49 protein-coding genes, 2 pseudogenes and 1 riboswitch (1 of these 52 cut by a window edge) are annotated in these 57,074 nt (G+C 70.3%); of the genes and pseudogenes, 14 read left to right on the top strand and 37 right to left on the bottom strand.

The genetic code is table 11. From position 1 onward, the window contains the following. Window positions 1-49: 49 nt before the first annotated feature. The 7 genes from ACFVXE_RS02145 to ACFVXE_RS02175 all read right to left on the bottom strand — a co-directional run bounded on the left by ACFVXE_RS02145 (window position 50) and on the right by ACFVXE_RS02175 (window position 6,890). A complete protein-coding gene (locus ACFVXE_RS02145) occupies window positions 50-718 on the bottom strand; it encodes a potassium-transporting ATPase subunit C (RefSeq protein WP_389668493.1) in 669 nt (222 codons plus the stop codon). Between the two features lie 16 nt (window positions 719-734). Further along, window positions 735-2,861 (bottom strand): potassium-transporting ATPase subunit KdpB, encoded by a 2,127-nt coding sequence (kdpB, locus tag ACFVXE_RS02150; protein ID WP_389668291.1) that lies wholly within the window; start codon window positions 2,859-2,861, stop codon window positions 735-737. Beyond that, window positions 2,858-4,522 (bottom strand): potassium-transporting ATPase subunit KdpA, encoded by a 1,665-nt coding sequence (kdpA, locus tag ACFVXE_RS02155; RefSeq protein WP_389668293.1) that lies wholly within the window; start codon window positions 4,520-4,522, stop codon window positions 2,858-2,860. The genes kdpB and kdpA overlap by 4 nt, the downstream gene beginning before the upstream one ends. Before the next feature lie 7 nt (window positions 4,523-4,529). After that, window positions 4,530-4,619: a K(+)-transporting ATPase subunit F gene (kdpF, locus tag ACFVXE_RS02160; protein WP_037701211.1), complete on the bottom strand. Its 90-nt coding sequence runs from the start codon at window positions 4,617-4,619 to the stop codon at window positions 4,530-4,532. 378 nt (window positions 4,620-4,997) lie between these two features. Next, window positions 4,998-5,771, bottom strand: coding sequence for a DUF3710 domain-containing protein (locus ACFVXE_RS02165; RefSeq protein ID WP_389668295.1), 774 nt, complete (start codon window positions 5,769-5,771; stop codon window positions 4,998-5,000). Window position 5,772: 1 nt separating this feature from the next. Next, on the bottom strand, window positions 5,773-6,306 hold the full coding sequence (dut, locus tag ACFVXE_RS02170) for a dUTP diphosphatase (protein ID WP_389668495.1): 534 nt from the start codon (window positions 6,304-6,306) through the stop codon (window positions 5,773-5,775). Then, window positions 6,306-6,890, bottom strand: a complete 585-nt coding sequence (locus ACFVXE_RS02175; protein ID WP_389668297.1) for a PaaI family thioesterase — start codon at window positions 6,888-6,890, stop codon at window positions 6,306-6,308. Before ACFVXE_RS02175 ends, dut begins: the two co-directional genes overlap by 1 nt. A 58-nt stretch (window positions 6,891-6,948) precedes the next feature. Between ACFVXE_RS02175 and ACFVXE_RS02180 the strand changes: the two genes are divergently transcribed. Beyond that, on the top strand, window positions 6,949-7,419 hold the full coding sequence (locus ACFVXE_RS02180) for a DUF3093 domain-containing protein (RefSeq protein WP_389668299.1): 471 nt from the start codon (window positions 6,949-6,951) through the stop codon (window positions 7,417-7,419). Window positions 7,420-7,657: 238 nt separating this feature from the next. Here ACFVXE_RS02180 and ACFVXE_RS02185 read toward each other — a convergent pair whose 3' ends face one another. From ACFVXE_RS02185 to ACFVXE_RS02200, 4 genes are all read right to left on the bottom strand, one after another. Beyond that, window positions 7,658-8,638 (bottom strand): hypothetical protein, encoded by a 981-nt coding sequence (locus ACFVXE_RS02185; RefSeq protein ID WP_389668300.1) that lies wholly within the window; start codon window positions 8,636-8,638, stop codon window positions 7,658-7,660. A gap of 12 nt (window positions 8,639-8,650) precedes the next feature. Then, window positions 8,651-8,947 (bottom strand): DUF4193 domain-containing protein, encoded by a 297-nt coding sequence (locus ACFVXE_RS02190; protein ID WP_003965732.1) that lies wholly within the window; start codon window positions 8,945-8,947, stop codon window positions 8,651-8,653. Window positions 8,948-9,352: 405 nt separating this feature from the next. Continuing rightward, a complete protein-coding gene (locus ACFVXE_RS02195) occupies window positions 9,353-10,588 on the bottom strand; it encodes a sensor histidine kinase (RefSeq protein ID WP_389668302.1) in 1,236 nt (411 codons plus the stop codon). A gap of 6 nt (window positions 10,589-10,594) precedes the next feature. Then, on the bottom strand, window positions 10,595-11,248 hold the full coding sequence (locus ACFVXE_RS02200; RefSeq protein WP_389668304.1) for a response regulator transcription factor: 654 nt from the start codon (window positions 11,246-11,248) through the stop codon (window positions 10,595-10,597). 357 nt (window positions 11,249-11,605) lie between these two features. Here ACFVXE_RS02200 and ACFVXE_RS02205 point away from each other — a divergent pair, with 357 nt between their 5' ends. Continuing rightward, window positions 11,606-11,779 (top strand): hypothetical protein, encoded by a 174-nt coding sequence (locus ACFVXE_RS02205; protein ID WP_389668306.1) that lies wholly within the window; start codon window positions 11,606-11,608, stop codon window positions 11,777-11,779. A gap of 102 nt (window positions 11,780-11,881) precedes the next feature. Here ACFVXE_RS02205 and ACFVXE_RS02210 read toward each other — a convergent pair whose 3' ends face one another. Further along, window positions 11,882-12,700: an inositol monophosphatase family protein gene (locus tag ACFVXE_RS02210; protein ID WP_389668497.1), complete on the bottom strand. Its 819-nt coding sequence runs from the start codon at window positions 12,698-12,700 to the stop codon at window positions 11,882-11,884. A gap of 219 nt (window positions 12,701-12,919) precedes the next feature. Next, entirely contained in the window at window positions 12,920-14,047 is a 1,128-nt protein-coding gene (locus tag ACFVXE_RS02215; protein ID WP_389668308.1) for a ferrochelatase, read from the bottom strand. 164 nt (window positions 14,048-14,211) lie between these two features. Here ACFVXE_RS02215 and ACFVXE_RS02220 point away from each other — a divergent pair, with 164 nt between their 5' ends. Beyond that, entirely contained in the window at window positions 14,212-15,459 is a 1,248-nt protein-coding gene (locus ACFVXE_RS02220; protein ID WP_389668310.1) for an MFS transporter, read from the top strand. After that, window positions 15,416-16,738 carry a D-arabinono-1,4-lactone oxidase gene (locus tag ACFVXE_RS02225; protein ID WP_389668312.1) on the top strand — a complete coding sequence of 441 codons (1,323 nt, stop codon included), beginning with the start codon at window positions 15,416-15,418 and terminating at the stop codon, window positions 16,736-16,738. Before ACFVXE_RS02220 ends, ACFVXE_RS02225 begins: the two co-directional genes overlap by 44 nt. A gap of 13 nt (window positions 16,739-16,751) precedes the next feature. On the opposite strand, the gene ACFVXE_RS02230 is transcribed toward ACFVXE_RS02225, so the two are convergent. Next, a complete protein-coding gene (locus ACFVXE_RS02230; protein ID WP_389668314.1) occupies window positions 16,752-17,744 on the bottom strand; it encodes a hypothetical protein in 993 nt (330 codons plus the stop codon). Window positions 17,745-18,240: 496 nt separating this feature from the next. Between ACFVXE_RS02230 and sepH the strand changes: the two genes are divergently transcribed. Continuing rightward, window positions 18,241-19,302: a septation protein SepH gene (sepH, locus tag ACFVXE_RS02235; protein WP_389668316.1), complete on the top strand. Its 1,062-nt coding sequence runs from the start codon at window positions 18,241-18,243 to the stop codon at window positions 19,300-19,302. A gap of 112 nt (window positions 19,303-19,414) precedes the next feature. Here the strand turns inward: sepH and ACFVXE_RS02240 are convergent, their stop codons facing one another. Beyond that, window positions 19,415-20,242 (bottom strand): sulfurtransferase, encoded by an 828-nt coding sequence (locus ACFVXE_RS02240; protein ID WP_389668318.1) that lies wholly within the window; start codon window positions 20,240-20,242, stop codon window positions 19,415-19,417. A gap of 239 nt (window positions 20,243-20,481) precedes the next feature. Here ACFVXE_RS02240 and ACFVXE_RS02245 point away from each other — a divergent pair, with 239 nt between their 5' ends. Then, on the top strand, window positions 20,482-21,267 hold the full coding sequence (locus tag ACFVXE_RS02245) for a VOC family protein (protein WP_389668320.1): 786 nt from the start codon (window positions 20,482-20,484) through the stop codon (window positions 21,265-21,267). Window positions 21,268-21,353: 86 nt separating this feature from the next. On the opposite strand, the pseudogene ACFVXE_RS02250 reads toward ACFVXE_RS02245, so the two are convergent. Beyond that, window positions 21,354-21,982: pseudogene (locus ACFVXE_RS02250) on the bottom strand (thymidine kinase). 573 nt (window positions 21,983-22,555) lie between these two features. Here ACFVXE_RS02250 and ACFVXE_RS02255 point away from each other — a divergent pair. Continuing rightward, window positions 22,556-23,510 (top strand): annotated as a pseudogene (locus ACFVXE_RS02255) (tyrosine-type recombinase/integrase). 366 nt (window positions 23,511-23,876) lie between these two features. On the opposite strand, the gene ACFVXE_RS02260 reads toward ACFVXE_RS02255, so the two are convergent. Continuing rightward, the gene (locus tag ACFVXE_RS02260) at window positions 23,877-24,185 is read right to left on the bottom strand and encodes a hypothetical protein (protein WP_389668322.1); all 309 of its coding nucleotides are present in this window, start codon (window positions 24,183-24,185) and stop codon (window positions 23,877-23,879) included. Window positions 24,186-24,265: 80 nt separating this feature from the next. Here ACFVXE_RS02260 and ACFVXE_RS02265 point away from each other — a divergent pair, with 80 nt between their 5' ends. Then, the gene (locus ACFVXE_RS02265; protein ID WP_389668323.1) at window positions 24,266-24,790 is read left to right on the top strand and encodes a hypothetical protein; all 525 of its coding nucleotides are present in this window, start codon (window positions 24,266-24,268) and stop codon (window positions 24,788-24,790) included. 284 nt (window positions 24,791-25,074) lie between these two features. Here ACFVXE_RS02265 and ACFVXE_RS02270 read toward each other — a convergent pair whose 3' ends face one another. The 4 genes from ACFVXE_RS02270 to ACFVXE_RS02285 form a co-directional block, all read right to left on the bottom strand. Next, window positions 25,075-25,725, bottom strand: coding sequence for a thymidine kinase (locus ACFVXE_RS02270; RefSeq protein WP_389668324.1), 651 nt, complete (start codon window positions 25,723-25,725; stop codon window positions 25,075-25,077). A gap of 68 nt (window positions 25,726-25,793) precedes the next feature. Then, on the bottom strand, window positions 25,794-26,981 hold the full coding sequence (locus ACFVXE_RS02275; protein ID WP_389668326.1) for an alkaline phosphatase family protein: 1,188 nt from the start codon (window positions 26,979-26,981) through the stop codon (window positions 25,794-25,796). After that, window positions 26,981-27,577 (bottom strand): DUF5998 family protein, encoded by a 597-nt coding sequence (locus tag ACFVXE_RS02280; RefSeq protein WP_389668328.1) that lies wholly within the window; start codon window positions 27,575-27,577, stop codon window positions 26,981-26,983. The genes ACFVXE_RS02275 and ACFVXE_RS02280 overlap by 1 nt, the downstream gene beginning before the upstream one ends. A gap of 86 nt (window positions 27,578-27,663) precedes the next feature. Continuing rightward, window positions 27,664-30,579, bottom strand: a complete 2,916-nt coding sequence (locus ACFVXE_RS02285; protein WP_389668330.1) for a GNAT family N-acetyltransferase — start codon at window positions 30,577-30,579, stop codon at window positions 27,664-27,666. Between the two features lie 172 nt (window positions 30,580-30,751). On the opposite strand from ACFVXE_RS02285, the gene ACFVXE_RS02290 reads away from it, so the two are divergent. After that, window positions 30,752-31,033 (top strand): HPr family phosphocarrier protein, encoded by a 282-nt coding sequence (locus ACFVXE_RS02290; protein WP_389668332.1) that lies wholly within the window; start codon window positions 30,752-30,754, stop codon window positions 31,031-31,033. Between the two features lie 203 nt (window positions 31,034-31,236). On the opposite strand, the gene ACFVXE_RS02295 is transcribed toward ACFVXE_RS02290, so the two are convergent. The 4 genes from ACFVXE_RS02295 to ACFVXE_RS02310 form a co-directional block, all read right to left on the bottom strand. Beyond that, window positions 31,237-31,947 (bottom strand): GntR family transcriptional regulator, encoded by a 711-nt coding sequence (locus tag ACFVXE_RS02295; RefSeq protein ID WP_389668334.1) that lies wholly within the window; start codon window positions 31,945-31,947, stop codon window positions 31,237-31,239. Window positions 31,948-32,168: 221 nt separating this feature from the next. Beyond that, window positions 32,169-32,969: a M23 family metallopeptidase gene (locus tag ACFVXE_RS02300; protein ID WP_389668335.1), complete on the bottom strand. Its 801-nt coding sequence runs from the start codon at window positions 32,967-32,969 to the stop codon at window positions 32,169-32,171. Window positions 32,970-32,981: 12 nt separating this feature from the next. After that, window positions 32,982-33,148, bottom strand: a riboswitch (cyclic di-AMP (ydaO/yuaA leader). Between the two features lie 208 nt (window positions 33,149-33,356). Continuing rightward, on the bottom strand, window positions 33,357-34,739 hold the full coding sequence (locus ACFVXE_RS02305) for a M16 family metallopeptidase (protein ID WP_389668499.1): 1,383 nt from the start codon (window positions 34,737-34,739) through the stop codon (window positions 33,357-33,359). A gap of 26 nt (window positions 34,740-34,765) precedes the next feature. Continuing rightward, on the bottom strand, window positions 34,766-36,145 hold the full coding sequence (locus ACFVXE_RS02310) for a M16 family metallopeptidase (protein ID WP_389668337.1): 1,380 nt from the start codon (window positions 36,143-36,145) through the stop codon (window positions 34,766-34,768). Between the two features lie 212 nt (window positions 36,146-36,357). Here ACFVXE_RS02310 and ACFVXE_RS02315 point away from each other — a divergent pair, with 212 nt between their 5' ends. Continuing rightward, window positions 36,358-38,808 carry a DNA topoisomerase (ATP-hydrolyzing) subunit A gene (locus ACFVXE_RS02315; protein WP_389668339.1) on the top strand — a complete coding sequence of 817 codons (2,451 nt, stop codon included), beginning with the start codon at window positions 36,358-36,360 and terminating at the stop codon, window positions 38,806-38,808. A gap of 10 nt (window positions 38,809-38,818) precedes the next feature. On the opposite strand, the gene ACFVXE_RS02320 is transcribed toward ACFVXE_RS02315, so the two are convergent. Then, the gene (locus ACFVXE_RS02320; RefSeq protein ID WP_389668340.1) at window positions 38,819-39,922 is read right to left on the bottom strand and encodes a CobW family GTP-binding protein; all 1,104 of its coding nucleotides are present in this window, start codon (window positions 39,920-39,922) and stop codon (window positions 38,819-38,821) included. A 21-nt stretch (window positions 39,923-39,943) separates the two neighbouring features. Next, on the bottom strand, window positions 39,944-41,104 hold the full coding sequence (locus ACFVXE_RS02325; protein ID WP_389668342.1) for a citrate synthase: 1,161 nt from the start codon (window positions 41,102-41,104) through the stop codon (window positions 39,944-39,946). 109 nt (window positions 41,105-41,213) lie between these two features. Here ACFVXE_RS02325 and ACFVXE_RS02330 point away from each other — a divergent pair, with 109 nt between their 5' ends. Further along, window positions 41,214-42,530: a citrate/2-methylcitrate synthase gene (locus tag ACFVXE_RS02330; RefSeq protein WP_389668344.1), complete on the top strand. Its 1,317-nt coding sequence runs from the start codon at window positions 41,214-41,216 to the stop codon at window positions 42,528-42,530. Window positions 42,531-42,559: 29 nt separating this feature from the next. On the opposite strand, the gene ACFVXE_RS02335 is transcribed toward ACFVXE_RS02330, so the two are convergent. Beyond that, window positions 42,560-43,579 carry a LacI family DNA-binding transcriptional regulator gene (locus ACFVXE_RS02335; RefSeq protein WP_389668346.1) on the bottom strand — a complete coding sequence of 340 codons (1,020 nt, stop codon included), beginning with the start codon at window positions 43,577-43,579 and terminating at the stop codon, window positions 42,560-42,562. A gap of 96 nt (window positions 43,580-43,675) precedes the next feature. Between ACFVXE_RS02335 and ACFVXE_RS02340 the strand changes: the two genes are divergently transcribed. Next, on the top strand, window positions 43,676-45,349 hold the full coding sequence (locus tag ACFVXE_RS02340; protein WP_389668348.1) for an ATP-binding protein: 1,674 nt from the start codon (window positions 43,676-43,678) through the stop codon (window positions 45,347-45,349). Continuing rightward, window positions 45,346-46,020 carry a response regulator gene (locus tag ACFVXE_RS02345; RefSeq protein ID WP_389668350.1) on the top strand — a complete coding sequence of 225 codons (675 nt, stop codon included), beginning with the start codon at window positions 45,346-45,348 and terminating at the stop codon, window positions 46,018-46,020. Before ACFVXE_RS02340 ends, ACFVXE_RS02345 begins: the two co-directional genes overlap by 4 nt. Before the next feature lie 115 nt (window positions 46,021-46,135). Here ACFVXE_RS02345 and ACFVXE_RS02350 read toward each other — a convergent pair whose 3' ends face one another. The 6 genes from ACFVXE_RS02350 to ACFVXE_RS02375 form a co-directional block, all read right to left on the bottom strand. Further along, a complete protein-coding gene (locus ACFVXE_RS02350; protein ID WP_389668352.1) occupies window positions 46,136-47,728 on the bottom strand; it encodes a cation acetate symporter in 1,593 nt (530 codons plus the stop codon). Then, the gene (locus ACFVXE_RS02355) at window positions 47,725-48,168 is read right to left on the bottom strand and encodes a DUF485 domain-containing protein (RefSeq protein WP_389668501.1); all 444 of its coding nucleotides are present in this window, start codon (window positions 48,166-48,168) and stop codon (window positions 47,725-47,727) included. Before ACFVXE_RS02355 ends, ACFVXE_RS02350 begins: the two co-directional genes overlap by 4 nt. A 131-nt stretch (window positions 48,169-48,299) precedes the next feature. Beyond that, complete coding sequence (locus ACFVXE_RS02360; RefSeq protein WP_389668354.1) at window positions 48,300-48,980, bottom strand: response regulator; 681 nt, start codon at window positions 48,978-48,980, stop codon at window positions 48,300-48,302. Then, window positions 48,977-50,146, bottom strand: coding sequence for a sensor histidine kinase (locus ACFVXE_RS02365; RefSeq protein ID WP_389668356.1), 1,170 nt, complete (start codon window positions 50,144-50,146; stop codon window positions 48,977-48,979). Before ACFVXE_RS02365 ends, ACFVXE_RS02360 begins: the two co-directional genes overlap by 4 nt. Then, on the bottom strand, window positions 50,143-50,661 hold the full coding sequence (locus ACFVXE_RS02370) for a DUF1453 domain-containing protein (RefSeq protein WP_389668357.1): 519 nt from the start codon (window positions 50,659-50,661) through the stop codon (window positions 50,143-50,145). Before ACFVXE_RS02370 ends, ACFVXE_RS02365 begins: the two co-directional genes overlap by 4 nt. Before the next feature lie 132 nt (window positions 50,662-50,793). Beyond that, the gene (locus ACFVXE_RS02375; RefSeq protein ID WP_389668359.1) at window positions 50,794-52,914 is read right to left on the bottom strand and encodes a type IIA DNA topoisomerase subunit B; all 2,121 of its coding nucleotides are present in this window, start codon (window positions 52,912-52,914) and stop codon (window positions 50,794-50,796) included. Window positions 52,915-53,348: 434 nt separating this feature from the next. Here ACFVXE_RS02375 and ACFVXE_RS02380 point away from each other — a divergent pair, with 434 nt between their 5' ends. Continuing rightward, on the top strand, window positions 53,349-53,582 hold the full coding sequence (locus tag ACFVXE_RS02380; RefSeq protein WP_030927184.1) for a hypothetical protein: 234 nt from the start codon (window positions 53,349-53,351) through the stop codon (window positions 53,580-53,582). Between the two features lie 106 nt (window positions 53,583-53,688). Here the strand turns inward: ACFVXE_RS02380 and ACFVXE_RS02385 are convergent, their stop codons facing one another. The 3 genes from ACFVXE_RS02385 to ACFVXE_RS02395 form a co-directional block, all read right to left on the bottom strand. Beyond that, the gene (locus ACFVXE_RS02385; protein WP_389668361.1) at window positions 53,689-54,519 is read right to left on the bottom strand and encodes a S1 family peptidase; all 831 of its coding nucleotides are present in this window, start codon (window positions 54,517-54,519) and stop codon (window positions 53,689-53,691) included. Between the two features lie 123 nt (window positions 54,520-54,642). Then, on the bottom strand, window positions 54,643-56,193 hold the full coding sequence (locus ACFVXE_RS02390) for an RNA polymerase sigma factor (RefSeq protein ID WP_389668363.1): 1,551 nt from the start codon (window positions 56,191-56,193) through the stop codon (window positions 54,643-54,645). Between the two features lie 326 nt (window positions 56,194-56,519). Then, window positions 56,520-57,074 carry the 3' portion of a FadR/GntR family transcriptional regulator gene (locus tag ACFVXE_RS02395; protein WP_389668503.1) on the bottom strand. Its footprint extends 327 nt past the window's final position, so 555 of the gene's 882 nt are visible here — the last part of the coding sequence; the start codon falls outside the window, past its right edge; the stop codon is at window positions 56,520-56,522.

Below are 57,074 nucleotides of genomic sequence, written 5' to 3' on the forward strand. Positions count from 1 at the left end.
GTCGGTACAGCGTGACCACGGCGGCCCGGCGCGTCCGGGAGTCGGAGGATCAGCCTCCGTTCACCAGCTCCTTGAGTGCGATGTTGAGCTGCAGGACGTTGACCCGCGGCTCGCCGACGAAGCCGAGGATCCGGCCGTCGGTGTGCTGTTCCACCAGCTTCTCCACCTGGTCGACGCCGAGGTGGTTCCGCTCGGCGACGCGGCGCACCTGGAGCTCCGCGTACGCCGGAGAGATGTCCGGGTCCAGGCCGGAGCCGGAGGAGGTGACGGCGTCGGCCGGGACATCCTCGGGGCGGACCGGGTGGCCGGGTACGGAGTTGTCCTTGACGACGGCCGCCTTGGCGTCCGTGACCCAGTCGATCAGGTCCTTGTTGTCGCCGGCCCGGTTGGTCGCACCGGACAGGATCAGCTTGTACTGGGTGTTGACGCTGTTGCTGCCCAGGCCGTTGGACGGCCGCGGCTGGAACCACTCGAGATCCGGGTCCGCGGTCTCCTGGCCCTTCTTCAGCGGCAGGTCGTAACGCTGGCCGATGAGTTCCGAGCCGACGACCTTGCCGTGCGCCGTGATCTCGGAACCGTTGGCCTTGCCCGGGAGGAGGGCCTGGGCCACCCCGGTGACCGCAAGCGGGTAGATCACGCCGCAGACGATCGTGAGGACGAGCAGGGCGCGCAGCCCGGCCCAGAGCAGCCGGACGGTGTTGCCCGCGGAGTTGTTCATGGAAGTCATGGCGCGATCAGCCGATTCCGGGAATGAGGGAGAGGATCAGGTCGATGATCTTGATGCCGATGAACGGGGCGATCAGGCCGCCGAGTCCGTAGATCCCGAGGTTGCGCCGGAGCATCGAGTCTGCGCTGCTGGGCCGGTAGCGCACGCCCTTCAGGGCCAGCGGCACCAGCGCGATGATGATCAGCGCGTTGAAGACGACCGCGGAGAGGATCGCGGACTCCGGCGAGGACAGCTGCATGATGTTCAGCTTGTCCAGGCCCGGGTAGACCACCGCGAACATCGCCGGGATGATCGCGAAGTACTTCGCGACGTCGTTGGCGATCGAGAAGGTGGTCAGCGCACCGCGGGTGATGAGCAGCTGCTTGCCGATCTCCACGATCTCGATGAGCTTGGTCGGGTTGGAGTCCAGGTCCACCATGTTCCCGGCCTCCTTGGCGGCCGAGGTGCCGGTGTTCATGGCCACGCCGACATCGGCCTGGGCGAGCGCCGGGGCGTCGTTGGTGCCGTCACCGGTCATCGCGACGAGCTTGCCGCCCGCCTGCTCACGCTTGATGAGGGCCATCTTGTCCTCGGGCGTGGCCTCGGCGAGGAAGTCGTCGACCCCCGCCTCCTCGGCTATGGCCTTGGCGGTGAGCGGGTTGTCGCCGGTGATCATCACTGTGCGGATGCCCATCCGGCGCAGCTCGTCGAACCGCTCCCGCATCCCCTCCTTGACGACGTCCTTGAGGTGGATGATGCCGAGGATCCTGGCACCGTGCTCGTCGTCGACGGCGACCAGCAGCGGTGTGCCGCCGGCCTGGGAGATCGTGTCGGTGAGCACCCGGGCGTCGGGTGACACCTGGCCACCCCGCTCCTCGACCCAGGCGATGACCGAACCGGTCGCGCCCTTGCGGATCCTGCGCCCCTCGACGTCCACGCCGGACATCCGGGTCTGCGCGGTGAAGCCCACCCACTCGGCTCCCACGAGCTGTCCCTGATGGCGCTCGCGCAGCCGGTACTTCTCCTTGGCCAGTACGACGACGGAGCGGCCCTCGGGCGTCTCGTCGGCGAGCGAGGAGAGCTGGGCGGCGTCGGCCAGTTCGGCCTCCGTCACACCCTTGACCGGGACGAACTCGGCTGCCTGCCGGTTGCCGAGGGTGATCGTGCCGGTCTTGTCGAGCAGCAGCGTCGACACGTCTCCGGCGGCCTCGACCGCGCGGCCCGACATGGCGAGCACATTGCGCTGCACCAGGCGGTCCATGCCGGCGATGCCGATCGCGGAGAGCAGCGCGCCGATGGTGGTCGGGATGAGGCAGACCAGCAGTGCGGTCAGCACGATCATCGACTGCCGCTGTCCGGCGTAGATCGCGAACGGCTGCAGGGTGACGACGGCCAGCAGGAAGACGATGGTGAGGGACGCGAGCAGGATGTTGAGCGCGATCTCGTTGGGCGTCTTCTGCCGGGCGGCGCCCTCGACCAGGTTGATCATCCGGTCGATGAAGGTCTCGCCGGGCTTGGTGGTGATCTTGATGACGATGCGGTCGGAGAGGACCTTCGTACCGCCGGTGACGGCCGAACGGTCGCCGCCCGACTCCCGGATGACCGGCGCCGACTCCCCCGTGATGGCGGACTCGTCGACGCTGGCGACGCCCTCGACGACGTCGCCGTCGCCGGGAACGATGTCACCGGCCTCGCAGACCACCAGGTCGCCGACGCGCAGGTCGGTGCCGGGCACCCGCTCCTCGTCCCGGCCCACGAGCCGGCGCGCGACCGTGTCGGTCTTCGCCTTGCGCAGCGTGTCGGCCTGCGCCTTGCCGCGGCCCTCGGCGACCGCCTCCGCCAGGTTGGCGAAGACAGTGGTGAGCCAGAGCCATGCGGCGATCGCCCAGCCGAACCAGTCGCCCGGGTCCAGGGCCGCGAGGACGGTGGTGAGCACCGAACCGGCCAGGACGACGAACATCACGGGCGACTTGATCATCACCCGGGGGTCGAGCTTGCGTACCGCGTCGGGGAAGGACTTGAGGAGCTGCTTGGGGTCGAACAGCCCGGCGCCGACACGTCCTTCGGGTCGGTGACCGGTGGGCGCGTCCTGGTGCGGTGCCCGGTCCGTGGTGACAGTGGACATCGAGTCCTCTTGCTTCAGATTCGTGGTCATGACGCCAGCCCCTCGGCCAGCGGTCCCAGTGCCAGCGCCGGGAAGTAGGTCAGACCGGCGACGATCATGATGGTGCCGACCAGCAGTCCGCTGAAGAGCGGCTTGTGGGTGCCGAGCGTGCCGACGGTGGCCGGTACGGGCCGCTGCTCGGCGAGCGAGCCGGCCAGCGCCAGAACGAACACCATGGGCAGGAAGCGGCCCAACAGCATCGCGAGCCCGATGGTGGTGTTGAACCACTGGGTGTCCGCGTTGAGGCCGGCGAACGCCGAACCGTTGTTGTTGGCGCCGGAGGTGTAGGCGTAGAGGATCTCGGAGAATCCGTGCGCACCGGAGTTGGTCAGCGAGTGGACCGGGGTGGGCAGGGCCATCGCCGCGGCGGTGAAGCAGAGCGCCAGCGCCGGGGTGATGAGGATGTAGCAGGCCGCGAGCTTGATCTCGCGGGTGCCGATCTTCTTGCCGAGGTACTCGGGGGTGCGGCCGACCATCAGGCCCGCGATGAACACCGCGATGATCGCCATGATCAGCATGCCGTAGAGGCCGGAGCCGGTGCCGCCGGGAGCGATCTCGCCGAGCTGCATGCCCAGCATGGTGATGCCGCCGCCGAAGCCCGTGAACGAGGAGTGGAAGGAGTTCACGGCGCCGGTCGAGGTGAGCGTGGTGGCCACCGCGAAGATCGACGAGCCGCCGACCCCGAAGCGGTTCTCCTTGCCCTCCATCGCCCCGCCCGCGATGTCGAAAGCGGGCCCGTGGTGCGAGAACTCGGTCCACATCATCAGCGCGGTGAAGCCGAGCCAGATGACGCCCATCGTGGCGAGGATCGCGTAGCCCTGCTTCAGCGAGCCGACCATCCGGCCGAAGGTGCGGGTCAGCGCGAACGGGATGACCAGGATCAGGAAGATCTCCAGGAGGTTGGAGATTCCGTTGGGGTTCTCGAAGGGGTGGGCCGAGTTGGCGTTGAAGTAACCGCCGCCGTTGGTGCCCAGCTCCTTGATGGCCTCCTGGGAGGCGACCGCGCCGCCGTTCCACTGCTGCGAGCCGCCCATGAACTGGCCGACCCCGTGGATGCCGGAGAAGTTCTGGATCGCACCCGTCGCCACCAGCACGATGGCCCCGATCACTGAGATCGGAATCAGGATGCGTACGGTGCCGCGCACCAGGTCGGACCAGAAGTTGCCGAGTTCACCGGTACGGGAGCGGGCGAAGCCTCGTACCAGCGCCACCGCGACGGCGATGCCGACGGCGGCCGAGACGAAGTTCTGCACCGCGAGGCCGCCGGTCTGGACGACATGGCCCATGGCCTGCTCGCCGTAGTACGACTGCCAGTTGGTGTTGGCGACGAAGGAAGCCGCCGTGTTGAACGCCTGATCGGGGTCGATCGAGGCGAAGCCGAGCGAACCGGGCAGGCTGCCCTGGACCCGCTGCAGCAGATACAGGAACAGCAGGCTCACCGCGGAGAACGCGAGGACGCCGCGGAGGTAGGCGGGCCAGCGCATCTCCGTGTCGGGGTTGGCGCCGATGGCCTTGTATATCCACTTCTCGGCACGGAGGTGCTTCTTCGAGGAGTAGACGGCGGCCATGTAGTCGCCGAGCGGACGGTACGCGAGACCCAGCGCCACGACGAGCGCGAGCAGCTGGAGCACACCAGCGAGGACGGGGCTCATATCGGGCTCAGAACCTCTCCGGGTACAGAAGGGCGAGGACGAGGTAGCCCAGCAGGGCGACGGCCACGATCAGACCGACGATGTTCTCGGCAGTCACAGCTTTGCCACCCCCTTGGCGACAAGAGCCACCAGCGCGAAGACCGCGATCGTGGTGACGACGAAGGCCAGATCGGCCATCGTGTGCTCCTAGATGAGGTTCGGATTCTCGGACCTCTTGAGGAAACCCCCGGCCGGAGCCCCTGTGGCCTGCGTTGATGGCTTCCTTACGGGAAAGGGCTCGCCCTTGACGGCGCCCATACGTGCCCCATACGCGCCCTGTATACGCGCCACAGGTGCGCCGGTACGCCCGCTTCGCACACACGCGGCGGCCGGTGTGCCGCAGGCACGCAAAAGCCGGTGGGCCGCATACCCTCGCAAGGGAGTGCGGCCCACCGGCCGAAGCTGTCACACGCCGTCCGCCCCAGGGGGACGGGGCTCAGCGCACCTCGGTGATCTCGGGACCCCGCTGGAGCTGGCCCATGCCACCGGAGAACTTCGAGCCCTCCTGGTCGTCCTGCTGCACACCCTCCGGCACCATCTGGGCGTCGTTGGGAAGCTTGAGGACGATCGGGTCGCGGGGCGCCATCGGGCCCTCACCACGGACGACCACGGTGTCCTGGAAGATCGTCTCCAGCAGCCCGGCGGCCTCGGGCTGCACGGCACCCTGGCCGGAGATCACTCCGCGCAGGAACCAGCGCGGTCCGTCGACGCCGACGAAGCGCACCATCTGCACGCCGTTCGCCCCGTCCGGAAGCTGTACCGGAACCTGCGCCCGCAGCTCCCAGCCGAGCGGGCCCTCGACCTCGTCGATGATGCCGCCCTGCTGGGTGATACCTGCGGCGATCTCCTCGCGGACCTCGCCCCAGATGCCCTCCTTCTTGGGGGCGGCGAAGGCCTGCAGCTGGATCGCGCTGTCGCGCAGCACGACGGTGGCGGCGACGATCGCGTCACCGGCGACCTCTACGCGCAGCTCCATGCCGTCGACCCCGGGCACGAAGATGCCGCCCAGGTCGACCCGGCCCTCGCCGGGCTGGGAGACCTCGTCGCTGTCCCACGGCCCGTCCGGCCGCGGCGCCGGCGGGAGATTCGTCCGGCGCGCTCCGCTCTCGGCGGCGTCGGTGTCATCGAGCTCGTCGACGACCTGCTCGGCCTCGCGCGCTTCGTCCGCCACATCCTCGGCGGAACCACTCTTCTTGCGACGTCCGAACACGTCACTGTCCTTCCCGGTCGGGTACGACCGAAGCGTAGCTGTTCCCGCCCTGGGTGATCCCGCCCCTGACGCCCTCAACATCACCTGCGGCGTGCCCGCCGGTGGAACCGAAGCCCCCCTCGCCCCGAGCCGAGCCGGGCAGCTCCGACACCTCGTGGAAGCGCACCTTCTCGACCTGCTGGACGACCAGTTGGGCAATCCGGTCGAACCGCTCGAACCGCACGGGCTCGCGCGGGTCGAGATTGATGACGATCACCTTGATCTCTCCACGGTACCCGGCATCCACCGTCCCCGGGGCATTCACCATGGCGACTCCGCAGCGGGCGGCGAGGCCGGACCGTGGGTGCACGAACGCTGCGTACCCGTCGGGCAACGCGATCGACACGCCGGTGGGCAGAACCGCCCGCTCGCCCGGGGCGAGCACGGCCGCCTCGGTGGTCACCAGATCCGCCCCGGCGTCCCCCGGGTGCCCATATGCCGGAATCGGCACATCCGGATCGATCCGGCGGATCAGGACGTCGACAGGATGGCGCATCACGGGTTCACCTCGAAGGCACGGGCACGCCTGACCTGGTCCGGGTCGGCCATCGCCGCCCGGATCTCGGCCGGGCGGCCGTTCTCGATGAAGTGGTCGACCTTGACCTCGATGAAGAGGGCCTCGGCACGGACCGCCACGGGCCCGTCGGGGCCGCCGATCCTGCCGGTCGCCCGGGAGTAGATCTTCCGGCCGTGCACGGCGGTGATCTCGGCGTCCAGGTGCAGCACGGTGTCCACGGGCACCGGGCACACGAAGTCGGTCTCCAGCCGCCCGGTCACCGCGATCACCCGCAGCAGCCAGTTCAGCGAGCCGAGGGTCTCGTCCAGCGCGGTGGCCAGGACACCGCCGTGCGCCAGGCCGGGGGCGCCCTGGTGGGCGGCCTTCACGGTGAACTCGGCGGTGACGCTGACGCCCTCGCCTGCCCGCGCCTGGAGGTGCAGCCCGTGCGACTGCCCCCCGCCGCAGCCGAAACAGTGTTCGTAGTGCGAACCGAGGAGCTCCCCGGGCACCGGGGCGTCGGGATGCCGGACCGGTTTCACCGCGTCGGCGGGTGGCTTCAGAGCCGCAGATGTTCCACTCACAGGCGCAGACCTTACCCGCGCGGCTACCCGCGGGTCGCGCCGTGCCAAGCTTGGGTCCATGCAGCCTTCCACCCCGCCCTTCGACGAACGTCTGACCGCACCCCGTTCGTGGTGGCTCATCGCCTTCCTGGTCGGTGTCGCCTGCGCCCTGGTGCTGCTGCCGCTGGGCACCCTGCCGTTGCTGGCGGGCCTGGTCGGCGGCACGGCCCTGGCCTCGCTGGCGGTCAGCTCGTACGGTTCCGCCCGGATCCGCGTGGTGGCAGGCGCCCTGGTCGCGGGCGACGCCCGGATCCCGGTGACGGCCCTCGGCGCGGCCGAGGCGCTGGACGCCGAGGAGGCGCGCGCCTGGCGCTCGTACAAGGCGGACATCCGCGCCTTCATGCTGCTGCGCAGCTACATCCGCACGGCGGTGCGGGTGGAGGTCACGGACCCGGACGACCCGACTCCGTACGTCTATCTGTCGACACGTGAGCCGCAGGCCCTGGTGGCGGCGCTCGCGGCGGCTCGTACGGCCCCGGCCGTCCCGTAGGTCCGGGCAGGGGCTGAACGCCGTCCCGCGGTCCATGGCGGATCGGCCCGCTGCGTCGGCGCGTCCGACTCGCCGGGCGAACCGGACGCCGGGCGTCGCAAGGCCGGTGGGGGCACGGGGCGCCGCAGGGCGCGAGGGGACGTCCTCGTACCTGGCGCGCATGCGGGTGTGCCGACGTCGCGGCAGGATGCCGTGGCCGTCGCCGTGCGCCCGCCGGGCAGCGTTACGGGGCAGGCCGTCAGTCCTCGATCTCCTTGGGGAGGTCCTTGTGGAGCTTCCGGGGCCGTTCCAGGGGCGGCAGCTGCGGCAACCGGTCCCAGGGGACCTGGTGCTTGCGCAGGTCCTTCCTGACCCGCTCGGCGAGCTTCTTCGTGTCGCGCCTGTTCATCATCGCGCCGACGGCGGCGCCGACCATGAACGGGATCAGGTTCGGCAGATCGCGCACCATCCGCTTCATGATCTGCTGGCGCATCTCGCGCTTCATCTGGCCGCCGAGCGCCGCGTTGACCGTCGTGGGATGGGTGACGTCGATGCCGCGCTCCTCCGTCCAGGAGGTGAGGTACGCGGTGCTGCGCTGGGAGAGGCCGCCCGCCGGTCGCAGGCCGTAGACCTCGTGCAGCTCGGCGACGAGCTTCATCTCGATCGCGGCCACACCGGTGATTTCCGCGGCCAGCTCGGCGAGCAGGGCGGGCGGCACGGGCAGCATGGCGGCCGCGCCGATACCGGCGCCCACGGTGGCGGTGGCCTTGCTCGCGCCCGCGATGAGTTTGTCGGCGATCTCCTCGGGCCCGAGGCCCGGGAACTGCCGGCGCAGGGTGGCGAGGTCGCGTACAGGGACGCGGGGAGCGGTTTCGATGATCCGGTCGGCGATATGACCGATCGCCGTCCTGGCGCTCTCCCCGCCCTTGCGTACGCCCCGTTTCACTGAATCCAGACGGCCTGCCCCGGTCACGGGCTCCGTCCTGCCGACCTGCTCGGCCCCATCGGCCGCGTCGGCTGCTGGTAGTGCTCGTCCTGTCTCCGCCGCGATGGCGGCTTCCACTGCTCGGAGCGAGGCCGATCGGCCTCGCTCGTCGTCAGGACCGTCCGGAGCGGGTGGCAGGGCGGACCGCTCGGCAGGCGCTGCTACGCCTTCTGCCGAGCCTGTGCCGCCCTGATTCGCCTCCGACGACTTCTTGCGCCGCAAGCGCCGCTTCCGGGACGGTTTGTCGCCTGCCACGGCCGACCGGACCTAGTCGCAGTCGCGGCAGATCGGCTGACCGTTCTTCTCGCGGGCCAGCTGGCTGCGGTGGTGCACGAGGAAGCAGCTCATGCACGTGAACTCGTCGGCCTGCTTGGGCAGGACCCTTACGGCGAGTTCCTCATTGGACAGGTCTGCTCCGGGCAGCTCCAGTCCTTCGGCCGCGTCGAACTCGTCGACGTCGACGGCGGACGCCGTCTTGTCGCTCCGGCGAGCCTTGAGTTCTTCAAGACTGTCCTGGTCGACGTCGTCGTCGGTCTTGCGTGGGGTGTCGTAGTCCGTTGCCATGTGTCGCTCTCCCCCTCTGGGTGTCTGCGGTGTCTCAGCGCACGTAACGCGTGAGAGGCCGGACTTGTGCCCGACCCGAGGCGGAGATTTTGCCTCACATCAAGGTCTGTTACTCAATCGACACCCGAGCCGGCCGCTCGGGAGTGGTCGGCTTGGGTGGCGAAGGGGACCGTACACGGTCCGAATGCCACGCTTCACGGGTGCCACCCCGTGTACTTCCCGTGATATCGGCCCCCGAAAACCCCGACTTTTGCCGGTTTTTGGCAGGAGCCCTGATCACGGAGCGTAGAACGATCGAAATTCGCTCCTGTGATCGATCACACACGGATCTCCCGGGCACGGGTCCCGAAAATTCCGCTCAAAGCGAACGAAGTAATTCGTGTCCGAATCGCTCCGCCCAGCCTCTCAGACCGGCAGGGTGACGCGCATCACGAGACCACCGCCTTCGCGGGGCTCCGCGATGATACGGCCTCCGTGAGCGCGCGCCACGGAGCGCGCGATCGACAGGCCGAGCCCGACTCCCTTGTCGCTGCCCGTTCGCTCGGTACGCAGCCGCCTGAAGGGCTCGAAGAGGTTGTCGATCTCGTACGCCGGCACCACAGGACCTGTGTTCGAGACCACCAGGAGTGCCTGACCGGGCTGCAGCGAGGTGGTGACCTCCACCCAGCCCTGCTCCGGCACGTTGTAGCGCACGGCGTTCTGTACGAGGTTCAGCGCGATCCGCTCCAGCAGGACGCCGTTGCCCTGCACGACGGCGGGCACGATCTCGCCGCGGATCTCCACCCCCTTCTCCTCGGCCTCGCCGCGGGTCTGGTCGAGCGCACGCGCGGCGACCTCGGCGAGGTCGACCGGTTTGCGTTCGATGATCTGGTTGTCGCTGCGGGCGAGCAGCAGCAGGCCCTCGACCAGCTGCTCGCTGCGCTCGTTGGTGGCCAGCAGGGTCTTGCCCAGTTGCTGGAGCTCCGGCGGCGCCTGCGGGTCGGAGAGATGGACCTCCAGCAGCGTGCGGTTGATCGCGAGCGGGGTACGCAACTCGTGCGAGGCGTTCCCGACGAACCGCTGCTGCGCGGTGAAGGCCCGCTCCAGCCGGTCGAGCATGTCGTCGAAGGTGTCGGCGAGCTCCTTGAGCTCGTCGTCCGGCCCGTCCAGCTCGATCCGCCGGGACAGGTCCGTCCCGGCCACCCGGCGGGCGGTGCGGGTGATCCGCCCGAGCGGGGAGAGCACCCGGCCCGCCATGGCGTAGCCGAACGCGAAGGCGATGACGCTCAGGCCGACGAGGGCCAGCAGCGACCGGTTCAGCAGGGTGTCGAGCGCCTCCTGGCGCTGATGGTTGACACACGAGTTCATGGCCGAGTTGACCGCGGCCGGTGACGACCCCTCGCTGGACAGGTTGCACAGGTCACTGGAGACCTGGCCGTTGACGACCTTGAACGGCAGCTCACTGCCCACGTGCAGGGCCTGCGCGGCCAGCATGTAGATGATCGACAGCAGCAGGATGCCCGCGATCAGGAACATCCCGCCGTACAGGAGGGTGAGCCGTATCCGGATGGTGGGGCGCAGCCAGGGGTAGGGGGGTTCCAGCTGCTTGGGGTCCCAGGTGGGTTTCGGGGGCGCGGTCGGGGGCGCCGGGACGGAGGACACCGGGCCTCAGATCCGGTAGCCGGAGCCGGGCACGGTGACGATCACCGCTGGCTCCCCGAGCTTGCGGCGCAGCGTCATGACCGTCACGCGCACCACGTTGGTGAACGGGTCGGTGTTCTCGTCCCAGGCCTTCTCCAGCAGCTGTTCCGCCGAGACGACGGCGCCCTCACTGCGCATCAGCACCTCCAGCACCGCGAACTCCTTCGGCGCGAGCTGGATCTCCTGCTCGCCGCGGAAGACCTCGCGGCGGTTGGGGTCCAGCTTGATGCCGGCGCGCTCCAGGACGGGCGGCAGCGCGACCGTCGTACGGCGGCCCAGGGCCCGTACCCGCGCGGTCAGCTCACTGAAGGCGAAGGGCTTGGGCAGGTAGTCGTCGGCGCCGAGCTCCAGGCCCTCCACCCGGTCGCTGACGTCACCGGAGGCGGTGAGCATGAGCACCCGGGTCGGCATGCCCAGCTCGACGACCCGGCGGCAGACGTCGTCTCCGTGCACCAGGGGCAGGTCGCGGTCCAGCACCACGACGTCGTAGTCGTTGACCTCGATGCGCTCCAGGGCCGCCGCACCGTCGTACACGACGTCGACCGCCATGGCCTCCCGGCGCAGTCCGGTGGCCACCGCATCGGCGAGCAGCTGCTCGTCCTCCACGACGAGTACACGCACGGCGCTGTCCTTCCCTAGAAACTTCAGAACGTCCGATCGAGCCCACGGACCGTGATCCGGTCCAGCTCAGCAGCACTGTCTGTGCGGCCCCATCCTGCCTGCAACGCGTATAAACCGGCGGTAAGGCGGCGCAGCCCGACCTGCGGCTTCCAGGAATTCACCGGATTTCCGGGCCAGTTGAGGTTTCTCTGAGCCAGGGCCTGGGGAGGACGAATTCACACCCGCGATCACGCCATGCATGTGGCGCTCCTCGGCCGCTCCGTCTCCGGAGAGTGCGTGATCACCCGCCCTACCGCTTCGGCGGAGGGAAACCCGGGCACACCCCCGTGCCACCGACCCACGACGAGGGGGCGCACCATGGACGCTTTCACCGCAGGTCTGCTGCAGCGGATCAAGACCACCGAGTCCGACCTCACGAGGGCTCGCGAGACGGGCGACGACTTCCTCGCGGACGTCGAGCAGGGCGAACTGGACGACCTGCGCCGTCTCGCCGCCGAGCACGGCGTCGAAGTCGGCGCCCCGGCTGTCTGAGCCGTTGGCACAGGGCCCCGGCGCCGTTCTCGGCGCCGGGGCCCTGTGCTGTCCGTGCACGCCCCGCACAGCCCGCACCAGGGGCTTTGCGGGCGGGTCGGGTCAGTCGTGCCAGGCTCCCAGATCCTCCAGGAGGGTCTGCAGCGGCTCGAAGACACCCGGCGACGCGGCCACCGTCAGGTCGCCGTCGGGGGGCGTCCCCGGGCGGCCGCCGGTCAGCGCACCCGCCTCCCGTGCGATCAGGTCGCCGGCCGCGAGGTCCCAGGGGTGGAGCCCGCGCTCGTAGTAGCCGTCCAGCCGGCCCGCGGCGACGTCGCAGAGATCGACGGCGGCCGAGCCGCTGCGCCGGATGTCGCGGAGCTGCGGGATCAGCCGCTGGGCCACGTCCGCCTGGTGCGTGCGGACGTCGGCGACGTAGTTGAAACCGGTCGAGACGAGCGCCTGGTCGAGCGGGGGCGCGGGCCGGGGGCGCAGCGCCGTGCGGTCTCCGTACGCACCTCCGTTTGCGTACGCACCGCAGCCGAGGACCGCGTAATACGTCTCGCGGCGCATCGGGGCCTCCACCACCCCCACCACCCGCTCCCCGTCCCGCTCCGCCGCGATGGAGACGGCCCAGGTCGGCAGCCCGTAGAGATAGTTCACTGTGCCGTCGAGCGGGTCGATGACCCAGCGGATGCCACTGCTGCCCGTGGAGCTGGCGCCCTCCTCACCGAGAACGCCGTCCTGCGGACGGTGCTCGGCGAGGAAGCCGGTGATCAGTTTCTCGGCGGCGATGTCCATCTCGGTGACGACGTCGATGGGGCTGGACTTGGTCGCCGCCACGCCGAGATCGGCGGGGCGGCCGTCACGCAGCAGCGCACCGGCGCGCCGTGCGGCCTCCAGTGCGAGACCGAGCAGTTCGGACAGGACGGGGTCGGTCACGGAGGTCACGGGGTTCACAGCGTTCACAGGGGTGCAGCGCTCCTAGGGCGTGTTTCGAAAGTAGCGCCGTCCGCCCGGAGGGCGGGCTCGGCGGCGTCTGGTGCGTGCGATCGCAAGGCGGAGGGTCGCCCCGATACTGGATGTATCGGGGTGATCCCGACAACGCGGCGAGCGTGCGTGCGAGACGTCGCCGAGCAGGCGGGACTTTCGAAACCCGCCCTAGGCGTAAGGGCTGTCGGCGCCCGCCGCGGCGGGCTTGAGGGCACGTGCCGGGCAGCAGCCGACGGGGCACAGGTCGTGGCTGGGGCCGAGCGTCCCGAGCGCGCACCGTTCCACCGTGCGTCCCCGCTCGGTGGCTGCGCGTTCCAGGACCAGCTCGCGCACGGCCGCGGCGAACCGCGGGTCCGCTCCGACCGTCGCGGACCTGCGGACCGGCAGGCCTAGCTCGGCGGCCTTCGCGGTGGCCTCGGTGTCGAGGTCGTACAGGACCTCCATGTGGTCCGAGACGAAGCCGATGGGGGCCATCACCACGGCGGGTGCCCCCTCCCCGTGGAGCGTCCCCAGGTGGTCGCAGATGTCCGGCTCCAGCCACGGGATGTGCGGAGCTCCGCTGCGCGACTGGTAGACGAGCTGCCAGGGGTGGTCGACGCCGGTCTCCTCGCGGACCGCGTCGGCGATCAGCCGGGCCACGTCGAGGTGCTCGGCGACGTAGGCACCACCGTCGCCGTGTGCCGCCCCGGGGCCGGAGGTGTCGGCCGCGGAGGTGGGGACGGAGTGGGTGGTGAAGGCGAGGTGCGCCCCGGCCCTGACGTCCTCGGGGAGATCGGCCAGGGACTTCAGGACCCCGTCCACCATGGGCCGGACGAACCCGGGGTGGTTGAAGTAGTGCCGGAGCTTGTCGACGCGGGGCACGGGCAGCCCCTCGGCCTCCAGTGCGGCCAGCGACTCGGCGAGGTTCTCGCGGTACTGCCGGCAGCCGGAGTACGAGGCGTAGGCGCTGGTGGCGAGGACGGCGATGCGGCGGTGTCCGTCGGCGGTCATCTCGCGCAGGGTGTCGGTGAGGTACGGCGCCCAGTTGCGGTTGCCCCAGTACACCGGCAGATCGAGTCCGTGGTCCGCGAAGTCCTTGCGCAGCGCGTCCAGCAGGGCCCTGTTCTGGGCGTTGATCGGGCTGACTCCGCCGAACAGGAAGTAGTGCTTTCCGACCTCCTTGAGCCGCTCCTCGGGGATGCCGCGGCCGCGGGTCACGTTCGCCAGGAACGGGACGACGTCGTCCGGGCCCTCGGGTCCGCCGAAGGAGAGCAGCAGCAGGGCGTCGTAGGGAGCTGGAGCGTGCAGATCGGGCATGGGAACGATCCTGCCACCCGGCCGCGACAGCGGTTCGACCGGCGTCCACCGGCGCGCCCGTCCCGTGCCCACCGCGGCGTCCCGCCCGGTCGACCGCCCGTAAGCTGTAGCGGCCACCTTCACGGATTACACACATGCATGACCTCGCTGTTCCGGAGCCCCGCTTGCCCAGTCCCTACCGCGCGATTTTCGCCGCCCCCGGCACCAAGGGGTTCACGACAGCCGGCTTCATCGGCCGGATGCCGCTGTCCATGATGGGCATCGGTGTGGTGACCATGGTTTCCCAGATGACCGGCCGGTACGGCCTCGCGGGCGCGCTCTCCGCGACGCTGGCGATGTCGGCCGCGGTGCTCGGCCCGCTGGTGTCCCGGCTCGTCGACCGGCACGGGCAGCGGCGCGTCCTGCGCCCCGTCACCCTGGTCGCGATGGCGGCCGTGGCCGGTCTCCTGATCTGTGCCCAGCAACGGCAGCCGGACTGGACGCTCTTCGTCTTCGCGGCAGGCGCCGGCTGTGTGCCCAGCGTGGGCGCGATGACCCGGGCCCGCTGGGCGGAGATCTACCACGGCTCGCCCCAGCGGCTGCACACCGCGTACTCGTGGGAGTCGATCGCCGACGAGGTGTGCTTCATCTTCGGGCCGATCATCTCGATCGGCCTGTCCACCGCCTGGTTCCCGGAGGCGGGCCCGCTGCTTGCGGCCGGGTTCCTGCTCGTAGGCGTCTACTGGCTGACGGCCCAGCGCGCCACGGAACCGGTGCCGCATGCGCCCGAGCACCACACCGGCGGCTCGGCGCTGCGCTCCCCGGGCCTCCAGGTGCTCGTGGCCACCTTCGTGGCGACCGGTGCGATCTTCGGGGCGGTCGATGTGGTGACGGTGGCCTTCGCCGAGGACCGGGGTCACAAGGCCGCGGCAAGCCTGGTACTGGCCGTGTACGCGCTGGGGTCCTGCCTGGCCGGGGCCGTCTTCGGCCTGCTGCGCCTCAAGGGGAGACCGGCCACCAGGTGGCTGGTGGGGGTGTGCGCGATGGCCGTGAGTATGATCCCCCTCCAACTGGCCGGGAACCTGCTGTTTCTGGCCGTGGCGCTCTTTGTCGCGGGCCTCGCCATCGCACCGACGATGGTGACCACCATGGCCCTCGTCGAGCAGCACGTACCACGCGCCAAGCTGACCGAGGGCATGACCTGGACGGGGACCGGGCTCGCCGTCGGTGTGGCGCTCGGCTCCTCGGCCGCCGGCTGGGCGGTCGACGCGTTCGGGGCCGCGGCGGGGTACGCGGTGCCCGTCGTGGCGGGAGCGATCGCGGCCGCGGTGGGCTTCCTGGGGTATCGCCGGCTGGCCGAGCCGGCTCCTACGGGGAGGCGCGGGGAAGATGACCGACACCTACGCACGGACGACGACGAGCGCGTGGCGTAACTGGGCGGGGAACGTCACCGCCCGTCCGGCACGGACGGTCTCCCCCGCCTCCGTGGACGAACTCGCCGAGGTGCTGCGCCGGGCGTCCGAGGACGGCCTGAAGGTGAAGCCGGTCGGCACCGGCCACTCCTTCACGGCGACGGCCGCGACCGACGGCGTGCTGATCCGGCCCGAGCTGCTCACCGGCATCCGGGAGATCGACCGGACCGCGATGACGGTGACCGTCGAGGCCGGCACCCCTCTGAAGCGGCTGAACGCCGTGCTCGCCCGGGAGGGCCTGTCGCTCACCAACATGGGCGACATCATGGAACAGACGGTCGCCGGGGCCACCTCCACCGGCACCCATGGCACCGGCCGCGACTCCGCGTCCATATCCGCCCAGATCCGCGCCCTCGAACTGGTCACGGCCGACGGCACGGTGCTGAAATGCTCGGCGGACGAGAACGCCGACATCTTCGCCGTCGCCAGGATCGGACTCGGCGCACTCGGTGTCGTCACGGCGATCACCTTCGCCGTGGAGCCGGTCTTCCTGCTGACCGCCCGCGAGGAGCCGATGGCCTTCGACAGGGTCACCGTCGACTTCGATCAGCTGGTCGCCGAGAACGAGCACTTCGAGTTCTACTGGTTCCCGCACACCGGCAACTGCAACACCAAGCGCAACAACCGCAGCGCGGGCCCCGCCGCCCCGCCCGGCCGGCTCAGCGGCTGGGTCGAGGACGAACTCCTCTCCAACGGGATCTTCCAGGTGGCCTGTTCGCTCGGCCGGGCGGTCCCCGCCGCCATTCCGTCGATCGCCAGGATCTCCAGCCGCGCGCTGTCGGCCCGTACGTACACCGACATCCCGTACAAGGTCTTCACCAGCCCGCGCCGGGTCCGTTTCGTGGAGATGGAGTACGCCCTGCCGCGCGAGGCGGCCGTCGAGGCACTGCGCGAGGTCAGGGCGATGGTCGACCGGTCGCCGCTGCGGGTCAGCTTCCCGGTGGAGGTCCGCACGGCCCCCGCGGACGACATCGCGCTCTCCACGGCCTCGGGCCGGGAGAGCGCGTACATCGCCGTCCATCTGTACCGGGGGACGCCGTACCAGGCGTACTTCACCGCGGTCGAGCAGATCATGACCGCCCACGGCGGCCGCCCGCACTGGGGCAAGGTCAACACCCGCGACGCCGAGTACCTGGCCGGGGTGTACCCGCGCTTCGGCGACTTCACCGCCGTCCGCGACCGGCTGGATCCCGGCCGGCTCTTCGCCAACGACTACCTGCGCCGGGTCCTGGGCGACTGACCGCCGCGGCCGGTCACCGGCCGTCGTCCGTGCCGGTCGTGGCGGAGGCCTCCGGCCCCGGGTCCGTGACCGCACCGGTGGGAGCCGGGGAGGCGTCGGCGGATGCCGCCGGGGTCGGTGCGGGGGCCGGGTCCGTCGCGCCGGACGAGCGCGACGGCGTGGGGCTCGGTCCGGCGGTGGACGGGCTGCTGGTCACGGCGTCGGGGCTCGGGCTCTGCCCGTTCCGCGAGTCCGTGCCGGGCGTCGCACCGTTCTGGTCCCGCCCCTGCTCCGGGCCGGTACTGCCGGACGGTGCCCGGTCGGCCGTTCCTGAGCCGTGCGGCCCGCCGCGCACGGCTGAACCGACGGTCGTTCCCTGACCACCGCTCAGATCGCCGCCGGAGGCCAGTTCGTACGCGGTGATCCCGGCCATCGACACGCCGAAGACGGCGGCGGCCGCGACGGCCGAGCGCTTCCAGCCGCGGACACGGGTGCCGTGGGTGGTGGACACGGAGAACCCCTCGTCCGGGGCCGCCGGATACGGCGTGAGCAGCCGGGTTCCGTCCAGGGCGGGCGACTTGAGCAGCCGGGTCCCGTCCTCGTCGAGCGGCTCCAGCGGTCGGGAACGGTCCGGGCCGGTCCCCGCCGTACGCAGCACCGCCGTCGCGTCGGCGGGTCCGCCGGGCGCCCGCCGCGCACCCCACACCTCGCGGGCATCGCCCTCGTCCCGCGTTCCGTTCGCGTCCGGCGCGTCCTGCACCCGGCGGACTCGCCCCGCCCCGTTCGCCTGGACCCTGGCCCCTCGGATCTGTTCACCCGTCCGGCGGAAGAAGTGCTGGAAGACCGAGCCGCCGCAGGTGGCGACGACGCTCATCACACCGGCGCAGAGAATCGTCCCGTACACGCCCAGTTGGGAGGCCGCCACCGCTGCCGCGACCGACGCCACAGCACTCCCGGCGACCTGCGGCAGACTCAGATCCGTACGCCTTCCCCTGGGTTCTATGTCACTTTCCGGCTTCTGCACCATTTCCAGCCCTTGATTGACATCTCCCCCACCATGCAACAGGAAGGGACAATTGGGCGAAGTGAATGGTTCCACTTCGGGTGATTCTGTGAAGCACGACACGCATCGTGGGCAATTGGCAGCCAACTGGGTAGCCCAACTCCCGCGCCCACCGAGAACTTCGGCGGCGCGGCGGTCCACCCACATGGCCCGAATGGAGTACTGTGGCGAGCCCTGGGGCCGGACTCCCACGTGGTGTCCGGGACCTTCGGGAGGGGGCCGAAGGAGGCACTCGATCCGGCGGCGCCACGGCATCGCACGGGGGCCTGCTACGCGGGGTGACAGTTCGTCACTCAGCGTTGCGCAATAGGTCACCGTGTCATACCGGCGATCCAGGGCTCACGCCCGACACGCCGGGCAACACGGCAATGTTGTGGCAGGCTGCACCCGGGCAGGCCACACTCGACTAGCGGAAGCAGCGACGCACGTGACGTCGGCAGGCACCACCCGGGAGGTCCCCATGCCCGAACTGCGTGTCGTGGCCGTCTCCAACGACGGCACACGACTGGTGCTCAAGGCTGCGGACAGCACGGAGTACACGCTTCCGATCGACGAGCGGCTGCGTGCCGCCGTGCGCAACGACCGCGCCCGGCTCGGCCAGATCGAGATCGAGGTGGAGAGCCACCTCCGCCCCCGCGACATCCAGGCCCGGATACGAGCCGGTGCCTCCGCGGAGGAGGTCGCCCAGTTCGCCGGAATTCCGGTCGACCGCGTCCGCCGCTTCGAGGGCCCTGTGCTCGCGGAGCGTGCCTTCATGGCCGAGCGGGCCCGGAAGACTCCCGTGCGCCGTCCCGGCGAGAACACCGGCCCCCAGCTCGGCGAGGCCGTGCAGGAACGTCTCATGCTGCGCGGCGCCGACAAGGAGACCGTCCAGTGGGACTCCTGGCGCCGCGACGACGGCACCTGGGAGGTCCTGCTGGTGTACCGGGTCGCGGGTGAGCCGCACTCGGCGAGCTGGACGTACGACCCGCCGAGGCGGCTGGTCCAGGCCGTGGACGACGAGGCGCGCTCGCTGATCGGCGAGACCGACGATGTCGCCGCGCCCGAGCCGAGCTTCCCGTTCGTGCCCCGGATCGCCCGGCTGCCGCGCGACCGGCCGCTGGACCGCGCCCTGGACCGCCAGATGGAACGGCCCGCTCCGCCGCCACCGCCCGAGCCGGAGGAGCACGTCGCCAGTGCATCGGCCGGCGAGCGCGACTCGCTGACCAGCCTGCTGGAGGCCGTGCCGAGCTTCCGCGGCGACATGGTGGTGCCGGACCGGGCCGCCCCGCCCGAACCGGCCACCGAGCCCGCCGCTCAGGAGCCGGAGGCCGACGAGCCCCCGGCCGCGGCAGCGTCCGCGGGCGCCGGTTCCGCGTATGCGGATGTGTTGATGCCGCGCGCGGTGGCCGGCCACCGTGACCGGCTGACCGGGACGACGGACCGCCAGGCGGAGGCCGACGGGGTTCGCCCGGGGCGCCGGGCCGCGGTGCCGAGCTGGGACGAGATCGTCTTCGGCACCCGCCGCAAGAAGCAGGACTGACCCTGGTGACCGTGGCATGACGAGGGCCCGTACGCCATCGCGTACGGGCCCTCGCTCCGTCCGCCCGCCGCACCTGCTGCCGCGGTTCCGGTCGGGCGGATCACGGACGCCGCTACCGGGGGTCGGGACCGGTGGCGACCGGACGGCTCTCGTCGGCGGACCACTCGGACCAGGAGCCCGCGTACAGGGCCGCGGGGATTCCGGCGACCGCCAGAGCCAGCACCTCGTGCGCGCCGGAGACCCCGGAGCCGCAGTAGACCCCCACCTCGGACGCACCGTCCGTGCCGAGCTCCTTGAAGCGGGTGGCCAGCACCTCCGCGGGCAGGAACCGCCCGTCACCGCCCGTGTTCTCGGACGTGGGGGCCGAGACCGCACCCGGAATGTGGCCTCCCACCCGGTCGATCGGCTCCACATCGCCCCGGTAGCGCTCCGCGGCACGCGCGTCGAGCAGCAGGCCGGAGCGCGCCGTCGCCGCCGCCCCGTCCGCGTCCAGCAGCGGCAGTGCACCGGGCTCCGGCACGAAGTCGCCCTCGGCCGGGGCGGGGGTCTCCGTGGAGAGCTCGCCGCCCCACGCCGCGAGGCCCCCGTCCAGCACCCGGACGTCCGGGTGACCGGCCCAGCGCAGCAGCCACCAGGCACGCGCCGCCGCCCAGCCCTGACCGCCGTCGTACACCACGACCGGGGTGCCCCGGGACACACCGGCGCGACGCATGACCGCGCCGAATCCCTCGACACCCGGCAGCGGATGCCGGCCCCCGCTGCCCGCCGGGCCTGCCAGTTCCGTGTCCAGGTCGACATAGACCGCACCCGGGATGTGCCCGGCTTCGTAGTCGGGGCGGCCGGGCGGACCGCCGAGTTGCCAACGTACGTCCAGGAGCACCGGCGGACGTGGCCCCGCCGACTCGCTCACATATTCGGATGCGGAGATGATGGGCTTCATGGGTGCCATCCTCGCGCAGGAGCCGACCCACCCGTAACAGCGCCGGAGCGGACGTACCGCATCAAAACGGGCTTCCTCTGTCGAGATCCCGGAAAATGCGGCGCGGCCGGGGCCCATCGTGCGCCGGGTGGTGCAAGCATCTGCACGGGGCCGTACACCTACACACTCCGCACCGCCGGTCGGCGCGTCGGCCCCGTTCCCCCCGTACGGCCACACAATGGTCCGAGGAGAGAGTGACGATGACCGAGGCTGCCGTTCGGCGCGCACCCGGAACACCTTGCTGGGTGAGTCTGATCGTGCACGGCTTGTCCACGACCCAGAACTTCTACGCCGAGCTGTTCGGCTGGGAGTTCGTGCCGGGCCCGGACCAGCTGGGCCCCTACGTCCGTGCGCTGATCGACGGAAAGGTGGTCGCCGGCCTCGGGCAGCTGCCGCCGGACCGGCATCTTCCGGTCGCCTGGACGACCTATCTGGCAACCGACGACGCCGATCTCACGGCCGAGACGATCCGTTTCTGCGGCGGCACGGTCGCCGTAGGCCCGCTGGACGCGGGCGAGGCAGGCCGGCTCGCCATCGCCTCCGACCCGAGCGGCGCCGTCTTCGGCATCTGGCAGGCGGCCGAGCACCTCGGCACGGCACTCGCGCACGTACCCGGCACTCCGGTCTGGAACGAACTGGTGACCCGCGAGACCTCGACGGTGGCCAAGTTCTACCAGGCGGTCTTCGGCTACGAGGCGGAAGCGGTCGTCTCGGCCGACTTCGACTACCAGACGCTGCACCTGGACGGCCGCCCGGTGGCCTCCCTGCATGGCGTCGGGCACGCCCTGCCGCGCGACCGCGGTCCGCACTGGATGACGTACTTCGAGGTCGCCGACACCGACGGGGCGGCCGCCCGGGTGGTGGACCTCGGCGGGCACGTACTGCAGGCCCCGCGGGAGGGATCGAGCGGGCGAGTGGCGACGGTCGCCGATCCGGAGGGCGCCGTTTTCACGATCGTGCAGTCCCACCGGGCCGACCCGACGTGATGTCCGCGGGCTGCCGCGGTACGGCCACCACCGGGCCCCCTGCGGAGCGCGGACCGGTCGGTCGCGCGGCTCGGAAGCCCCGGTGCTCACGCCGTCGTGACAGGCAGTACGTCCGGTGGGAGCGCGCCCGCGCGTGCCGTCGCGCTGGTCGTCCGGCGCTGGTGATGGCGCCTGCACAGCACTTCGTAACCGACCTCGCCCGCCTGCTGGTTGACGTCCCCCACCACGACCTGGGCGCCTTCGACGACCATCTCGCCGCCGACCGTGCGGGCGTTGTGCGTGGCTCGCGCCCCGCACCAGCAGAGCGCCTCCACCTGGAGCGCCTCGACCCGGTCGGCCAGTTCGATGAGCCGCTGCGATCCGGGGAACAGCTTCGTCCGGAAGTCGGTGGTGATCCCGAACGCGAAGACGTCCAGTCCGAGGTCGTCGACGATCCGGGCCAGCTGGTCGATCTGTACGGGGCGAGGAACTGCGCCTCGTCCACGATCACGTAGTCCGCCCTGCCGCCGCGGGTCACCCGGTCGACGAGATGCGCGTACACGTCCATGTCCTCGTCGGCCTCGACGGCCTCCGTGACGAGCCCCAGCCGTGACGAGAGCTTCCCCTCCCCCGCCCGGTCGTCACGGGTGAAGATGACGCCCTGCAGCCCGCGGGCCGACCGGTTGTGTCCGATCTGCAGCGCCAGGGTGCTTTTGCTCGGCCATTCGCCAACCACCCCGCAGTCCGCAGTCCGTCTGAGACAAGACCACCTGACTGCACGAAACCCAGGGCGGCTCAGTAGCGGGCTTGTGCGCCCGCGGCGCGCAACCACGGGAAGGCCCCACGGGCCCACAGGTCAGCCGCCGGTCCCTGTGCCGACCTCGCCAACCTTACCGACCGCAGCACCCGTCAGGCCCAGCACATCGCCCACCTCGAACAACGGCTGTCCCACGTCCTCGGTCAGGACGCCTGGCACGCCGCCGGCCTCGGAGCCCGGACGGCATGCTCTGTCGGATCAAGCAGATCCAGTGTCAGCGTGTCCACCACTCAGGGGAGACTCCCAGGCCGAACCAGGTGGCCGGGGGCGTGACGGAACCCGTCAACCCACCACGGACCGGCCCCTGGAGGGGCCGTCGCCGAGCTGGACGCAAAAGCGGGGGACCAGTGCATCCAACACCGTTCGGGATGCGCCGAGCACGCGGCAGTGGGTCCAATCACTCATGCGCACTGGGTAGGAACGGTGTGCCCAGACCGAACTCGGGGTCTGAGGAACATCGGTGTCAGATCGTGCGCTAAGCCTCCGTCGCCGCTGGTGGGGAAGGCGTTGACGGTCCGGACGGCGGCCGACCTGTTCCTTGACTCGCTCGGCAACCCGAACACCGTCCGGAACTACGGCATCGCCATCGGGAAGACCGCCGAGCGCCTCGGTGAGGGCCGGCCGCTCGCCTCGGTGGAGGACGTCGAGATTGGCGAGGCGCTGGAACTGCTGTGGGGCCGCTCGGCAGTGAACACCTGGAACGCCCGCCGCGGCGCCGTGCTGTCCTGGACGGGCTGGTGCTCCGAGCGCGAGTACGAGGGCCCGACGGTCCCGGCCTGGGCGAAGCGGCTGACGGTACCGGACTCCGAGACCCCGGCCCGCTCGAAGATGGCCATCGACCGGCTGATCGCCCGGCGCGAGGTCCACCTGCGGGAGAAGACGCTGTGGCGGATGCTCTACGAGACCTCGGGCCGGGCGGAGGAGATCCTCGGCGTCAACATCGAGGACCTGGACTTCGCCGGACGCCGCTGCCCGGTGAAGTCGAAGGGCGCCCGGACCAAGGCCCGCCGTCGGGGGCCAGGCCCGCAGGGACTACGTGCTGGAGACCGTGTACTGGGACGCCGGCACCGCCCGGCTTTTGCCCCGCCTGCTGCGCGGCCGCACCCGCGGGCCGATCTTCGTCACCCACCGGAAGCCCGGCCCCGGCAAGGTCGTCAGCCCGCGTGACGTCTGCCCTGACACCGGGTTCACCCGGCTGTCGTATGGGCAGGCCCGCGCCCTACTGGACGAGCACACGGCCGTACACGGGCCGGGGACCGGGTGGGATCTGCACGAGTACCGCCACTCCTCCCTGACCCACCTCGGTGAGCAGGGCGCGTCCCTGTTGATGCTGATGGCGAAGTCGAGGCACAAGAAGCCGGAGAACATCCGTCGATACTTCAAGCCATCCCCGGAGGCGATCGCCGAGCTCACCAGCTTGCTGGCCCCGGGCGACAGCCGCCGCTGATCGCGGAGCAGGCTGCCGCCTGCCTGCTGTGTTCGGCATGGTCCTAGGTCTCGTCGCCTCCAGCCAGGTCCGCCGCCGAGATGATCACGACCTCAAGTACTCGCGCAGCCACAGAACGGCCACCGGTACACCGCCATAGAAGGCGCATCGGGGCAAAGACCATGGATCGTCCAGGAACTGGCCGCCGATCCACCACACCGTGGTCGCAAGGGACCAGTTGGCAATCCAAAGAAGCGAACTCGGCACCCGTCTCAGCCAGTTATCCACAGAATGAGGTTACCCGTCGCCGTTTTTGGACTGCCGGTGGTCTTACGCGTCCGGGCCCCACCCGCGGGGCCGACCTGGCGAAGGCTCGTCTGCGGGGCGCTACACCACGTGGCCGTGGGTTCGGACGGGAACGCCCAGCCGGCCGCCGACCTCGGCGAGGACGTCGGGGCAGAAGTAGTACCAGCGCAGGCGCGTGATCCCGCCGTCGGCCGTCTCGGCGCGAAGGACGTCCTCGACCGCCTCGGGGCCGCTGCCGTCGGCCGGAGTGGCCCACATCAGGACCAGCGGGTCGCCGTCCAGCTCCCGGACTTCCGCGCGCCACCGAACGGAGGACTCCAAAACCAGGGTGTGGTGCAGCGAGCCGGCGGCGATCTGGGTCCGTCCGACCTCGTGGGCGATGCCGATCACGTCGCTGACCGCGTCCTCGACGAAGAGCTTGGTCAGCCCGTCCAGGTCGTACGCGGTGAACGCCGCGGCGAGGGGGCGTCGTGGCGGAGCTGCTCGTCCCCGAAGTCGCCACCTACCGGATGGAGTACGACGTCACCCGGGCCCTTGGCACCGGCGTCCAGCTCGGCACGGAGCAGAAGACGGCCTGGACGTTCCGCTCGGCCGGGCCGAAGGGTGTCCAGTCCGAGGAGTGCCGCGCCCTGTATGTAGCACCGACGGACTGCTCGGTCCTGCCGGTGATCCTCACCGGCTTCGACGTGCCGGTGGACGCGCTCAACCGGGCCGAGGCGGGCAAGCGGTTCGGCTTCACGCTCACCACCTCCCGCCAGGCCGGATACACCGGCGACAAGGACATCGCCGGCGCCAAGGTCTCCGTCTCCTACGACGACGGCGCCACCTGGCGGAACGCCGACGTACGGGTCGGCGACAACGGAAGCCACCGCGTGAGCGTCCGCCACCCGAGGCGTGCGGAGACCAACGGCTTCGTGGCCCTGCGCGTCGAGGTGTGGGACAACGCGGGCAACCGCACGACGCAGACCATCAAGCGGGCGTACGCCCTGGACTGACCCTGCGAGCACACACGGGCACGGGCCCTCCGCCAATGGGCGGTTTCTAGGGGTCGTCGCAACACGTGTTTGTGTTGATCAGGCCGCGAGCAGTTTGTGCAGGCGCTCGGCTGGGGCTTCCCAGCCGAGCGTTTTGCGTGAGTGGCCGTTGAGCTGGGCGGCGACGGAGGCGCCCGCAGCTCGGGGTTCCGGGTGATCTTGCACGGTTTGGGCCGGGGCCGGCGCCCGTCGGCGCGGGCCTGGGCCGCGTGGGGCCGGAACCACGGCCTGTTCAGCCGACAACCTCAGCCGGAGGCCACCGGCAGGACGTCCGGCGAGAGCGCGCCGGCACGGGCGGAACCGCTCGTCATGCGGCGACGATGGTGACGCCGGCACAACACCTCGTAGCCGGTCTCCGCAGCGGGGCTGCTCACGTCACCGACTACGACCTGTTCACCTTCCACCACCATCTCGCCGCCCACCGTGCGGGCATTGTGCGTAGCACGCGCCCCGCACCAGCACATCGCCTCCACCTGCAACGTCTCCACCCGGTCCGCCAGCTCGATCAGCCGCCGCGAGCCGGGGAACAGCTTCGTGCGAAAATCCGTGGTGATTCCGAAGGAGAAGACATCCAGGCTCAAGTCGTCCACGACTCGCGCCAATTGATCGATCTGCACCGGCTCCAGGAACTGCGCCTCGTCCACGATCAAGTAGTCGACCCTGCCGCCCTGCGACACCCGGTCGACGACATAGGCATACAGATCCATGCCCTGCACCGCCTCGACCGCCTCGGTCACCAGCCCGAGCCGTGAAGAGAGCTTGCCCTCCCCCGCACGGTCATCCCGAGTGAAGTTCAGACCCTGCAGCCCTCTCGCCGAACGGTTGTGCGCAATCTGTAGCGCGAGTGTGCTCTTTCCGCAGTCCATCGTTCCGGAGAAGAACACAAGCTCGGGCATGAGGGGTTGAGCGCCTTTCGGTTCGGGCGGGGCCGGGGAGAGCGGGCCGGAGAGAGTGGAAAACGGGGTTACGAGCGTACTTCGAGGAGCGGGACGAGCTGCTCGACGGGGGTCATCGAGCCGTGCATGCCGACCATCGCGGATTCGTGCGGCTCCTGGACGGAGGCGGTGACCACCACGTCGTCGTGTGCGGCCGCCACCACATCGCCGATCCTGCCGTACACCCGCTCGTCGATCTGCGGACCGAACCAGCCGGCCGCGATCGCCTCGTCCCGGCTCGCCACCCAGAACTGCTCGCCCAGGACTTCCCGCCAGACGGTCAGCACATCGGTCTCGGCGCCCGGGACGGCGTACACATGACGGGCCCGGCCCTCGCCGCCGAGCAGGGCGACGCCCGCGCGCAGCTCCCAGTCCTCGTCGAAGTCGATCCGGGACTGCTCGTCGAACGGAATGTCGATCATGCCGTGGTCGGCGGTGATGTACAGCGCGGAGCGGGGCGGCAGCTGCTCGGCCAGGCGCTGTGCAAGGCCGTCCACGTACATCAACTGGCCGCGCCAGGCGTCGGAGTCGACGCCGAAGCGGTGCCCCTTGCCGTCGACCTCGCTGTAGTACGTGTAGACGAGCGACCGGTCACCGGCGGCGAGCCGGTCCGCGGCCAGGTCCATGCGGTCCTCGCCGGTGAGCCTGCCGTGGAACGTGCCGCCACTGAGCGCGATCTTGGTGAGCGGGGTGTGCTGGAAGGTCGGGGCGGAGACCTGCGCGGTCGCCACACCCGCCTCGTCGGCGAGCCCGAAGACCGTGGGGTACGGCTGCCAGACCGCCGGGGAGGTCCAGGGCTTCCAGCGGAGCTGGTTCATCAGCTCGCCGGTCTCCGGATTGCGGGCGGTGTAGCCGGGAAGGCCGTGCGCTCCGGGCGGCAGACCGGTGCCGACCGAGGCGAGCGAGGTCGCCGTGGTGGCCGGGAATCCGGCCGTGATCGGACGGCCGGTGCCGCCGCGCGAGGTGGGGAGGAGGGAGTGCAGGAACGGCGCCTCGTCCGGATGGGCCGTGATCTGCTCCCAGCCGAGACCATCGATCAGGAAGACGCAGTTCCGGTCGGCGGGGGTCAGCTCCGGGATCGCCGCCGTGAAGCCGCGTACGCCCTGTCCGGCGACGAGCGTCGGCAGCAGATCCGCGAGCGAACCGCTGCCGTACTCGGGGACGGGTGCTGTGTCGAGAGGGAGGAGAACGGGGTCCTGCCAGGCCGGCTGGGCCATCAGCGGCCGGTCGCCGCGGTCGCGGCCGTCGCCTCGGAGAGCGCCTGGGCGAACGCGAGGGTCTGGCGCACCGTGTCCGGGCCGTCACCGGCCTCGCTGACGCGCAAGCTCAGGTCGTCGGCGGTCGAGCTGCCGGTGTAGCCGTGGTCCGCCTCGCAGTTGGGGTCGCCGCAGGCGGCGGGCTCGAGGTCGATCCGGGAGACCGCGCCCCACCCGATGGTCAGGACGACCTCGCGGGGCAGCGTCCCCGGCACGTACTTCTCCGGGTCGGCCACGACACGGCTGACCACGACGGACGAGATCCGGTCCAGCTTGACGGATTCGGTGGAGGTGGTGGCGTACGGCGACGGGGAGCTGGTGTCCGCGTTCTGCTCGTCGGTGTGGCTGACGATGAAACGGTTGTCCGTCAGGACCAGGACCGTGACATGCCTGCGCACCTCGTTGGAGTCGAAGGTGGTCTCCTGGTGCACCAGGTACGAAGCGACCGGCTCACCGCCGACGGCGGCCTCAACCGCCTCGGCCACAAGGGCCGGGTAGTAGCCGCTGCGCTCGATCGCCGCGCGCAGCCCCTGGGTCGTCGTACCGGTCTTCGCCATACGCACCATCCTACGGGGGGTGAATGACTGCCGGGGACGCTGTGGACAGGGCCGGGGCCCGCTCCCCGGTGGTTCGGGCGGCCGGCTCAGTAATCGGGGAGGCGGCGGGGCCCGAGGTCGGTACGGGCTGGAGGCGGCGACAGCCGGACGCTCGCGCCGAGGACGGTCAGCCCCTGGGGGGCGACCACGACCGGTTCCAGGGCGACGGAGACCACTTCGGGATGGTCGTCGACCAGCCGGGACACCCGCAGCAGCAGTTCTTCGAGCGCCGCGGTGTCGACCGGTGCCGAGCCGCGCCAGCCGAAGAGGACGGGGGCTGCCCGGATGGACCGGATCAGTTCGGCGGCGTCGCGGTCGGTGGCCGGCACGAGGCGGTGGGCGGTGTCTCCGAGAAGTTCGGAGGGTGCGCCCGCGAGACCGAAGGAGAGGACGGCTCCCGCGGCCGGGTCGATCGAGGCCCGTACGACGGTGTCCACTCCACGCGGCGCCATGGACTGGACGACCGGCAGCAGTTCGGCGGGTTTGCCGAGCAGGTCCGTCAGCTCGCCGTACGACCGGCGCAGCGCGGTCTCGTTGGCGAGGTCGAGCCTGACTCCGCCGAGATCGGCCCGGTGGCGCAGATGAGGTGCGGTGGTCTTGAGCGCCACCGGGTAGCCGAGCCGCGCGGCGGCGGCGACGGCGGCCTCCGGGTCGGGGGCGGGGAGCGTCGGCCGCACGGTGATGCCGTAGCACTCCAGGAGTTCGCGTGCCTCGTCGTGGCCGAGCGGGCGGCCCCGGGGGTCGGGCGCGGGCCCGAGGAGGGCGTCGATGCGGGTGGCGGCCCCGGCCTCGTCGATGGTGTCGTCGAGGAACTCGGGCACCTTCCCGGGCAGCGCGGCCTGGCGCCGCCACTGCGCGTACTTCACCGCCTCGGCCAGCGCGCGGACGGCGCGCTCGGCGGCCGGGTAGGCGGGGATACGGCCCGTGGTGGGGGCGGTGTCCGTGGCGGCGGGGCTGCTCTGCCGGGCCTGGGCGGCCCCGGCGCCCGCCGTGGCGGCGGGGGTGTTCCCCGGGGCCGCTGTCACCGGCGCCCCCGCGGTGGCCGTCGCGCCCGGCACGGGCTCCGCAGCGGTCACGCGCGGCACCGCGACGGTGCTGGTGGCGGCCGCGAGCGCCTCGGCCAGGCCGCCGATCTCCACATGGACCACGGCCACCGGCTTGGCCGGGCCCGTGTCCGCAGCGGTGCGCAGGGCGTCCGCCAGCACCTCGCCGTCACCCGATTCCGCTTCGCCGCTCTCGCCCACCCATGGGATCGCCGTCACGATCACGGCGTCGCAGCTCTGGTCGGCGAGCGCCTCGGCCAGCGCGTCCCGGAAGTCCTGCGGGGTGGCCGCGGTGGTGAGGTCGCGGGGTGGGCGCGGGCGCAGCCCCTCGGCCAGACAGGCGTCGTACGTCAGGAGGCCGAGGGATTCGGAGTTGCCGACGATCGCGACCCGGGGGCCCGCGGGAAGGGGCTGGTCGGCGAGGAGCAGGCCCGCGTCGACCATCTCCGTCACCGTGTCGACGCGGATCACGCCCGCCTGCCGCATGAGTGCGGACACGGTCGCGTCCGGGATCCGGCTGACCGGTACGGCGTGACCGGGCGGGGTGGAGCCGCTGTGCCGGGCGCCCTTGACCACGACCACCGGTTTCACCGCCGCGGTGCGCCGCGCGAGGCGGGTGAACTTGCGCGGATTGCCGAGCGATTCCAGGTAGAGCAGGGCGACATCGGTGTCCGGGTCCTCGTACCAGTACTGCAGGAAGTCGTTGCCCGAGATGTCGGCGCGGTTGCCCGCGGAGATGAATGTGGACAGGCCCGCACCGCGGCGGTAGAGCCCGGAGAGCAGCGCGATGCCGATCGCGCCCGACTGGGTGAACAGCCCGATCCGCCCCCGGGCGGGCGACTCGGGGGCGAGTGAGGCGTTCAGTCGTACGGCGTCGGAGTTGTTGATGAGGCCGAAGGCGTTCGGGCCGATGATGCGCATGCCGTACGAGCGGGCCTGACGCACCAGTTCGCGCTGCCGTTCCCTGCCCTCGGCACCCCACTCGGCATATCCGGCGGAGAGGATCATGAGGCCCTGGACCCCGTGTTCGCCGCAGTCGGCGACGGCCTCCGGGACCCGGTCCGCGGGCACGGCGACGACCGCGAGGTCGACCGGTTCGCCGATCTCGCCGATGGAGCGATGGGCGGGGATGCCGTCGATCGCACCCTGGTCGGCGGCGAACGCGCTGTTCACGGCGTACGTCCGGCCGGTGAAGCCGGCACCGAGAAGGTTGCGCAGGACCGTGCGGCCCACTCCGCCGGGGGTGCGGCCGGTACCGATGACGGCGACCGAGCCCGGCGCGATCAGCCGCTGCACCGAGCGTGCCTCAGCCCGCTGTTCACGGGCGCGCTGGACGGCGAGCGACTCGGCGGTCGGTTCGAGATCGAGGGTGAGGTGGACCGAGCCGTCCTCGAAGCTGCGCTGCTGGGTGTAACCGGCGTCCCGGAACACCTTGATCATCTTGTTGTTGGCGGGCAGCACCTCGGCGGCGAAGCGCCGGATACCGCGCTCGCGGGCCACCGCGGCAATGTGTTCGAGCAGGGCCGACGCCACGCCGCGGCCCTGATGGGCGTCCTGGACGAGGAAGGCGACCTCGGCCTCGTCGGCGGGCGCGGACGCGGGGCGGCCGGCCGCGTCGATCCGGTCGTAGCGGACGGTGGCGATGAACTCGCCGCCGACCGTGACCGCGAGGCCCACCCGGTCGACGTAGTCGTGATGGGTGAAGCGGTGCACGTCCTTGGCGGACAGCCGGGGGTACGGGGCGAAGAAGCGGTAGTACTTCGACTCGTCGGAGACCTGCTCGTAGAAGCTGACCAGGCGCTCGGCGTCGCCCGTGGTGATGGGCCTGATCCGGGCCGTTCCTCCGTCCCGGAGCACCACGTCGGCTTCCCAGTGGTCGGGGTACGCATGGTGCGGACTCTGCTCCGGCATGGGCTGCATGGACAAAGCCTACGACCCGGTCAGCGGTCGCGTGGGGCTCGGGAGCGGGGCAGTCTGGGGGGCGGATCGCCCGTGCGGCACAGGCTGCGGGCCGGTTGGCGTGTCGGGCGGAGCAGTGCGCACTGCGTGAGAGAATGGTCTAGACAACCGTTGATTCGTGAAGGGCAGAACCATGGCTGAGCGCCGCGTCAATGTCGGTTGGGCCGAGGGCCTGCACGCCCGCCCCGCTTCCATCTTCGTCCGTGCCGCCACGGCTTCCGGCGTCCCCATGACGGTCGCCAAGTCCGACGGCAGCCCGGTGAACGCCGCCTCCATGCTCGCGGTGCTCGGCCTCGGCGCCCAGGGCGGCGAGGAGATCGTGCTCGCCTCCGAGGCGGACGACGCGGAGGCCGCGCTCGACCGGCTGGCGAAGCTGGTAGCCGAGGGGCTCGAGGAGCTCCCGGAGACCGTCTGATTCCGGAGATTGCGACAGGACCGGCCATTCCGGCCGATTCCTTCCTGCCGATTCCTTCCGGCTTATTCCTGCGGCGGAGCCGCGGCGCCCCCGAACGGCGCCGCGGCTCTTTCGTTTTCTCAAGCCGGTGCGCATCGGAAGCGAATTCGGGCAACACGAAGAAAGCCCCGCCGAATTACTTCTCTTTGTATACGGCGCATGTGTTAATGACGGCCGCTCGCGGTGTTTACGGAATGTTGCGAAGTTCTCACCCGGCCGGGGGCGCCGGTCCCGTGACCCGGGATGCTGCCCGCGCGGCGCAGCCGGTGCGCGCCGGCCGCCCGCTCGGCATGCTGGGCGGCCAGCCCCCTGGCCCGTTCCGCGTCACCGCGGGCCACGGCGTCCACGATGGCCCCGTGCTCGGCCCAGGAATCGGCGGGGCGGGCCGGCTGGTCGACCGCGTACATCCAGGCGATCTTGTGCCGTAGCTGGGTGAGCAGCGCGATGAGTCCGGGGCTGCCGGACGCCTGGGCGAGCGTCTCGTGGAACCAGCCTCCCAGCGGGCGCAGATCCTCCCCCTCGCCCCGCCTGGCCCGCTCCTGCCCCAGCCTGACCAGGCCGCGAAGCACCTTCAGGTGCGCCTCGGTGCGGCGCTGCGCGGCGCGGGCGGCACCCAGCGGCTCCAGCAGCATCCGCACCTCCAGGAGGTCGACGGCCTCCTGCTCGGTGGGCTCGGCGACGCAGGCCCCGGCGTGTCGGCGGGTGACCACGAAGCCCTCGGACTCCAGGGTGCGCAGCGCTTCCCGTACCGGGACGCGGGAGACCCCGTAACGGCGCGCGAGCAGCTCCTCGGTGAGTCTGCTGCCGCGTTCGAAGACACCGGAGACGATGTCGTCACGGATTGCCGTGCATACCGAATGCGCCGGAATGCGCATGTCCGAACCTCCGCCTTAATCCCCGCGAAACGCGGCCGATCGACGCCTGTTCTGCGACTCTATTGCAATGCGACCGCATTTCCGACGCCGGGCCGGAATTCATGAATATCTTTTGGCCCGGATCCGGTTCCGCGGTCCGACTCCACGAGCCGGTCCGGCGGGTACGGCGAAGGCCCCGGCGGGGAGCCGGGGCCTTCGGAGGTGATGCGGTGCGGCGTCGGTCAGACGTTGACGCCGTGGGCGCGCAGATACGCCACGGGGTCCATGTCGGAGCCGTAAGACGGTGTGGTGCGCGCCTCGAAGTGGAGGTGCGGTCCGGTGGAGTTGCCGGTCGAGCCGGAGAGGCCGATCTGCTGGCCGCCGCGGACGCTCTGGCCGACCGAGACACCGATCGAGGAGAGGTGGCCGTACTGGGTGTACGTGCCGTCCGTCATCCGGAGCACGATGTTGTTGCCGTACGCGCCGCCCCAGCCGGCCTCGACGACCGTGCCGGCGCCGACGGCGACGACGGAGCTGCCGGAGGCGGCGTGGAAGTCGATGCCCGAATGGCGGCCGGAGGACCAGAGGGAACCGCTGGACTTGTAGCCGGTGGTGACGTACGAACCGGCGACGGGGAGCTGGAAGGCACCCAGGCGGGTGCGCTCGGCGGAACGGGCGGCGCGGGCCTTCGCCTCACGGGCCTTCTCTGCGCGGGCTTCGGCCTTCGCCCTCGCAGCCACCTCGGCCTTCGCCTTGGCCGCCGCGGCGGCCTTGGCCTTCGCCTCGGCGGCGAGGTGGGCCTGGTGCTTCTGCACGTCGGCCTGGAGCGCCACGCGGTCGGCGACGGTCTCCTCGATGGCGATGACCTGGGTCAGTCCGGTCTCGTCGACGGCGGGGGTGCCGGCATCCGCGGCGAGGGCCGGGGATGCCAGTCCGCCGATGACGCCCGTGGTGGCGAGAGCCGCGGCTCCGGCGACCCGTGCGCTCCTGCGCGTCAGACGGCTCGGGGCACGGTGCTTCCCGGTGGGGCGGATGAACGCCATGAAGTGACTGGTCCTTTCCTTCCTTCTCGCCTACCGGGTTAGCTGACGGGTTCGGAGCAGGAAGGTCTCCTACGGATCCCCGGCCTCGCACGAGGTCGCGGTATCCGATTCACCCCAGGGACTCATGGGTCCCCGGCTCCCCGGGCTCGCGCCCGACGGGGATTCGGCGATGGCTGTACGGCGCCGCGGATGCGGCATACGGGTGACGGACAGCTGAGCCGACGCTAGGCGGGGTCACTTTCAATCACCAAACGGACAGGCCGTTTTGTAGTGCATCCCACAGGGCATTCAGCCACTCAATGCAACATTTCGGACAAAAGGGAAGACCCCGGCGAGAACAGACTCGCAAGGGTCTCCCTATGTCCCGTTATGCGGGACTCTGTCGTATCAGCCGGCGACGACCGACACCTCGCCGATGCCCAGCGCCCTGACCGGCTCCGCGATCTGTGCCGCGTCGCCGACCAGGATCGTGACCAGCCGGTCCACCGGGAAGGCGTTGACCACCGCCGCGGTCGCCTCGACCGTGCCGGTCTCGGCCAGGCGTGCGTACAGCTGCGCCTGGTAGTCGTCCGGGAGGTGCTGCTCGACCTGGTCGGCGAGCGTGCCCGCGACCGAGGCGGCCGTCTCGAACTTCAGCGGGGCGACACCCACGAGGTTCTGCACGGCCGTCTCGCGCTCGGCGTCGGTCAGCCCGTCGGCCGCGAGCGTCCGCAGGACCTTCCACAGGTCGTCCAGCGCCGGTCCGGTGGACTCCGTGTCCACCGATCCGCTGATGGCCAGCATCGCCGCGCCGGTCGCCCCGGTCGCGGAGTCCGGCGCCGACGACCGCAGGACCTGCCCGAAGGCCCGCACGCCGTACGTGTAGCCCTTCTCCTCGCGCAGTACCCGGTCCAGCCGGGAGGTGAGGGTGCCGCCCAGGCAGTAGGTGCCCAGCACCTGGGCCGGCCACACGCTGTCGTGCCGGTCGGCGCCGACGCGGCCGAGCAGCAGCTGGGTCTGCACGGCGCCCGGCCGGTCGACGATCACCACGCGGCCGGTGTCGTCGGCGGTGATCGGCGGGACGGGACGGGGTTCCGCGGCGTCGCCCGACCAGTCGCCGATCGTGTCGGCGAGCAGCGCGTCCAGATCGATGCCGGTGAGGTCACCGACGACCACCGCGGTCGCGGTGGACGGGCGGACATGGGCCTCGTAGAAGGCGCGTACGGCCGCGGAATCGATCCGCTCCACCGTCTCCTCGGTTCCCTGCCGCGGGCGGGACATGCGCGCCGTGGCGGGGAACAGTTCCTTGGAGAGCTGCTTGGCGGCCCGCCGCGCCGGGTTGGCCTGCTCGTGCGGGATCTCGTCGAGCCGGTTGTTCACCAGCCGCTCGATCTCGGTGTCGGCGAACGCGGGTGCCCGCAGCGCCTCGGCGACCAGTCCGAGCGCCTTGGCCAGCCGGGAGGCCGGGACCTCCAGGGAGACCCGGATGCCGGGGTGGTCCGCGTGCGCGTCCAGGCTCGCGCCGCAGCGCTCCAGTTCGGCGGCGAACTCCTCGGCGGAGTGCTTGTCGGTGCCCTCGGACAGGGCCCGCGCCATGATCGTGGCCACGCCGTCGAGGCCCTCGGGCTCGGCGTCCAGCGGGGCGTCGAGGAAGATCTCGACCGCGACGACCTGCTGGCCGGGGCGGTGGCAGCGCAGCACCGTCAGCCCGCTGGGCAGGGCGCCGCGCTCGGGCGCGGGGAAGGCCCAGGGCCTGGCCGTGCCGGGCGTCGGCTGCGGGTGGTACTCCATCGATACTCCAGTCGCGGCAGCGTCGGTCACTTGTCCGCTCCTTCGTGCGTGTCGGTGTCGGCGTCCGTCTCGTCGGCGTCCGCCCCATCGGCGGACTCGGCCGGTTCGACCGGCTCGTAGACCAGCACCGCCCTGTTGTCGGGGCGCAGCTGCGCCTTGGCGGCCGCCTGGACCTCTTCCGCGGTGACGTCCAGGACCCGCCGGACGGCGGTCAGGGCGAGCTGCGGGTCACCGAACAGCACGGCGAACCGGCAGAGTTCGTCCGCGCGTCCCGCGACCGTGCCGAGCCGGTCCAGCCACTCGCGCTCCAACTGTGCCTGGGCACGCTCCATTTCCTCGGGCGTGGGGCCGTCGGCGGCGAACCGGGCCAGCTCCTCGTCGACCGCGGACTCGATCTGCGCCACCTCGACACCACCGGACGTCTTCACGTCCAGCCAGCCGAGCGACGGCGCGCCGGCCAGCCGCAGCAGTCCGAAACCGGCCGCGACGGCGGTGCGGTCGCGGCGTACCAGACGGTTGTGCAGCCGCGAGGACTCACCGCCACCGAGCACGGTCAGCGCGAGATCCGCAGCGTCGCACTCCCGGGTGCCGTCGTGCGGCAGCCGGTAGGCGGCCATCAGCGCCCGCGCGGGGACCTCCTCCTGGATCTCCTCGCGCAGCTGCTCGCCGATGATCTCGGGGAGCGTGCCGTCGCGCGGCGGCTGCTTGCCGTCGTGGGAAGGGATGGAGCCGAAGTACTTCTCGATCCAGGCGAGCGTCTGCTCCGGGTCGATGTCGCCGACGACCGACAGCACCGCGTTGTTGGGCGCGTAGTACGTACGGAAGAAGGTCCTCGCGTCCTCGAGGGTCGCGGCGTCCAGGTCGGCCATCGAGCCGATCGGGGTGTGGTGGTACGGGTGTCCCTCGGGGTAGGCGAGGGCGGTCAGCTTCTCGAACGCCGTGCCGTAGGGGACGTTGTCGTACCGCTGGCGGCGCTCGTTCTTGACGACGTCCCGCTGGTTCTCCATGGACTCCTCGTCGAGGGCGGCGAGCAGCGAGCCCATCCGGTCGGCCTCGAGCCACAGGGCCAGCTCCAGCTGGTGCGTGGGCATCGTCTCGAAGTAGTTGGTCCGCTCGAAACTGGTCGTCCCGTTGAGGGAGCCGCCGGCCCCCTGCACCAGCTCGAAGTGTCCGTTCCCCTTGACCTGTCCGGAGCCCTGGAACATCAGGTGCTCGAAAAGGTGAGCCAGACCCGTGCGCCCCTTGACCTCGTGGCGCGAACCGACGTCGTACCAGAGGCACACCGCGGCGACCGGGGTCAGATGGTCCTCGGAGAGCACCACGCGCAGGCCGTTGGCCAGACGGTGCTCGGTCGCTGTCAAGCCGCCGGAGCCGGCCTGGGCTGTGGCCGTGTGACCCATGGGCATGTACGTCCCTTCGATCGCGATACTGAAAATCCTGCGAGACCTGCCACTGTAAGCAAGCGCACCGACACCTGGCGAAGTTCCCGTGCCGCAGAAGTCCCTGAAAGAGCGCTTGGGACGGGTCGAGGTCGGGCTTGTCGGTGCGGCGGTCCACAATGGTCCGCGTCAGAACCTGAGGTTGCCCGAACAGAATCCGTGAAGGAGTCGCAGCAGCGATGGCCCGCCGCAGCACGAAGACCCCGCCGCCGGACGACTTCGAGGAGAAGATCCTCGACATCGACGTCGTCGACGAAATGCAGGGCTCCTTCCTCGAGTACGCGTACTCGGTGATCTACTCACGGGCCCTGCCCGACGCCCGTGACGGCATGAAGCCGGTGCACCGCCGCATCGTGTACCAGATGAACGAGATGGGCCTGCGCCCCGACCGCGGCTATGTGAAGTGCGCCCGCGTCGTCGGCGAGGTCATGGGCAAGCTGCATCCGCACGGCGACGCGTCGATCTACGACGCCCTGGTACGGATGGCGCAGCCGTTCTCGATGCGGCTCCCCCTCGTCGACGGGCACGGAAACTTCGGCTCGCTCGGCAACGACGACCCGCCGGCCGCCATGCGGTACACCGAATGCCGGATGGCCGACGCCACGTCGCTGATGACCGAGTCGATCGACGAGGACACCGTCGGTTTCCAGTCGAACTACGACGGCCAGGAGCAGGAACCGGTCGTCCTCCCGGCCGCGTACCCGAACCTCCTGGTCAACGGTTCGTCCGGGATCGCGGTCGGCATGGCGACCAACATGCCGCCGCACAACCTGGGCGAGGTCATCGCCGCCGCCCGCCATCTGATCAGGCATCCGGGCGCGGACCTGGAGACCCTGATGCGGTTCGTCCCCGGGCCCGACCTGCCGACCGGCGGCCGGATCGTGGGCCTCGGCGGCATCAAGGACGCGTACGCCGCGGGACGCGGTACGTTCAAGATCCGTGCGACCGTCGCGGTGGAGAACGTGACGGCGCGCCGCAAGGGTCTGGTCGTCACCGAACTGCCCTTCTCCGTCGGCCCGGAGAAGGTGATCGCCAAGATCAAGGACCTGGTCTCGGCGAAGAAGCTCCAGGGCATCGCCGACGTCAAGGACCTCACCGACCGCGAGCACGGGCTCCGCCTGGTCATCGAGGTCAAGAACGGCTTCGTGCCCGAGGCCGTGCTGGAGCAGCTCTACAAGCTGACGCCGATGGAGGAGTCCTTCGGCATCAACAACGTGGCGCTGGTCGACGGTCAGCCGCTCACGCTGGGTCTCAAGGAGCTCCTCGAGGTCTATCTCGACCACCGCTTCGACGTGGTGCGCCGCCGCAGCGAGTTCCGCCGGACCAAGCGCCGCAACCGGCTGCACCTGGTCGAAGGCCTCCTGGTCGCGCTGATCGACATCGACGAGGTCATCCGGCTCATCCGGTCCAGCGACAATTCGGCCCAGGCGAAGGAGCGGCTCATCGAGCACTTCTCGCTGAGCGAGATCCAGACGCAGTACATCCTGGACACACCCCTGCGCCGGCTCACCCGGTTCGACCGGATCGAGCTGGAGAGCGAGCGGGACCGGCTCAACGTCGAGATCGGCGAGCTGACGGCGATCCTCGAATCGGATGCCGAGCTGCGGAAGCTGGTCTCCGCCGAACTGGCCGCGGTTGCGAAGAAGTTCGGCACCGACCGGCGTACGGTGCTGCTGGAGTCGGCCGGTTCGCAGGTCGCCTCGGTGCCGCTCGAGGTGGCCGACGACCCGTGCCGGGTGCTGCTGTCCTCGACCGGTCTGCTGGCCCGTACGGCCACCGGCGACCCGATCGTGGTCGCCGAGGACGCCAAGCGCGCCAAGCACGATGTGATCGTGTCGGCGGTGCCTGCGACGGCGCGGGGCGATGTCGGCGTGGTGACGTCCACCGGACGGTTGCTGCGGCTCGCGGTGATCGATCTGCCTCAGCTGCCGGACACCCACGCGGCGCCGAACCTTTCGGGCGGCGCGCAGGTCTCGGAGTTCCTCACACTGGGGGCGGACGAGGAGATCATCTGCCTCACCACGCTCGACGAGTCCTCCCCCGGGCTGGCGATCGGCACCCTGCAGGGAGTGGTCAAGCGCGTGGTGCCGGACTATCCGGCCAACAAGGACGAGCTGGAGGTCATCACCCTCAAGGACGGTGACCGGATCGTCGGCGCCGCCGAACTGCGGACGGGCGAGGAGGATCTCGTCTTCATCACGTCCGACGCACAGCTGCTGCGCTACCCGGCACAGCAGGTACGGCCGCAGGGCCGGCCCGCCGGCGGTATGGCGGGCGTGAAGCTGACGGCGGGTGCCGAGGTGCTCTCGTTCGGTGCGGTGGACCCGGCGGTGGACGCGATGGTGTTCACGGTGGCCGGCTCGCACGGCACGCTGGACGACTCGGTGCTGACGGCGAAGCTCACGCCGTTCGACCAGTATCCGCGCAAGGGGCGGGCCACCGGCGGGGTGCGCTGTCAGCGCTTCCTCAAGGGCGAGGACGTCCTGGTGTTCGCCTGGGCGGGCGCGATCCCGGCACGGGCGGCCCAGAAGAACGGGGCACCGGTCGGGCTGCCGGATGCGGATCCGCGGCGCGACGGCTCGGGGACGCCGCTCACCGCGCCGGTCGCGGTGATCGCGGGACCGGTGTAAGGGAGCCTGCTCAGCCGTCCGGCTGCTGTACGTACCGCAGGACGCCCCACATGCTCCGCTCATGTGCGGCGTCCTGCTCCATGCCGGGCCGCCGGACCGTGTGCGCCGCCGGTACGGCGCTTTCGCGGCAGCCGGACAGCTCCTTGTGCAGGGTGTCCCGATCGACCCCGGAGCCGATCAGGACGAGCTGGGTGAGGCGAGGCTCGTCGCGCGTCCAGGGCCTTGGGGCGAACCGCAGGAACCGGCCGACGGCGTGCACGGCGTACCTGTTGGCGCGGTCGCCCGATCCGAAGTCGACGAATCCCTTGATCCGGTAGAGGCCCTCCGGCCGGGAATCGAGGAAGGCCATCAGCCGGCGGGGATTCATCGGTGCGTCCGCGGTGAAGGCGAGACTCTCGTACGCGGTGTGCAGATGGCCCGGGTGCCCCTCGGTCCCGCCGTCCTCCAGCAGGAGGTCCTCGAAGGTGAGCTGGCGCGTCCGCTCGTCGCCGTCGGGCCGGAGCACCGGGTCGAAGAGCAGCTCAGGGTCGATGCGCCCGTACGCCGCGCAGATCACGGCCGCCCTGCTGCCGGTGGCCCTGACAGCGGCCCTGACGCGGTCCTGTTCCTCGGGGGCGACCCGGTCCGTCTTGTTCAGCACGACGAGATCGGCGATGCCGAGATGGCGCTCGATCTCCGGATGACGCTCCCGGGTGGCACCGAACTCGGCGGCGTCGACGACCTCCACGAGCCCCCCGTACACGATGTGCGGGTTCTCGCTGGCCAGCAGCATCCGCACGAGCTCCTGCGGTTCGGCCAGTCCGCTCGCCTCGATGACGATCACGTCGAGGCGGGCGGCGGGCCGGGTCAGGGTTTCCAGGAAGGTGTCGAGTTCGCCGGCGTCGACGGCGCAGCACAGGCATCCGTTGCCCAGCGAGACGGTCGAGCCGACCTGACCCGAGACCGTCATGGCGTCGATCTCGATGGAGCCGAAGTCGTTGACGATCACACCGATCCGGTTCCCCGCACGGTGACGCAGGATGTGGTTGAGCAGCGTCGTCTTACCGGAGCCGAGGAACCCCGCCAGAACGATGACCGGGATCCGGTGCCTGCGGGACGGGGACGGCGGATTCAACGAGGCCCTCCTGGGGGGACGTCAGGGAGCCGGGACCGGCTGCGGCGGGGGCGGACCGACGTATCGGGCCGCTGGGCGGATGATCTTGGAGTCGTCCGCCTGCTCCAGGATATTGGCGCTCCAGCCGACCACCCGCGCCGCACAGAAGGTTGGGGTGAACATGTCCCGTGGCAGCCCGCACAGCTCCATGACGACGCCCGCGTAGAACTCCACGTTGGTGTGCAGCTCACGTCCCGGTTTGAGCTCGGCCAGGATTGCCTCGACCTGGCGTTCCACCTCTACGGCGAAGTCGACGAGCGGACCGCCGAAACTCTGGGCGATCCCGCGCAGCATCCGGGAGCGCGGGTCCTCTGTGCGGTAGACGGGGTGACCGAAGCCCATGATCCGTTCGCCCGCCAGAACCCGCCCGCGGATCCAGCCGTCGATCCGGTCGGGGGTGCCGATCGCGTCCAGGGTGTCGAGCGCGCGGCTGGGCGCTCCGCCGTGCAACGGCCCGGAGAGCGCGCCGACGGAGGCCACCAGACAGGCGGCGATGTCCGCGCCGGTGGACGCGACGACCCGGCCGGTGAAGGTCGAGGCATTGAAGCCGTGGTCGACGGTGGAGATCAGATACTGCTCGACGGCCCTGACGCGCGCCGCGTCGGGCTCCGCACCGGTGAGCATGTACAGGTAGTTGGCGGCGTACGGCAGATCGTCGCGCGGTTCGACCGGTTCGAGGCCCCGGCCGAGCCGGTACAGGGCGGTCAGCACGGTGGGGACGGCGGCGCAGGCGGCCAGCGCATCGCTGCGGCGCCGGTCACCGTCGATGTCGTACACCGGGCGGAAGCCGGCCGAGGCGCCGAGCAGCGACAGGGCGGTGCGCAGCCCGGCCAGGGGGCCGGAGACGGCGCCGGCACGGGCTATGGCGGGGAGGGCGTCGCGGACCTCCGGGGGCAGCCGGCGCAGGGCGGCGGTGCGGGCGGCGAAGTCGGCGCGGGCGGCCGGGCCGGGCAGCTCCCCGTGGAACATCAGGTACCAGACGTCCTCGAAGCTGCGGGTCTGCGCAAGCTCGACCGCCGAGTACTGCCGGTAGTGGTAGAAGCCCTCACGCCCTCGGACGTCACCGAGGGCGGTGTCCGTGACGACGACACCGGCGAGGCCTCGTGGCACCTGGAGCGGCGTTCCGCTGGTCATGGTCGACATGTCTTCCTCCGAGAACTTCTGTTCAACCGCATCACTATTGATTTGACTGTCTATGATGGATTTAAATCTTGTCAACGTTGATTGAATCAACATGGATACGGTGAGCAGCATGAAGGATCAAGCAGCACCCGGCGATCACGCCGGAGCGGGTGCGGAGCGGCTCACCACGCGCGAGACGGCCGAGCGGCTGGGGGTGAAGCCGGAGACGGTGTACGCGTACGTCAGCCGGGGGCAGCTGACCAGTCACCGTGCCCCCGGCGGCCGCGGCAGTACGTTCGACGCCGCCGAGGTCGATGCGCTGATCCGGCGCACGGGCCGCAGGGAGCCCCAGCCCGCTGCCGGTGACCTGGTCTTCCGTACCGGTATCACGCTGATCGAGAGCGACCGCTACTACTTCCGCGGGGTCGATGCGACCGAACTGGCCACGCACTTCGCCTACGAGGAGGTCGCCGAATGGCTGTGGACCGGCGAACTCCGGCCCGGCCTGCGCTTCGCCGCCCCTGCCGAGGCACTGGCCGCGGCGCGCCGGACCGTCGGCGCGCTGCCCGCGCACAGCGGGTCGACGGACCGGCTGCGGGTCGCGCTCGCCGCCGCGGCGGCAGCCGACCCCCTGCGCTTCGATCTCTCGCGCGAGGCGGTACTCGGCAGTGCTCGGAGCCTGATCCCGACCCTGGTCCGCGCGCTGCCGGCCGTTGCCGGCGCGCCCTCGGCACCCGACGACGGGACCGCTGCGCACCCGCCCCGGCTGGCACACCAGCTGTGGCCGAAACTCACCGCTCGACCGGCCGACGAGGCCTCACTCGCCGTACTGGACGCCGCTCTCGGCCTTCTGATCGACCACGATCTGGCCGCGTCGACACTGGCCGCCCGGGTCGCCGCGTCCGCCCACGCCCATCCATATGCGGTGATCTCCGCGGGCCTCGGCGTTCTGGAGGGTCCCCTGCACGGCGCCGCGAGCAGCCTGGCGCACCGGATGCTCAGCGAGGTCCTGGAGCGGGGCGGCGCGGCTCCGGTGGTCGCGGACCATCTCCGCACCGGCCGCCCGGTGCCGGGACTCGGGCACCGGCTCTACACGGCCGAGGACCCGCGCGCCCGCGCGCTGTTCGCCCTGCTGGCGAAGGTCCCGCAGGCGGCGCCCGCGCTGGCCGCGGCTCGCGACGTGGTCACCACGACCGCCCGCCACACCCCGCTGCACGCCAACATCGATCTGGCGCTGGCCGTGCTCTCCGTCGCCTCGGGCATGGACGCGGAGGCGGGTGAGACGGTCTTCGCGGTGTCCCGTACAGCGGGCTGGATCGCCCATGCCCTGGAGGAGTACGGCGAACGCCCGCTCCGGATGCGTCCCAACGGCCAGTACACGGGCCCCCGCCCGCCACAGCCGCTGCCCACCTCGGGATCAGCTCTCACCGGACAGGGACCGCAATAGGCGGACAATGGGACGCAAAATATCGACGATCAGGAGGAAATGTCCCTCGGCGGCTGCGCGGTCGACCCCCGCACCACGAGTTCCGGTTCGAAGAGCAGCTCGTCCGAGGGCACGGTACGGCCTCCGATCTGCACGGAGAGCAGCTCGACGGCGGCACGCCCCATCGCCTCGATCGGCTGCCGGACCGTGGTCAGAGGCGGCTCGGTGCAGTTCATGAAGGCGGAGTCGTCGTAGCCGACGACCGAGACGTCGGCGGGCACGGAGAGGCCTCGACGGCGGGCCGCACGCACCGCCCCGAGGGCTAGGGGGTCGCTGGCGCAGATGATGCCGGTGACGCCCTGGTCCAGCAGGCGCATGGCGGCGGCCTGTCCGCCCTCCAGCGAGAACATGGCCCTGGCCACCCACTCGTCGGGCACGGTCGTACCGGCCTCCCCGGCAAGTGCACGGGCAGCGGCGAGCTTTCGCTGGGAGGGCACGTGGTCGGAGGGGCCGAGCACCAGGCCGATGCGCTCGTGACCGAGCGAGACGAGATGACGCCAGGCCTGCTCGACGGCGACGGAGTCGTCGCAGGAGACCCCGGGGAACCCGAGGTGGGCGATGGCGGCGTTGATCAGGACGACCGGGATCCTGCGGTCGGCGAGCACCTTGTAGTGATCGTGCGGGGCATCGGCCTGATGGTAGAGGCCGCCCGCGAAGACCACTCCCGACACCTGCTGCTGCAGCAGCAGCTCCACGTAGTCGGCCTCGGAGACACCGCCCTTGGTCTGGGTGCACAGGACGGGGGTCAGGCCCTGCTGGGCGAGCGCACCGCCCACCACCTCGGCGAAGGCCGGGAAGATCGGGTTCTGCAGCTCCGGCAGAACCAGCCCGACCAGCCGGGCCCGCTCACCGCGCAGCTGCGTCGGACGCTCGTAACCGAGCACGTCGAGCGCGGAGAGGACGGCCTTCCGGGTGGCGTCGGAGACGCCGGGCTTGCCGTTGAGCACCCGGCTGACCGTGGCCTCGCTGACTCCAACCTTCTGTGCCACCTGAGCAAGTCGTCGCGTCATACGCGCAAGATTAGCGAAAAAAACGCAAACGGATTGCGTGAGGTCGGAAAGAAGACAGATTTCAGGAAGCGGACGAAGGCGTTCTACCTTCGTACGATGAGCGCCCCACCGCCCACCCCCCGCAGACCGCGACGGTTCGGCCCGCCGCAGCGGGTCTTCTCCCAGGTGTTGCTGATGCAGCTCGCCGTCGCCACCGGCGTCACCGTACTCGCCACCGGCCTCTTTCTGGCACCCCTCAGCGCACAGCTCGACGACGAGGCGATGCACCGCGCGCTCGCCATCGCGCAGAGCACAGCGGCCCAGCCAGAGATCACCGAGTCGCTGCTCAGCACGATCCCGGCCCCGGGCGGACCCGTGCAATCCGCGGCCGAGCGGATCAGACGCTCCACCGGCGCCGAGTACGTCGTCGTGATGGACCGGCATGGAGTGCGCTGGTCGCATCCCGACACCGGCCGGATCGGCAAGGTCGTCTCCACCGATCCCAGCGAGGCTCTCGCGGGCGACGAGGTCATGGAGATCGACAGAGGCACACTGGGACGTTCGGCCCGGGGAAAGGTGCCGCTCCGCGGCGACACGGGCCGCGTGGTGGGCGCCGTCTCCGTCGGTATCGCGTACGACAGCGTCCGGGCCCGCCTCCTGGCGGCGATCCCGGGGCTGCTCGCCTATGCCGGCGGGGCGCTGGCGGTCGGGGCGCTCGCGGCCTATCTGATCTCCCGCCGCCTCCAGCGGCAGACGCATGACCTGGCCTTCTCCGACATCTCCGCGCTGCTGGCGGAACGCGAGGCGATGCTGCACAGCATCCGCGAAGGGGTCGTCGCGCTCGACCCCGCGGGGCGCGTCCGGCTTCTGAACGACGAGGCGCAGCGGCTGCTCGGGCTGGGCCCCGATGCCGCCGGCCTGCCGCTCGACGAGGTGCTCGGCCGGGGACGGACGGCGGATGTGCTCGCAGGCCGGGTGGTGGGCGACGACCTGCTGACCGTACGCGGCAGCCGGGTGCTGCTCGCCAACCGGATGCCGACCGCTGACGGAGGCGCCGTCGCCACCCTCCGCGACCGCACCGAACTCGAGGATCTGGGCCGTGAGCTCGACTCGACCCGCGGTCTGATCGACGCCCTGCGCGCGCAGGACCACGAACACGCCAACCGGCTGCACACCCTCCTCGGCCTGCTGGAGCTGGAGATGCACGAGGACGCGATGGAGTTCGTCACCGAGGTCGTCGGGGTCCACCGGGCCACCGCCGAGCAGGTCACCGAGAAGGTCCACGACCCACTGCTCGCGGCCCTGCTGGTCGGCAAGACGACGGTCGCCGCGGAGCGTGGCGTCTCGCTGCGCCTTGCGCCAGGCACACTGCTCCCCGACCGGTTGGTGGACCCTCGCGGGCTCGTCACCGTGGTCGGCAACCTCGTCGACAACGCCATGGACGCGGCCGCCGGGCCGAGCGGTGCCCTGATCGAACTGGAACTGCGCGCGGAGGACCGCACGGTGGTGCTGCGGGTTCGCGACAGCGGCCCCGGCGTCCCCGCAGGGCAACGCGAGTCGATTTTCACCGAGGGCTGGTCGACGAAGGAACTCCCGGCGCACGGCGGCAAGCGGGGCCTGGGGCTCGCGCTGGTGCGGAAGCTCGCCGAACGGCAGGGGGGCAGCGCGGCCGTCGGCATGGCGCCGGGCGGCGGTGCCGAGTTCACCGTGATTCTGCCGGAGGCCCTCACCGGAACCGGGCCCACTGAGGCAGACCTTCCGGAAGCGGGCGTCATGGGAGTGGGCCGATGATCCAGGTCCTGGTCGTGGACGACGACGTCCGGGTCGCGCGGATCAACGCGGCGTACGTGTCCAAGGTGCCCGGTTTCCAAGTGGCCGCGCAGGCACACAGCGCCGCCGAGGCCCTCGCCGCGGTCGAATCGCATCACGTGGACCTCGTCCTGCTGGACCACTACATGCCCGACCGCAATGGACTGGCCGTGGTACGGGAGCTGCGCAGGCTGGGCCACCGCACCGACGTGATCATGGTGACGGCGGCCCGCGACGTGGCCACCGTGCAGGAGGCCATGCGGCACGGCGCGCTGCAGTACCTGGTGAAGCCCTTCACGTATGCCGGACTGCGGACCAAGCTGGAGGCGTACGCGGCACTGCACCGCACCTTGGAAAGCGGTGGCGAGGCCGAACAGGGGGAGGTGGACCGGCTCTTCGGCGCACTGTGGGCGGCGGGCGAGCCGGACCTCCCCAAGGGGCACTCCCCCACCACCGCGGAACTGGTCCGCCAGGCACTGCGGGACGCCGACGGGCCGCTCTCCGCGCAGGAGATCGCGGAGAGCGCCGGAATGAGCCGGCAGACCGCACAGCGCTATCTCAAACTCCTGGAGCGGACGGGGCGGGTGCGGCTGACTCTGCGGTACGGCGAGACGGGCCGCCCCGAGCACCGCTACACGTGGGCGAAGCCGTAGCGCCTCTCCCGTGGCGGCCCGCGGGCCCGGAGTTCCGGCGGTCCGCCGGCCCGGTCTTCGGGCGCCGGGCCCGCGGGGTGCTCGCACTCGGGGCCGTACCGGCCGTTGTGGCCGGCTACACCGCCCCGGCCCCGGTCAGCGCGCGGACCTCGGTCTCCGCGTGCTTGGCGGTGTCGGGCGGCTCGGGCGAGGTGACCGTACCGATCCAGCCGGCCAGGAAGCCGAGCGGGATGGAAACCAGACCGGGGTTCTCCAGCGGGAAGAACTGGAAGTCGACGCCGGGGAGGAGCGAGGTGGGGCTGCCGGAGACGACCGGGGACAGCAGTACGAGCAGCACCGCGGGGATCAGCCCGCCGTAGACCGACCAGACCGCTCCCCGTGTGGTGAAGTTCCGCCAGAACAACGAGTAGAGCAGCACCGGCAGATTCGCCGAGGCCGCCACGGCGAAGGCGAGTCCCACCAGGAAGGCCACGTTCAGGTCCTGGGCGACCAGGCCGAGCGCGATGGCCGCCACTCCGATCCCGGCCGCGGCGATCCGCGCCACGGTGACCTCGCTGTGCTGCTTGGAGCCCGGTCGTCTGAGCGAGGCGTAGAGGTCGTGTGCCACCGAGGCCGACGAGGCGAGCGTGACCCCTGCGACAACGGCGAGGATGGTCGCGAAGGCGACGGCGGCGACCACGGCGAAGAGGATCGTCCCGCCGGTGGAGCCTTCGCCGCCGCCGAGGACCAGCGCCAGCAGTGGAACCGCAGTGTTGCCGGCGGGATTCGACGCGCGTACGTCCGCCGGGCCGACCAGCGCCGCTGCCCCGAACCCGAGCACGATCGTCATCAGGTAGAAGCTGCCGATCAGGCCGATGGACCAGACGACAGATCGACGGGCGGCCCGGGCGGTGGGCACGGTGTAGAAACGCGACAGGATGTGCGGCAGTCCGGCCGTACCCAGCACCAGGGCGAGCCCCAAGGACACGAAGTCGAACCGTGCGGTCCAGCTCCCGCCGTACTTGAGGCCGGGCGAGAGGAACTTGAGCCCGTGCCCGCTCCGTTCGGCGGCGGAGTTCAGCAGGGCATTGACATTGCCGTGGAAGTGGACCAGCACGAGCACGGTGAGCACACTCGCGCCCACCAACAGCAGCACGGCCTTGACGATCTGGATCCAGGTCGTGGCGCGCATCCCGCCGAGCGACACATAGATCACCATGAGCGCCCCCACCCCGATGACGGTCCAGGTGCGGGCCGCGTCACTCGTGCCGCCGAGGAGCAGGGCGACCAGGCTGCCGGCGCCCACCATCTGCGCCACCAGGTAGAGCACGGAGACGGTGACCGAGGAGGTGCCTGCCGCGATCCGTACCGGGCGTTCGGCCATCCGCGCCGCCACCACGTCGGCGAGGGTGAACCGGCCGCAGTTACGGACGAGTTCGGCGACGAGCAGCAGGACGACGAGCCACGCGACGAGGAAGCCGACCGAGTAGAGCATGCCGTCGTAGCCGAACAGTGCGATGACGCCGGAGATCCCCAGGAAGGACGCGGCCGACATGTAGTCGCCGGCGATGGCGAACCCGTTCTCCATGGGGGAGAACAGCCGGCCGCCCACATAGAACTCCTCCTCCGAACCGTGCCGGTTGCGGCTCACCCAGGTGGTGATGGCGAGGGTCACTGCGACGAATGCGCTGAACAGCAGGAGCGCCAGGGTCTGATGGTTCCCGCTCAATGCCCGATCCCCCGCGTCATCTCCTGGGTCTGCCAGCGCAGATCGAGTGCCGCCCGGTCCCTGCGCAGTCGCGCATGGCGTGCGTACGCCCCGGTGAGCAGGAACGTCGTGAGGAACTGGCCGAGTCCCGCGACCATCGCCACATTGACCGCCCCGGCCACCGGATGGGCCATCAGCCCAGGCGCGGTGATGGCCGCGACCACGTAGACGAGGTACCAGACGAGGAAGGCGAGGGTGGCGGGGACGACGAACCGCCGGTACCGGCGGCGCACTTCCTGGAAGGCCTCACTGCGCTGCACCTCCACATAGATGTCGGCCGCGCTGTGGCCGCGCTGTGGGGCCACTGGTCCGGGTGGCCCGACGGGCACGAAGCCTCCTGCACCGTCCAGCTCGCCCCATCCGGAGGCCAGCGCGTCGTACCACGGGTCCTCGAGCCGCATCGCTGCGGTGTCGCGCCCTGCTTCCTTCTCCACCGAACAACTCCCCTTGTCCACGGACCACTTCGGCCGCGTACTCAAGAATGGGCAGATCGGGAAGATCCCGGGCACTTCATTCGCCGGTCTTCACCTCTTCAGGTGAAGGATCTCCCGGGCGGCTGTGCGAGACCCCGAACATACGCATAGCGGACGGCCTGAGCCCTGTCGCGTACTCCGGCCTTGGCGAAGAGGTTGTTGATGTGACTCTTCACCGTGGCCTGCGAGATGTGCAGTTCGCGGGCGATCTCCTGGTTGGACCTGCCGTCGGCGATCAGGACGAGCACCTCCGCCTCACGGGGCGTGAGCCCGTCGGGCAGCATCGCCTCGACGGACGGCGGTGCATCGGCCCCGAACGCCGTGGTGACCCGCTCCAGCAGCCGGCGCTGCACCACGGGCGAGAGTCCGGCCTCGCCCGACAGCACCGCCTGGATGGCCCGTACGATCTCGTCCCCGCCGGCGTCCTTGGTGAGATAGCCGCGGGCCCCCGCCCGGAGCGCGGGAAAGAGCGAGTCGTCGTCCGCGAACGTGGTGAGGACCACCACCTGCGTGCTCGGGTACTCCTTGCGAATCCGCCTTGTTGCCTCCACCCCGTCGCAGCGCGGCATCCGGAGATCCATCAGAACCACATCGGGTGACTGCTCGGCGACGAGCGCGACGGCCTCCTCCCCGTCCCTCGCCGATCCCACGACCTCGATACCGGGCAGCAGTCCCAGCAGCATCACGATTCCCTCGCGCACCACCGACTGGTCATCGGCGACCACGACCCGCGCGTTCACGCGGGAACCCGCAGACTCACCACGAATCCCTCCTCGCCATCGCCCGGAGCTGCCTCCAGCGTCCCGCCGAGCAGCTCGGCGCGCTCCTTCATCCCCAGCAGACCGTATCCGGAGCCACTGACAGCGAGCTCGTCCACGGGCCGGCGGCCTCCCCTGTCCCTGACCTCCAGGGCGACCTCGTCCGGCAGATATTCCAGTCGTACGAGGACGGTCGCCCCCGGCGCGTGCTTGCGCACATTGGTCAGTGCCTCCTGCGCCACCCGCCGGACCGCTTGCGAGGCCTCGGCGGTGAGCTGCCGTCGCTCTCCGGCCACGACCACCTCGCCCGGCTCCGCAGCCACCAGCTGTCTCAGGAAATCCTCGACCGGGGTGACCTCCCCGCGCAGCGCGGAGAGCGCCTGCCGGGTCTCGGCGAGTCCTTCCCGCGCCATCGAACGGGCCGCCACCACCCGCTCCAGCACCTGATCCCGGAATTCCCCGGACGGCTCCCGCTCGATGAGCAGGCGTGCCGCCTCCAGGTGCACCAGCTGCGCGGAGAGGCTGTGTGCGAGTACGTCGTGGATCTCACGGGCGATCCTGGACCGCTCGTCCAGAGCCGCCGATTCGGCCTCCGCCACCCGGGCGGCCCGCTCCTGGGCCAGGAGCCGCTGGGCGCTGCCTCGGGCCTCCGCATCCAGTCGGAGCACGTATCCCGCGAGGCAGAGACCCGCCGTGGTCGCCGCCGTCGTCAGCCAGCCGTCGGTGTTGACAGCTGCGTACGCGGCCAGTGCGACGGCAGTGGCGGGAACACCGGCCGAGAGCGGCAGCCGCTCCAGGGCCGTGACCGCGCAGCCGCACCACAGGACCACGGCCGGCAGCCCAGCACCGGCCTGCTGCGCCCCGAAGGCCACCGCCAGCAGCAGGGCCATCAGCCCGAGGGACGGCCACAGTCGGTGTTCCAGGCTGGTCCGGTAGAAAGCCCGGGCCGCCCAGGCACAGCCCGCGACGCCCAGCAGACCGGCCAGGACCTCCCAGGGCCCGAACCTTCCGTTGGTGAACGTGCCCCACAGCATGAGAGTCAGCACGAGTACACGCACGGTCCAGGCGATGGCCGCCCTCGGGCGGGTGCGGCTCCGTCGGGAAAGGGCCTCCCGGGACGGCCAGCTCGTCCATGCAACGCGTGTCACACACGGTCCTTCCAAGCCGGCTGCGGTGACGGACCGACGGCAGCACCACCGTACGCCGGACGCACTTCACGGGCCCGCAGGGCCAGCACGCCGCTGCGCACGAGCAGCGTCACCGCTAGAGCCGCCATCAGCGCGCTGCTGCCCTGTCGTATGTCCGACATCGTGGCGGCTCCGTAGAGGGCGGCTCTCAGCACCAGGCCCCCGGCCCACACGAAGGCCGTGGCCCTGGTGCCCTTGCTCCACAGCGAGCCGTCCGGCTCGTGCCACAGCCGGGCCGTCCAGCCCCAGCCCGCACCGGTGACGAGCCCCACCAGCAGTTCGGCGCCTAGGAACGTCACGGACAGCGCCTCGTGGCGCGGGTCCGTCAGTCCCGGTTCGCGCAGGGCCATGTAGATCAGGATGCCCGGCAGGATCCACCAGCGCCGGTCGTCCGAGATCCGCCGTGCTCTGCACTGGCGGACCACGACGAGAACGATGACGGCGATGATCACCAGAACACTGATGGCTCCGGACATGACGGCCTCCGAGGTGCGGGAAGGTTCAACGCCTTCGACGCTACGGAAAAGACCAGGTCAGGAGATCGGCTCAGGGGTTGATCGTGGGTGGAGACGGTGTCTCCACCCGTGGGTGGAGACGGTGTCCGCCGGTCAGGCGTCGATACGCGAGCGGTCCAGCGTGGCCGCGGAGCTGGTGATGAATTCCTTGCGGGGCGCGACCTCGTTGCCCATCAGCAGATCGAAGACCTGCTCGGCCGAATCCAGGTCACCGATGTTGATCCGCCGCAGCGTGCGGTGGCGCGGATCCATCGTCGTCTCCGCCAGCTGGTCGGCGTCCATCTCGCCCAGACCCTTGTACCGCTGGATCGAGTCCTTGTACCGGACGTTCTTGCGCTGCAGCTCCAGCAGTTTCTGGCGCAGCTCGCCGTCGGAGTACGTGTAGATGTACTTGTCCTGACCCTTCTTGGGCTGGACGAGCTCGATGCGGTGCAGCGGAGGCACAGCGGCGAAGACACGTCCCGCCTCGACCATCGGCCGCATGTACCGCTGGAAGAGCGTGAGCAGCAGGATGCGGATGTGCGCGCCGTCGACATCGGCGTCGACCAGCAGCACGATCTTGCCGTAACGGGCGGCGTCGATGTCGAAGGTCCGGCCGGATCCGGCCCCTATGACCTGGATGATCGCCCCGCACTCGGCGTTCTTCAGCATGTCCGAGACGGACGCCTTCTGGACATTGAGGATCTTGCCGCGGATCGGCAGGAGTGCCTGGAACTCGCTGTTCCGGGCAAGCTTCGCCGTACCCAGCGCGGAGTCCCCCTCGACGATGAAGAGCTCGCTGCGGTCCACGTCGTCGCTGCGGCAGTCCGCGAGCTTGGCCGGGAGCGACGAGGACTCCAACGCGGTCTTACGACGCTGGGCGTCCTTGTGCTGACGGGCCGCGATGCGGGTGCGCGCAGCGGCGACCGCCTTGTCCAGTACCGCCCTGGCCTGGGCCTTGGCGTCCCGCTTGGTGGACGTCAGGAAGGCCTTGAGCTCCTTGGCGACGACGTTGGCCACGATCCGGTTGGCCGCCGAGGTGCCGAGCACCTCCTTGGTCTGGCCCTCGAACTGCGGCTCCGCCAGCCGTACGGTGACGACCGCGGTGAGGCCCTCCAGGGCGTCGTCCTTGACGATGTCGTCCTCGGCCACCCGCAGCAGCTTCGCGGAGCGGAGCACCTCGTTGATCGTCTTGGTCACGGAGCGTTCGAATCCGGTGACGTGGGTGCCGCCCTTCGGGGTGGCGATGATGTTGACGAAGGACTTGAGGTTGGTGTCGTATCCCGTGCCCCAGCGCATGGCGATGTCGACCACCAGCTCGCGCGTCACCTCGGTCGCCGTCATGTGCCCGCGGTCGTCGAGCACGGGCACCGTCTCCTTGAAGGTGCCCTGTCCGGTCAGCCGCAGAACGTCGCAGACCGCCTTGTCCTGCGCGAGGTAGTCGCAGAATTCGCTGATGCCGCCGTCGAAGCGGAACGTCTCCTCGATCTTGCCCTGGCCGTCCAGACCTCGCTCGTCGCGCACCACGATGGTGAGGCCGGGGACGAGGAACGCCGTCTGCCGGGCCCGCTGGTGAAGCGTCTCCAGGCCGAGCTTGGCGTCCTTGAGGAAGATCTGCCGGTCGGCCCAGTAACGCACCCTGGTGCCGGTGCGTGCCTTCGGGACCCGCTTCCCCTTGCGGAGGCCGTTGGCCGGGTCGAACGGGCTGTCCGGCCCCTGCTCGGTGAAGATGCCGGGGACACCGCGCCGGAAGCTGATCGAGTGGGTCGCGCTGTTGCGGTCGACCTCGACGTCGAGACGGGCCGAGAGCGCGTTGACGACGGAGGCTCCGACACCGTGCAGACCGCCCGACGCGGCGTACGACCCACCGCCGAACTTTCCGCCGGCGTGCAGCTTGGTCATGACGACCTCGATGCCGGACAGACCGGTCTTGGGTTCCACGTCGACGGGAATGCCTCGGCCGTTGTCGCGGACCTCGACGGAGTTGTCGTCGTGGAGGATGACCTCGATGTGATCACAGTAGCCGCCGAGTGCCTCGTCGACGGAGTTGTCGATGATCTCCCAGAGGCAGTGCATGAGGCCGCGGCTGTCGGTCGACCCGATGTACATCCCGGGACGCTTGCGGACCGCTTCGAGCCCCTCCAGTACGAGAAGGTGCCGCGCGGTGTAGTTGGAGCCGTCTCGGTCTGCTCCGCTCAGCAGCGCAGTTGACGGCACGGACGTATCGGCGGTCACGCGGTTCGCTCCTCGCTGAATTTCATTTGGGGCCCGGATGGGTAACGGGCTCGGCTTCGGTACCGCTGAGAGCGTACCGAGGCCTGGTAGAGCGGTTGTAACGCCACCCTCGGGGAATGCTCACAGTAGTCCAGCCTCGCATACGCGTTCGATCACTCGTAGGAGTGACGTGCACATCACGTTCCCTTCGAGGCATGAACCATTTAGGCTCCGGGCACGTCCTCATGAACAAACCGGCAAGCCGGCCGGCCGGACCGACCAAGACAAGCAACGCGAAACCGTAGCGCTACGCAATACGGCACATTCGCCGCCAACCGGCAACAGACAGCCATCTTGAGAAGAAGTTTCGAAGAAAAGCCACGAGCGGGAACGTTTTCGGCCTGGTTGGATGTTGACCCTGGTACGACAGCTCGTCGAGCTAGAGAAGAGGCGACGTGACTACTGTTCTGACCCCCGCGAGCCCGCTGACCGCAGCAGACCGCTGTGACCGTTGCGGCGCCCAGGCCTATCTGCGCGTCGTCCTGATCAGCGGCGGTGAACTGCTCTTCTGCGCCCACCACGGGCGCAAGTTCGAGCCGGAACTCAAGAAGATCGCCGCGGAAATACAGGATGAGACGGACCGGCTGACGGCCGTGCAGGCCAATGCCGCCGAAGAGGAACAACACTGACACCTCGCATCCACGACGAGCCGGGGGCCGGTCCCGGACCGGCCGACGGGCGGCTTCCCCACCCAGGGGGAAGCCGCCCGTTCTCGTACCTACGCAGCGACGCCGGTCAGCTACTGGCCGCCATCCACTCTGCGGCCGCGGAGATGCGCGTATAGACACCGGGGCTGCTTGCGAGCCCGCAGCCGTCCCCCCAGGAGACCAGGCCGATGAGCTGCCCATGGGCCACGAGCGGCCCTCCGCTGTCCCCCTGGCACGAGTCGTACCCGCCCTTCGGGTCGCCCGCGCAGAGCATCCCGGAGGCCTCGTACGCAGGGCCCCTGCCCTGCGGGTAGGCCCGCTCACAGGTGCTGTCCGGCAGGACGCTCACCTTGGCGGAGCGGAGGGACGTCACATAGTCACCGTTACCGGTGGTGTCACCCCATCCGTAGACCTTGGCCTCGGTACCCAGCTCGTAGGACTTGTCACCGGCTGCAGCCATGGGGATCACGTCCTGTTCGGGGAGTTCCTCGGCCAGGGTGAGCACCGCCAGGTCGCCCGTGTTGGTGGCGCGGTCGTAGTCGGGGTTGATCCACGTCTCCTTGACGGCGATCTCGCGGCCGCCGGGGCCGTTCAGCTCGTCCCGTCCGCTGATGACCAGCAGATCGTCCACCTTGCCCGCCTCCGTGCCGAGCGCCTCCCGGCCCAGACAGTGCGCGGCAGTCAGCGCCTTCGACGGGGCCACCATCACAGCGCCGCAGAACTGTCCCGCGCGCGTACCTCCGAAACGGTTACGGCTGGACAGCGCCACCACCCACGGGCTGTCCTTGACGTGAGCGGGCTGGCCGCCGATGACAATGCTGTCGGCGGCCGCCGGAAGCGGTGACCCGAGCGGTATCACGGCTGCGGCGGCTACCAGGGCGAGCGTCCCGGTCACGGCCCGGACGGACGTACGCGACATACCTACTCCTGACTCCTTGGTGGAACCTGCCCACTCAGAGTCACCTAACTCCTCACTGCCCGCACACGCGGCGAGGGCCCGGCTCCATCGGAACCGGGCCCTCGGCCTGCGTACTGCTGCGGCCTAGTCGAGGTAGTCGCGCAGCACCTGCGAACGCGACGGGTGGCGCAGCTTGGACATGGTCTTCGACTCGATCTGACGGATGCGCTCACGCGTCACGCCGTAGACCTTGCCGATCTCGTCGAGGGTCTTCGGCTGACCGTCGGTGAGACCGAAACGCATCGAGACCACGCCGGCCTCACGCTCGGAGAGAGTGTCGAGCACCGAGTGCAGCTGCTCCTGGAGCAGTGTGAAGCTGACCGCGTCGGCCGGGACGACTGCCTCGGAGTCCTCGATCAGGTCACCGAACTCGCTGTCTCCGTCCTCACCCAGCGGAGTGTGGAGGGAGATCGGCTCACGGCCGTACTTCTGAACCTCGATGACCTTCTCAGGGGTCATGTCGAGTTCCTTGGCCAGCTCCTCCGGGGTGGGCTCGCGGCCCAGGTCCTGGAGCATCTGACGCTGCACACGCGCGAGCTTGTTGATGACCTCGACCATGTGCACCGGGATACGGATGGTGCGGGCCTGGTCGGCCATGGCGCGGGTGATCGCCTGACGGATCCACCAGGTGGCGTACGTGGAGAACTTGTAGCCCTTGGTGTAGTCGAACTTCTCGACCGCGCGGATCAGACCGAGGTTTCCCTCCTGGATCAGGTCCAGGAAGAGCATGCCGCGGCCGGTGTAGCGCTTGGCCAGCGAGACCACGAGTCGGAGGTTGGCCTCCAGCAGGTGATTCTTGGCCCGGCGGCCGTCCTCGGCGATGATCTCCAGCTCGCGCTTGAGCTTCGGGGCGAGCTTGTCGGAGTTCGCCAGCTTGTCCTCGGCGAAAAGACCTGCCTCGATGCGCTTGGCGAGCTCGACCTCCTGCTCGGCGTTGAGGAGGGGGACCTTGCCGATCTGCTTCAGGTAGTCCTTGACCGGGTCGGCCGTGGCGCCGGCGACAGCGACCTGCTGGGCAGGCGCGTCGTCCTCGTCGTCGTCGGAGAGGACGAAGCCCTTGTTCTCGCCCTCGCCCTCCTCCTCGTCGCCCTTGCCGACCTGTACTTCCTCGGTGGCCTCGTCGCCGTCGAGGAGGTCGTCGGCGTCCTTCTTGCCGGCCTTCTTCGTTGCTGTCTTCTTGGCCGCCGTCTTCTTCACGGCGGTCTTCTTGGCAACCGTCTTCTTGGCTGCCGCCTTCTTCGCAGGGCTGGCCGCGGCAGCGTCGTCGGCCGCCACGTCCACAGTCTCGGCCGACGGGGCCGCAGTGGCCGCGACGGTCCTCGTCACGGTCGTCTTGGCCGCGACGGTCTTGGTGGCGGTGCGCTTGACCGGGCTCTTCGCTGCGACGCTCTTGCGGGTGCGCTTGGGCGACTCCGCGGCACTGACCATCAGCGTCACACCCTCTTCCTCGAGGATCTGATTGAGGCTGCGCAGAACATTCTTCCACTGGGTTGGCGGAATCTGGTCAGCCTCGAAGGCCCGACGCACGTCATCGCCGGCGATCTGCCCATCAGCCTTTCCCCGCTCGATGAGCGCCATCACAGACTCGGACTCGGCGATCTCCGGCGGGAGCGTACGGGATGTGCTGGCCGACACGAACAACCTCTCGGAACGATGGAAACGGCTTCCGGCCCGGCCCGGGGAGGGCTGGAACCGACGACCGTCGGGCAGGGAATGTACCGACGGCGCGGGTTTGGCCTCAGAACTCCACAGCGCGCTCAATGGCTGCTGTATTCCTTCCGCGGCGGTCACCTCTTAGGTCATCGCACTGTCTCCAGGAGTGTTACGCCCAATCCACGTGGCCCGAGTCACACCCCATTTTGCTACGAACGTGACAAAGGGTGACAACTTTCAATAATTGTGTCGCCGGACCTCGGAGGTCCGGCGACACATGGTTCCGTACACCCCCGGCCGTACCGCGCTCAGTGCTCGCGCGGCGCGGGCACCACCCGCTCCACCTCCGGTCGCTCCACTTCGGAATGGACGACCAGCAGCTGACGCATGGCCGCCTCGGCGCCGACCGCGTCGCCGGTCGCGAGCGCGTCGACGATCCGGGCGTGGTGACCCAGGGACGTTTCGCTGGGCCGGTCGCAGCCCGTGATCGGACCGCCCGAGACCTGCAGGGCCGCAGAAACAATGCCGGAAAGGTGTTCGAGCATACGATTGCCGGCGGCCTGGATGAGCAGGGAGTGGAACTCGGCATCCGCCCGCGAACAGGTGATTCCGTCACCCTGCGCAATCGCGTGGCCCATGATCTCGACCATGTCGCCGAGCCGCTGCTGAATCTCCTCACGACCATGACCGGCAGCGAGTCGCGCGGCCAGCGGTTCAATCGTCCAGCGGAGCTCGCCCAGCTCACGACGCTGATCGTCACGCTGCGGACCGAAGGCTCGCCACTCGATGATGTCGGGATCCAGCAGATTCCAGTCACTCACCGGGCGGACCCTGGTACCCACATTGGGCCGGGCGCTGACCAG

The organism is Streptomyces sp. NPDC058231 (assembly GCF_042882275.1).
Lineage (GTDB): Bacteria > Actinomycetota > Actinomycetes > Streptomycetales > Streptomycetaceae > Streptomyces.

Coding starts and splice junctions, on each gene's coding strand:
- ACFVXE_RS02325 (WP_389668342.1), bottom strand. CDS start 41,104: ATGTCGACCATGACCAGCGGAACGCCGCTCCAGGTGCCACGAGGCCTC.
- ACFVXE_RS02345 (WP_389668350.1), top strand. CDS start 45,346: ATGATCCAGGTCCTGGTCGTGGACGACGACGTCCGGGTCGCGCGGATC.
- ACFVXE_RS02275 (WP_389668326.1), bottom strand. CDS start 26,981: ATGGCCCAGCCGGCCTGGCAGGACCCCGTTCTCCTCCCTCTCGACACA.
- ACFVXE_RS02305 (WP_389668499.1), bottom strand. CDS start 34,739: ATGGAGTACCACCCGCAGCCGACGCCCGGCACGGCCAGGCCCTGGGCC.
- ACFVXE_RS02355 (WP_389668501.1), bottom strand. CDS start 48,168: ATGCGGCTCGAGGACCCGTGGTACGACGCGCTGGCCTCCGGATGGGGC.
- ACFVXE_RS02245 (WP_389668320.1), top strand. CDS start 20,482: ATGACCGAGGCTGCCGTTCGGCGCGCACCCGGAACACCTTGCTGGGTG.
- ACFVXE_RS02205 (WP_389668306.1), top strand. CDS start 11,606: ATGGACGCTTTCACCGCAGGTCTGCTGCAGCGGATCAAGACCACCGAG.
- ACFVXE_RS02280 (WP_389668328.1), bottom strand. CDS start 27,577: ATGGCGAAGACCGGTACGACGACCCAGGGGCTGCGCGCGGCGATCGAG.
- ACFVXE_RS02295 (WP_389668334.1), bottom strand. CDS start 31,947: ATGCGCATTCCGGCGCATTCGGTATGCACGGCAATCCGTGACGACATC.
- sepH (WP_389668316.1), top strand. CDS start 18,241: ATGCCCGAACTGCGTGTCGTGGCCGTCTCCAACGACGGCACACGACTG.
- ACFVXE_RS02270 (WP_389668324.1), bottom strand. CDS start 25,725: ATGCCCGAGCTTGTGTTCTTCTCCGGAACGATGGACTGCGGAAAGAGC.
- ACFVXE_RS02315 (WP_389668339.1), top strand. CDS start 36,358: ATGGCCCGCCGCAGCACGAAGACCCCGCCGCCGGACGACTTCGAGGAG.
- ACFVXE_RS02340 (WP_389668348.1), top strand. CDS start 43,676: ATGAGCGCCCCACCGCCCACCCCCCGCAGACCGCGACGGTTCGGCCCG.
- ACFVXE_RS02330 (WP_389668344.1), top strand. CDS start 41,214: ATGAAGGATCAAGCAGCACCCGGCGATCACGCCGGAGCGGGTGCGGAG.
- ACFVXE_RS02285 (WP_389668330.1), bottom strand. CDS start 30,579: ATGCAGCCCATGCCGGAGCAGAGTCCGCACCATGCGTACCCCGACCAC.
- ACFVXE_RS02180 (WP_389668299.1), top strand. CDS start 6,949: ATGCAGCCTTCCACCCCGCCCTTCGACGAACGTCTGACCGCACCCCGT.
- kdpB (WP_389668291.1), bottom strand. CDS start 2,861: ATGACCACGAATCTGAAGCAAGAGGACTCGATGTCCACTGTCACCACG.
- ACFVXE_RS02215 (WP_389668308.1), bottom strand. CDS start 14,047: ATGCCCGATCTGCACGCTCCAGCTCCCTACGACGCCCTGCTGCTGCTC.
- ACFVXE_RS02190 (WP_003965732.1), bottom strand. CDS start 8,947: ATGGCAACGGACTACGACACCCCACGCAAGACCGACGACGACGTCGAC.
- kdpA (WP_389668293.1), bottom strand. CDS start 4,522: ATGAGCCCCGTCCTCGCTGGTGTGCTCCAGCTGCTCGCGCTCGTCGTG.
- ACFVXE_RS02290 (WP_389668332.1), top strand. CDS start 30,752: ATGGCTGAGCGCCGCGTCAATGTCGGTTGGGCCGAGGGCCTGCACGCC.
- ACFVXE_RS02240 (WP_389668318.1), bottom strand. CDS start 20,242: ATGAAGCCCATCATCTCCGCATCCGAATATGTGAGCGAGTCGGCGGGG.
- ACFVXE_RS02225 (WP_389668312.1), top strand. CDS start 15,416: ATGACCGACACCTACGCACGGACGACGACGAGCGCGTGGCGTAACTGG.
- ACFVXE_RS02300 (WP_389668335.1), bottom strand. CDS start 32,969: ATGGCGTTCATCCGCCCCACCGGGAAGCACCGTGCCCCGAGCCGTCTG.
- ACFVXE_RS02145 (WP_389668493.1), bottom strand. CDS start 718: ATGAACAACTCCGCGGGCAACACCGTCCGGCTGCTCTGGGCCGGGCTG.
- ACFVXE_RS02310 (WP_389668337.1), bottom strand. CDS start 36,145: ATGCCCATGGGTCACACGGCCACAGCCCAGGCCGGCTCCGGCGGCTTG.
- dut (WP_389668495.1), bottom strand. CDS start 6,306: ATGCGCCATCCTGTCGACGTCCTGATCCGCCGGATCGATCCGGATGTG.
- ACFVXE_RS02385 (WP_389668361.1), bottom strand. CDS start 54,519: ATGTCGCGTACGTCCGTCCGGGCCGTGACCGGGACGCTCGCCCTGGTA.
- ACFVXE_RS02335 (WP_389668346.1), bottom strand. CDS start 43,579: ATGACGCGACGACTTGCTCAGGTGGCACAGAAGGTTGGAGTCAGCGAG.
- ACFVXE_RS02230 (WP_389668314.1), bottom strand. CDS start 17,744: ATGGTGCAGAAGCCGGAAAGTGACATAGAACCCAGGGGAAGGCGTACG.
- ACFVXE_RS02370 (WP_389668357.1), bottom strand. CDS start 50,661: ATGTCCGGAGCCATCAGTGTTCTGGTGATCATCGCCGTCATCGTTCTC.